Origin of the sequence: Chryseobacterium sp. WLY505 (assembly GCF_030846215.1) — a bacterium.
GTDB lineage: Bacteria > Bacteroidota > Bacteroidia > Flavobacteriales > Weeksellaceae > Chryseobacterium.
In genome coordinates this window covers 1-57,671 of the sequence record NZ_JAVCWI010000015.1, presented here as the reverse complement: position 1 = coordinate 57,671, position 57,671 = coordinate 1, and the positions used below count along the sequence as shown (strand labels likewise).

The 57,671-nt window shown below is 37.1% G+C and carries 53 protein-coding genes, 1 tRNA gene and 1 riboswitch (1 of these 55 running past the window's edge); of the genes, 18 read left to right on the top strand and 36 right to left on the bottom strand.

Features of this window, described 5'->3' with window-relative positions; translation table 11 throughout:
- Positions 1–79, bottom strand: partial view of a hypothetical protein gene (locus RAH34_RS20905; RefSeq protein ID WP_306597398.1) — the 5' portion only. It extends 656 nt beyond the left edge of the window; 79 of the gene's 735 nt are visible here — the first part of the coding sequence; the start codon lies at positions 77–79; its stop codon lies beyond the left edge, outside the window.
- A gap of 91 nt (positions 80–170) precedes the next feature.
- Here RAH34_RS20905 and RAH34_RS20900 point away from each other — a divergent pair, with 91 nt between their 5' ends.
- Positions 171–332: a hypothetical protein gene (locus RAH34_RS20900; protein WP_306597397.1), complete on the top strand. Its 162-nt coding sequence runs from the start codon at positions 171–173 to the stop codon at positions 330–332.
- 12 nt (positions 333–344) lie between these two features.
- Here the strand turns inward: RAH34_RS20900 and RAH34_RS20895 are convergent, their stop codons facing one another.
- Positions 345–1,604, bottom strand: coding sequence for a site-specific integrase (locus RAH34_RS20895; RefSeq protein ID WP_306597396.1), 1,260 nt, complete (start codon positions 1,602–1,604; stop codon positions 345–347).
- Between the two features lie 101 nt (positions 1,605–1,705).
- Positions 1,706–1,779 (bottom strand) — tRNA-Ala (locus tag RAH34_RS20890).
- 173 nt (positions 1,780–1,952) lie between these two features.
- Here RAH34_RS20890 and RAH34_RS20885 point away from each other — a divergent pair.
- Positions 1,953–2,489, top strand: a complete 537-nt coding sequence (locus RAH34_RS20885) for a GNAT family N-acetyltransferase (RefSeq protein ID WP_306597395.1) — start codon at positions 1,953–1,955, stop codon at positions 2,487–2,489.
- Positions 2,490–2,503: 14 nt separating this feature from the next.
- On the opposite strand, the gene RAH34_RS20880 is transcribed toward RAH34_RS20885, so the two are convergent.
- The 3 genes from RAH34_RS20880 to pnuC all read right to left on the bottom strand — a co-directional run bounded on the left by RAH34_RS20880 (position 2,504) and on the right by pnuC (position 4,932).
- Entirely contained in the window at positions 2,504–2,857 is a 354-nt protein-coding gene (locus tag RAH34_RS20880) for a VOC family protein (RefSeq protein WP_114820029.1), read from the bottom strand.
- Between the two features lie 460 nt (positions 2,858–3,317).
- Positions 3,318–4,349, bottom strand: a complete 1,032-nt coding sequence (locus RAH34_RS20875) for a hypothetical protein (RefSeq protein WP_306597394.1) — start codon at positions 4,347–4,349, stop codon at positions 3,318–3,320.
- Complete coding sequence (gene pnuC, locus RAH34_RS20870; protein ID WP_114820027.1) at positions 4,336–4,932, bottom strand: nicotinamide riboside transporter PnuC; 597 nt, start codon at positions 4,930–4,932, stop codon at positions 4,336–4,338. The genes RAH34_RS20875 and pnuC overlap by 14 nt, the downstream gene beginning before the upstream one ends.
- A 25-nt stretch (positions 4,933–4,957) precedes the next feature.
- Positions 4,958–5,064: riboswitch (TPP riboswitch) on the bottom strand.
- Positions 5,065–5,185: 121 nt separating this feature from the next.
- Between pnuC and RAH34_RS20865 the strand changes: the two genes are divergently transcribed.
- The gene (locus RAH34_RS20865) at positions 5,186–5,644 is read left to right on the top strand and encodes a PA2169 family four-helix-bundle protein (protein WP_306597393.1); all 459 of its coding nucleotides are present in this window, start codon (positions 5,186–5,188) and stop codon (positions 5,642–5,644) included.
- 122 nt (positions 5,645–5,766) lie between these two features.
- Here the strand turns inward: RAH34_RS20865 and RAH34_RS20860 are convergent, their stop codons facing one another.
- The 7 genes from RAH34_RS20860 to RAH34_RS20830 form a co-directional block, all read right to left on the bottom strand.
- Positions 5,767–6,378 carry a DUF4142 domain-containing protein gene (locus tag RAH34_RS20860; RefSeq protein ID WP_306597392.1) on the bottom strand — a complete coding sequence of 204 codons (612 nt, stop codon included), beginning with the start codon at positions 6,376–6,378 and terminating at the stop codon, positions 5,767–5,769.
- 130 nt (positions 6,379–6,508) lie between these two features.
- The gene (locus RAH34_RS20855) at positions 6,509–7,120 is read right to left on the bottom strand and encodes an alpha-ketoglutarate-dependent dioxygenase AlkB (protein WP_306597391.1); all 612 of its coding nucleotides are present in this window, start codon (positions 7,118–7,120) and stop codon (positions 6,509–6,511) included.
- A 225-nt stretch (positions 7,121–7,345) separates the two neighbouring features.
- Positions 7,346–7,918: a ferritin-like domain-containing protein gene (locus tag RAH34_RS20850; RefSeq protein ID WP_306597390.1), complete on the bottom strand. Its 573-nt coding sequence runs from the start codon at positions 7,916–7,918 to the stop codon at positions 7,346–7,348.
- A 169-nt stretch (positions 7,919–8,087) separates the two neighbouring features.
- Entirely contained in the window at positions 8,088–9,557 is a 1,470-nt protein-coding gene (locus RAH34_RS20845) for an alpha-amylase (protein ID WP_306597389.1), read from the bottom strand.
- Between the two features lie 11 nt (positions 9,558–9,568).
- Positions 9,569–10,321 (bottom strand): SDR family oxidoreductase, encoded by a 753-nt coding sequence (locus tag RAH34_RS20840; RefSeq protein ID WP_306597388.1) that lies wholly within the window; start codon positions 10,319–10,321, stop codon positions 9,569–9,571.
- A gap of 32 nt (positions 10,322–10,353) precedes the next feature.
- Positions 10,354–10,923, bottom strand: a complete 570-nt coding sequence (locus RAH34_RS20835) for a CinA family protein (RefSeq protein WP_306597387.1) — start codon at positions 10,921–10,923, stop codon at positions 10,354–10,356.
- 46 nt (positions 10,924–10,969) lie between these two features.
- The gene (locus RAH34_RS20830) at positions 10,970–11,347 is read right to left on the bottom strand and encodes a low affinity iron permease family protein (protein ID WP_306597386.1); all 378 of its coding nucleotides are present in this window, start codon (positions 11,345–11,347) and stop codon (positions 10,970–10,972) included.
- Between the two features lie 373 nt (positions 11,348–11,720).
- Between RAH34_RS20830 and RAH34_RS20825 the strand changes: the two genes are divergently transcribed.
- Positions 11,721–14,330 (top strand): TonB-dependent receptor, encoded by a 2,610-nt coding sequence (locus tag RAH34_RS20825; RefSeq protein ID WP_306597385.1) that lies wholly within the window; start codon positions 11,721–11,723, stop codon positions 14,328–14,330.
- A gap of 116 nt (positions 14,331–14,446) precedes the next feature.
- Here the strand turns inward: RAH34_RS20825 and RAH34_RS20820 are convergent, their stop codons facing one another.
- The 3 genes from RAH34_RS20820 to RAH34_RS20810 all read right to left on the bottom strand — a co-directional run bounded on the left by RAH34_RS20820 (position 14,447) and on the right by RAH34_RS20810 (position 16,118).
- Entirely contained in the window at positions 14,447–15,028 is a 582-nt protein-coding gene (locus tag RAH34_RS20820; protein ID WP_306597384.1) for a YdeI family protein, read from the bottom strand.
- 119 nt (positions 15,029–15,147) lie between these two features.
- On the bottom strand, positions 15,148–15,627 hold the full coding sequence (locus RAH34_RS20815; protein ID WP_114822125.1) for a MarR family winged helix-turn-helix transcriptional regulator: 480 nt from the start codon (positions 15,625–15,627) through the stop codon (positions 15,148–15,150).
- A 2-nt stretch (positions 15,628–15,629) separates the two neighbouring features.
- A complete protein-coding gene (locus RAH34_RS20810) occupies positions 15,630–16,118 on the bottom strand; it encodes a GNAT family N-acetyltransferase (RefSeq protein WP_306597383.1) in 489 nt (162 codons plus the stop codon).
- A 163-nt stretch (positions 16,119–16,281) separates the two neighbouring features.
- Between RAH34_RS20810 and RAH34_RS20805 the strand changes: the two genes are divergently transcribed.
- Positions 16,282–17,262, top strand: a complete 981-nt coding sequence (locus RAH34_RS20805; protein ID WP_306597382.1) for a BtrH N-terminal domain-containing protein — start codon at positions 16,282–16,284, stop codon at positions 17,260–17,262.
- Positions 17,263–17,348: 86 nt separating this feature from the next.
- Here RAH34_RS20805 and RAH34_RS20800 read toward each other — a convergent pair whose 3' ends face one another.
- From RAH34_RS20800 to RAH34_RS20735, 14 genes are all read right to left on the bottom strand, one after another.
- Positions 17,349–18,764: an efflux transporter outer membrane subunit gene (locus RAH34_RS20800; RefSeq protein WP_114822128.1), complete on the bottom strand. Its 1,416-nt coding sequence runs from the start codon at positions 18,762–18,764 to the stop codon at positions 17,349–17,351.
- Between the two features lie 91 nt (positions 18,765–18,855).
- Positions 18,856–22,002 carry an efflux RND transporter permease subunit gene (locus RAH34_RS20795; RefSeq protein ID WP_306597381.1) on the bottom strand — a complete coding sequence of 1,049 codons (3,147 nt, stop codon included), beginning with the start codon at positions 22,000–22,002 and terminating at the stop codon, positions 18,856–18,858.
- Complete coding sequence (locus RAH34_RS20790) at positions 22,002–23,189, bottom strand: efflux RND transporter periplasmic adaptor subunit (protein ID WP_047431036.1); 1,188 nt, start codon at positions 23,187–23,189, stop codon at positions 22,002–22,004. The genes RAH34_RS20795 and RAH34_RS20790 overlap by 1 nt, the downstream gene beginning before the upstream one ends.
- 1 nt (position 23,190) lies before the next feature.
- Complete coding sequence (locus RAH34_RS20785; protein ID WP_034694378.1) at positions 23,191–23,646, bottom strand: hypothetical protein; 456 nt, start codon at positions 23,644–23,646, stop codon at positions 23,191–23,193.
- Positions 23,647–23,762: 116 nt separating this feature from the next.
- A complete protein-coding gene (locus RAH34_RS20780) occupies positions 23,763–24,275 on the bottom strand; it encodes a GNAT family N-acetyltransferase (RefSeq protein ID WP_114822130.1) in 513 nt (170 codons plus the stop codon).
- Positions 24,276–24,450: 175 nt separating this feature from the next.
- The gene (locus tag RAH34_RS20775) at positions 24,451–24,681 is read right to left on the bottom strand and encodes a DUF2007 domain-containing protein (protein WP_047375088.1); all 231 of its coding nucleotides are present in this window, start codon (positions 24,679–24,681) and stop codon (positions 24,451–24,453) included.
- A gap of 61 nt (positions 24,682–24,742) precedes the next feature.
- On the bottom strand, positions 24,743–26,068 hold the full coding sequence (gene lat / locus RAH34_RS20770) for an L-lysine 6-transaminase (RefSeq protein ID WP_306597380.1): 1,326 nt from the start codon (positions 26,066–26,068) through the stop codon (positions 24,743–24,745).
- A gap of 115 nt (positions 26,069–26,183) precedes the next feature.
- Positions 26,184–27,734 carry an aldehyde dehydrogenase family protein gene (locus RAH34_RS20765; protein WP_306597379.1) on the bottom strand — a complete coding sequence of 517 codons (1,551 nt, stop codon included), beginning with the start codon at positions 27,732–27,734 and terminating at the stop codon, positions 26,184–26,186.
- A 475-nt stretch (positions 27,735–28,209) separates the two neighbouring features.
- Entirely contained in the window at positions 28,210–28,398 is a 189-nt protein-coding gene (locus RAH34_RS20760) for an Arc family DNA binding domain-containing protein (protein ID WP_114822133.1), read from the bottom strand.
- Positions 28,399–28,481: 83 nt separating this feature from the next.
- On the bottom strand, positions 28,482–29,348 hold the full coding sequence (locus RAH34_RS20755; protein ID WP_079241549.1) for an SPFH domain-containing protein: 867 nt from the start codon (positions 29,346–29,348) through the stop codon (positions 28,482–28,484).
- A gap of 614 nt (positions 29,349–29,962) precedes the next feature.
- Positions 29,963–33,232 carry a cytochrome c biogenesis protein CcsA gene (gene ccsA / locus RAH34_RS20750; protein ID WP_306597378.1) on the bottom strand — a complete coding sequence of 1,090 codons (3,270 nt, stop codon included), beginning with the start codon at positions 33,230–33,232 and terminating at the stop codon, positions 29,963–29,965.
- Between the two features lie 245 nt (positions 33,233–33,477).
- Positions 33,478–34,662, bottom strand: coding sequence for a M50 family metallopeptidase (locus RAH34_RS20745; RefSeq protein ID WP_306597377.1), 1,185 nt, complete (start codon positions 34,660–34,662; stop codon positions 33,478–33,480).
- A gap of 90 nt (positions 34,663–34,752) precedes the next feature.
- Positions 34,753–35,334, bottom strand: a complete 582-nt coding sequence (locus RAH34_RS20740) for a Crp/Fnr family transcriptional regulator (protein WP_306597376.1) — start codon at positions 35,332–35,334, stop codon at positions 34,753–34,755.
- Positions 35,335–35,700: 366 nt separating this feature from the next.
- Entirely contained in the window at positions 35,701–36,336 is a 636-nt protein-coding gene (locus RAH34_RS20735; protein ID WP_306597375.1) for a cysteine hydrolase family protein, read from the bottom strand.
- A gap of 362 nt (positions 36,337–36,698) precedes the next feature.
- Between RAH34_RS20735 and RAH34_RS20730 the strand changes: the two genes are divergently transcribed.
- The 4 genes from RAH34_RS20730 to RAH34_RS20715 all read left to right on the top strand — a co-directional run bounded on the left by RAH34_RS20730 (position 36,699) and on the right by RAH34_RS20715 (position 42,329).
- Positions 36,699–39,278 (top strand): DNA translocase FtsK, encoded by a 2,580-nt coding sequence (locus RAH34_RS20730; protein WP_306597374.1) that lies wholly within the window; start codon positions 36,699–36,701, stop codon positions 39,276–39,278.
- Positions 39,279–39,342: 64 nt separating this feature from the next.
- Positions 39,343–39,990 (top strand): outer membrane lipoprotein carrier protein LolA, encoded by a 648-nt coding sequence (locus tag RAH34_RS20725; RefSeq protein WP_047431065.1) that lies wholly within the window; start codon positions 39,343–39,345, stop codon positions 39,988–39,990.
- A gap of 110 nt (positions 39,991–40,100) precedes the next feature.
- On the top strand, positions 40,101–41,558 hold the full coding sequence (locus RAH34_RS20720; RefSeq protein WP_114822139.1) for an LptF/LptG family permease: 1,458 nt from the start codon (positions 40,101–40,103) through the stop codon (positions 41,556–41,558).
- 126 nt (positions 41,559–41,684) lie between these two features.
- Positions 41,685–42,329, top strand: a complete 645-nt coding sequence (locus RAH34_RS20715) for a hypothetical protein (RefSeq protein WP_306597373.1) — start codon at positions 41,685–41,687, stop codon at positions 42,327–42,329.
- 43 nt (positions 42,330–42,372) lie between these two features.
- Here the strand turns inward: RAH34_RS20715 and RAH34_RS20710 are convergent, their stop codons facing one another.
- Positions 42,373–43,434 carry a 3-oxoacyl-ACP synthase III family protein gene (locus RAH34_RS20710; RefSeq protein WP_306597372.1) on the bottom strand — a complete coding sequence of 354 codons (1,062 nt, stop codon included), beginning with the start codon at positions 43,432–43,434 and terminating at the stop codon, positions 42,373–42,375.
- Between the two features lie 199 nt (positions 43,435–43,633).
- On the bottom strand, positions 43,634–44,188 hold the full coding sequence (frr, locus tag RAH34_RS20705; protein WP_114822142.1) for a ribosome recycling factor: 555 nt from the start codon (positions 44,186–44,188) through the stop codon (positions 43,634–43,636).
- 1,059 nt (positions 44,189–45,247) lie between these two features.
- Here frr and RAH34_RS20700 point away from each other — a divergent pair.
- Positions 45,248–46,603 (top strand): hypothetical protein, encoded by a 1,356-nt coding sequence (locus RAH34_RS20700; RefSeq protein ID WP_114822144.1) that lies wholly within the window; start codon positions 45,248–45,250, stop codon positions 46,601–46,603.
- Positions 46,604–46,682: 79 nt separating this feature from the next.
- Here RAH34_RS20700 and pyrH read toward each other — a convergent pair whose 3' ends face one another.
- Positions 46,683–47,390 (bottom strand): UMP kinase, encoded by a 708-nt coding sequence (pyrH, locus tag RAH34_RS20695; protein WP_114822145.1) that lies wholly within the window; start codon positions 47,388–47,390, stop codon positions 46,683–46,685.
- A 168-nt stretch (positions 47,391–47,558) separates the two neighbouring features.
- Here pyrH and porQ point away from each other — a divergent pair, with 168 nt between their 5' ends.
- The 5 genes from porQ to RAH34_RS20670 all read left to right on the top strand — a co-directional run bounded on the left by porQ (position 47,559) and on the right by RAH34_RS20670 (position 50,648).
- A complete protein-coding gene (porQ, locus tag RAH34_RS20690; RefSeq protein ID WP_114822146.1) occupies positions 47,559–48,551 on the top strand; it encodes a type IX secretion system protein PorQ in 993 nt (330 codons plus the stop codon).
- Positions 48,552–48,635: 84 nt separating this feature from the next.
- On the top strand, positions 48,636–49,310 hold the full coding sequence (gene cmk / locus RAH34_RS20685) for a (d)CMP kinase (protein WP_306597371.1): 675 nt from the start codon (positions 48,636–48,638) through the stop codon (positions 49,308–49,310).
- A gap of 95 nt (positions 49,311–49,405) precedes the next feature.
- The gene (locus RAH34_RS20680; RefSeq protein ID WP_047431084.1) at positions 49,406–49,756 is read left to right on the top strand and encodes a YtxH domain-containing protein; all 351 of its coding nucleotides are present in this window, start codon (positions 49,406–49,408) and stop codon (positions 49,754–49,756) included.
- A gap of 79 nt (positions 49,757–49,835) precedes the next feature.
- Positions 49,836–50,144 (top strand): phage holin family protein, encoded by a 309-nt coding sequence (locus RAH34_RS20675; RefSeq protein ID WP_034694332.1) that lies wholly within the window; start codon positions 49,836–49,838, stop codon positions 50,142–50,144.
- Positions 50,145–50,147: 3 nt separating this feature from the next.
- Positions 50,148–50,648, top strand: a complete 501-nt coding sequence (locus tag RAH34_RS20670) for a phosphoribosyl-ATP pyrophosphatase (RefSeq protein WP_114822148.1) — start codon at positions 50,148–50,150, stop codon at positions 50,646–50,648.
- An 80-nt stretch (positions 50,649–50,728) separates the two neighbouring features.
- Here the strand turns inward: RAH34_RS20670 and RAH34_RS20665 are convergent, their stop codons facing one another.
- Positions 50,729–51,454 (bottom strand): RNA methyltransferase, encoded by a 726-nt coding sequence (locus RAH34_RS20665; protein WP_047431087.1) that lies wholly within the window; start codon positions 51,452–51,454, stop codon positions 50,729–50,731.
- Between RAH34_RS20665 and RAH34_RS20660 the strand changes: the two genes are divergently transcribed.
- Positions 51,440–54,049: a BamA/TamA family outer membrane protein gene (locus tag RAH34_RS20660; RefSeq protein ID WP_114822149.1), complete on the top strand. Its 2,610-nt coding sequence runs from the start codon at positions 51,440–51,442 to the stop codon at positions 54,047–54,049. The two genes, RAH34_RS20665 and RAH34_RS20660, sit on opposite strands and share 15 nt — an antisense overlap.
- On the opposite strand, the gene RAH34_RS20655 is transcribed toward RAH34_RS20660, so the two are convergent.
- The gene (locus tag RAH34_RS20655) at positions 54,046–54,603 is read right to left on the bottom strand and encodes a vancomycin high temperature exclusion protein (protein WP_373427997.1); all 558 of its coding nucleotides are present in this window, start codon (positions 54,601–54,603) and stop codon (positions 54,046–54,048) included. The genes RAH34_RS20660 and RAH34_RS20655 overlap by 4 nt on opposite strands.
- A 56-nt stretch (positions 54,604–54,659) precedes the next feature.
- Positions 54,660–55,784 carry a flavin reductase family protein gene (locus tag RAH34_RS20650; RefSeq protein ID WP_306597370.1) on the bottom strand — a complete coding sequence of 375 codons (1,125 nt, stop codon included), beginning with the start codon at positions 55,782–55,784 and terminating at the stop codon, positions 54,660–54,662.
- Between the two features lie 33 nt (positions 55,785–55,817).
- Between RAH34_RS20650 and RAH34_RS20645 the strand changes: the two genes are divergently transcribed.
- Both RAH34_RS20645 and RAH34_RS20640 read left to right on the top strand, forming a co-directional pair.
- Complete coding sequence (locus RAH34_RS20645) at positions 55,818–56,378, top strand: TlpA disulfide reductase family protein (protein ID WP_306597369.1); 561 nt, start codon at positions 55,818–55,820, stop codon at positions 56,376–56,378.
- A gap of 24 nt (positions 56,379–56,402) precedes the next feature.
- Entirely contained in the window at positions 56,403–57,374 is a 972-nt protein-coding gene (locus RAH34_RS20640; RefSeq protein WP_306597368.1) for an iron ABC transporter permease, read from the top strand.
- The last annotated feature ends 297 nt before the right edge of the window (positions 57,375–57,671 follow it).

The following is a 57,671-nucleotide window of genomic DNA, read 5'->3' as shown; positions in this document are numbered from 1 at the left end:
TAACTATCTCTGTTGCAGCAGAGATATTTTTATTTGTACAAATATATAAAATAACATATAATGTTGTATATAATTTCACATCAAATGTTGTATTTTTTTTTCAACAGTAAAGGAAGCTCTATTTAAAGTCTCTTGCTTTTTCAAAATTTACTATTTAAAAAAATTCTTTTATGATCAATCCAAATTACATAGCTGCTAAAGCTCTTCTTAATCTTTTATCTGATGAAGAGAAAATAAAACTATGTACTGAAATAATGAATGGAACAAATACAACTAAAATCGATAGGAAGAAGAGAGTTAATGACTATAAAAAATGGCTGGAAAAAAAATAAAAATAAAAGGGCCTATTGAAGCCCTTTTATTTTTTTTAGCGTAAGCTTTTTAAGTAGCTCCAATTCTCTTTTCTTTTTTAACGTTGTATAAATTTCTGTTGTCTTTCCATTTAAGTGGCCGGCCATTCCTTGTGCTGCTTCTGCGCCATATAACGATTCTATTAAATCCAAGAAGAGGTGTTTTAATTTATAAAAGGTCGTTCCAGTGTTGTAAACACTATTAACATGATCTTGCCAGTATTCATTTGGCGTCTCTTTCCTCAGCGGCTTTTCTCGTCTTTGCGGCGAAAATCCTTCTCCAAACAAATAATCCTCTTCTGATTTACACATACTCAGCTGATATTTCCAAAATACATATGCATCCGGAATGATCGCTCTTTCCTCTCTTACATAGCCTCTTCTTTTTTTTATGGTGATAGTGAATTCTCTTTTACGAAGATTAACATCTTTCTTCTTCACTGCCAGCAGTTCCGTAGATCGACACCCAGTCATATGGAAAATCTGACAATATGTTGCAAAGTCCGGACGTTTTTCTTCAAGCATGTTACATATACTCTGAAACATTGGATATGACAACACCTTGGGTGCTTTCTTCAAATGTATTTTGGTGGGAATGTATTGACAAGGATTCTGGACCAAACAGGAGTTAGCACACAATATTCCAAATAATTTGGATAAATGTTTTTTATATGTATTATAAGAGTTATTTGAAAGTTTTGAATTATCTAGGATTTTCTTAATGTGCTTGAGTTCCGTGTTTTTAATTTTGAGATGTTCTAGTTGTAATTTAGTAATTACCGCTTTAATTGTAGTAAGATTTGACTTTATAGAACTAGCATAACCTGGTGTGATATCAGGCAAGTGATCATTAAAAGCCATTTCTAATGCTTCAAACAAATAAAGGTCCGGATGGAACTCTGTATCGACCACTTCTTGAAATTCACAAACACCTGGGATTGGATTATAGCATCTGTCAAGCGCTCTTTGCATTTCATCCAGCAGGATCACAGCAGCTGCTTTTCTTTCCTCGTAGATTTTGTAAACGGCCAGATGTTTCTTTCGCCAGAAATAGCCTTTCAAGTATTTCTTTGATTGAGGATCATAGAACTTGCATCCTACATACCACTCTTTAGCCATGGCATCCTTAATGGTGATTTTCTTTTCTAAGATGTCTTTTTCTGAAAGAACTTTCTTATTCGAAATTTTTTCTGGATTGGGGTAAATGAACAGATCAGCATAACTGCATCCGTTCGGCATTTGATTTTTGAACATATATTGTATTAATTATTTGGTACACGATCTAGTACACGATTAATACAATTACAAGAGTGAAAAAAAACGGCAAACCTTTTATTGGGCGTGGTTTGCCGTTGTGGAGAATACGGGATTCGAACCCGTGACCTTTTGACTGCCAGTCAAACGCGCTAGCCAACTGCGCCAATCCCCCGTCTTTATTGTAAGGCGGTACAAAAGTAAGTATTTAAATGATATCTGCAACTATTTTATCATTTTTATTGAATTAAAATTAGAGAAAACAGGTTCAATGACTATAAAATCCATCACTTTCCATTGAGTAGCTTCCCAATTAATCCTATTTTTGTCTGAAATTATATTAGAATCATGCAACTTTATACAGAACGATTACTTTTAAGGGATATTACGATTGATGACAAACAGGACATTTTTGATTACCGTTCCGATGCAGAAGCGAATCAATTTCAAGGCTGGATTCCTGAAACACTGGAAGAAGTAGAAAGTTTTATCCAAAGAAATACAAAAGAATTCAATCAGCCTGAAAGCTGGTACCAACTGTTGATTACAGATAAAGATTCAAAAGCAGTAATTGGAGATATTGGAGTTCATTTTACAGGAGATGAAAATGCACAGGTGGAATTGGGAATTACATTGAGTACCTTTTTTCATGGTAAAGGATATGCTTCCGAGGCTTTAAAGGGTGTTATTACTTATCTTTTTAATGATTTGAGCAAACACAGAATTACAGCTTCAGTGGATCCTGACAATACAGCGTCTATTCAACTGATGGAAAGAATCGGTTTAAGAAAGGAAGGACATTTCAGGAAAAGTCTGTTCTGGAAAAATAGATGGGTGGATGATATTATTTATGCAGTTCTTCGTGAAGAATGGGTTACAGAATAGATGCTTTTCAGGTATCATTTGTTTTGCTGTACAACGCAAAATGAATTTCCTTCCGGATCCAGAAGAACCACATAATCAGCATCGTCTTCGTAATTCCAGCCTGGCATTTTTCCAGCCCCGATACTAAGAAGCCGCTCTACTTCCTGCTGCTGATTATCCGTTATCAGATCCATATGATGTCTCTTGGGCTCTTCCGAACTGGTTACTTTTAATGACAGCTGTATTCCATCTCCCTCCTTTGGGATCAGAATGGCGAAATCAGCATCAGGCTCATTCTTTATTTTATAATGCAAAGCTTCACACCAAAATGCAATTGCTCTGTTTAAATCCACAACGCCCCAAACGATGGATAATATTTTCAATTTCATTTCAGTATTGTTTTAAATAATGAAGAATTTAAGATCTTATAACTATATTCTCAAAAAAGAAAAAATTACAAAACGGTATATTTTTCATAAAATGGAAGAAATTTTGTTCTTACAATCGTTAAAGCAACTAAACCATTGCAAATCAAATAGGATACAATCATTGTATGACACCACTTTTTAACTGTAACCGTAATCCAGTTATCATTTTCAATCATGGGATACATCTCATTTTTTAGGTGCATAATAACATGATCCTTCCTCTTGCCGCTTAATGAAAATAAGTCTTTCATAATCTTTGATAATCTTCTATTTTTTAGTTTAACAAGTTTTTATGTTGGCTTATTTCATGGTTAGTTTTATTATTCCAAATATAGTGAAATAACAAAAAATTACTTTATGACGCCAGTCATAAAAGAATATTCCTATGCGATAAAAAGTGTATTAACAAGCAATTTTATACTCAGAAAGAAAAATCCAGATCATTGGCAGAAGGTCTGAAATTAAAATGCATAGCAGCTGTAAAGTAATCACAAAACACCTGATATACTGCAGAATTAGTATCCGTTGCCCGGATTCCTAACTGGGTGTAGACCGTAAGGATCTGATGGGATAGTTTTTGAACCAGCTCTACTCCATATTGGTGAATTTCGTTTTGATATCCTTCGGAAATATCTTTGTGATCACCGAGTATATTTTCTACTTCTCCGGCAATTTGCAATACTTTTTCCAAATGCTTTTCAACAGACTCTGCGAAACTTTTGAAATGGATCTCAGGACGAATCAATACGGCCTCTTCAATAAAATGAGAAGCCATTCCCAAATAATTGACCAACAGCGTCAAGTCTGCAAAGACCCGGAACGGAATGCTGTCCAGGATATCATTGGTGAAAAAGATATCGTAAACAAAACCGTATTCTTCACTCACAATAGCATTTTCAACAGTGAATGAATAGGTGCCGCTGGCTTTCATTCCCATAGATTTCCAGTTGGGAATCACTTGAGCCTGTTCTTTAGGAATAATGAATGACCGAACTATTTCATTGCCATTGCCATCCAGTATTGGTTTCCCGTTTTCCGTCATCTTGGCATTCAATGTAAAATGGGTAAGATGAGGTGCTCCTGTTGCAAAATTCCATGAACCGTTGATCAGATAGTAGCTGTTGTCTATTTTTTCTGCAGTTCCTCCCACCATTCCGCTGCCACCAAAGCAGGTTTCAGAATGGGTGAACAATAATTCAGCAATTTCAGGTTTTACATTTCTGGAAAAATAATTGGCTCCGGCACACAGCGTCAGCATCCAGCCAAAACTGCCATCGGTTTGAGCCCATCCAAATAATGCTTTAAGTCCTTCCTCAAAACGATAGCCCAGCCCTCCGTATTTTTGGGGAACCCATATTTTAAGTAATCCTTCTTCATGAATATATTGCATTACCTCATCAGAGATTCTGGAAGCTCCATGAAGTTCTTGTCTGATATCTTTAGTGCTCAGCATTAGCTTTGGATTTAATCAATTTTTGCCACTCTATATATCCGGAAATAGCTACTAGAAATAAAAATGAGGTTAAAGCAGCATAGAGATATAATTCTTTGTGAATCATCAAAGGGATCGAAATGATATTGCTGACATTCAGTATCACCCAGTTTTCAATTTTGCGCCTCGCCATCAGCCACATTCCTGCCCACGCAAAAGCACTTACCAGAGAATCCCAAACAGGAACATCCGAATCGGTAAAGTGAGTAAGAAAAGACCAGAATAAGATAAAAGTACCCAAAACAATCCCTCCGGTAATCCATTTTTCTGTGGTGGTGGTAACAGAGATTTCCATTTCGGATTTTTGTTTCCCGAATTTCCAGTATAACCATCCGTAGATGCTCATGATCAGATAATAAAGGTTTAAGGTAAATTCAGCGTAGAGCTTGGAAGTAAGCATCACATACAGCGTAAGCAGAATCCCCGCGATTCCGAAAAGATAGTTGTTGACGTTGTTTTTACGGGCCAGTAAAACCTGAATGACTGAAAATAAGACTCCGAACCATTCCGGTAAGGTAATTTGTTTTAAAATGTCCTGCATCATACTAATTATTAGAAATCAAATGATGAGATGATCAGTAAGCAATCCCTACGCCGGTATTATCCGGATCAGGTGTGGAAGTATATTCCTGGGTATCATCTCAGCCACTGTTCTGTAGCACCCCATTGTTCGGCAAAGGTGCGTTTTTTTGGTGGAAAAAGAAAGGACTTTGGCTTTTTATTTACAGGATATGATCACGATTATAAAGAGTCGCTGAAGTAAATTATAATTTTATGGATACCTAAAAAATTATATTATGGACAATCAGGAAATATCAGTACTTAATGACTTACTTCACATTACCAACGACAGAAAGGAAGGTTTTGAAAAAGTTGATGGAAAAGTCTGGGAAATGTATCCGGATGTAAAAGATGAGTACGAACATATGATTTCGCAGACTAAAATTATGAAAAATGAACTGGTTAACCTCATCACAGAAAAGCAAGGTATTCCGGAGGACTCAACATCCCTGGCAGGAGCTGTTCACAGAACATGGATTGACATTAAAAATTCTTTTACTGTGGGAAATCTGATAGAGTCTACCTTAGAAAATGTAGTGTTTGGCGAAAAAGCAGCTATCGAAGCCTATCAAAATGCCCTGGACACAGGTGATCTCAGCCCAAAAAGTACTGAGATTGTATCTGAACAGCTTCGTCTTCTTAAAGATTCTTACAGACAGTTTAAGAAAATTGAAGAATACAAAAAGAAAGAATAATCTAAAAAACTCCTCTGAAAAGAGGAGCTTACTATAATCAAGAACAAAATAATATTTAATCAAATCAAAATTATTAAATACTTTCTGTTCATATTTATGATGCAGGTCATATAAGCTGAATATTATTTGACTGCATTTTTAGCTTTTTCCGATTCCTTTAAATGATGTTCAAGGGTCGGAAGGGTCTTCGCTGCGAAAGATTTTAATGAAGACTCTGTTCCTTCTGAAGACTCTTTTTTGAATGCTTCTACATCCTCTTTGTGATCACTGACCATAAGATCTGTATATTTTTTGTCAAAGTCCTTTCCTTTCTTAGCTTTCAGATCATCATACATCTTCTGCTTTTCGGCATCCAAAGTTGTTGGTAAGGTGTACCCTGTTCCTGAAGCCCAATTTTTGAGCTCGTCATTCGCTTTGGAATGATCGGTTACCATCATTGCTCCCAAAGATTTTACTACTGAATTTTCAGCGTTTGTTGCGGCGAGTTTTCCCATCATGACCTCCATCAGTCCTCCTATAGCTGCAGCATCTGCAAACTTTTTGTCCTGATCACTGAGAGTACTTTTCTGTTCTCTGGTGTCTGTCATTTTTGTGGAGTCGCTTACCGTCATTCCGGATTCTGCAGGTGCAGACATTGTGGTACTTTCCTCAGATTGACTCGTGGTTGTCGGCTCGTTTTTTTTGCAGGCCGTTAAAGCAGCCAATGCAAAAATTGTTACTACAAGATTTTTCATAATAATAAATTTTAAGTGGTGATATAAATGAAGTCAAACAATGACTTTGTTTATAAATGCAACAATTTATCTGCCAAAAAACTGATCACAACGCTTTTAAACCAATCATAAAACATTATGAATAAATATTTTACGAATTATTAACTAACCGGAATGTAAGATTAATGCGTTCTTTCATAGAGGTTAGAGACTTAGCAATACGGTGTTCCCAGTTTTGTTGAAGATCTCCTTTCATAATCAATAATGAACCATGAGGAAGTGGTAAACTGTATTTACTCTGATGATGGTCTTTTTTCCTGAAATCAAAATTCCTGGTATGCCCAAGGCTTACCGATGCAATCACGGGACGTTTTCCGTATCTGCTTTCCTTATCCCGATGCCAGGCAACTGAATCATTGTGATCTCTGTAAAGGTTAAGCAATACAGAATTGAACTGATAACCGGATGTTTCTTCTATCCTTTCTTTTAAGGAAAACAGTTCAGGGGTCCAGAGGTTATTCTCCACTTCACCATTTCCTGATGGATAATCCGTTTTCGGATCCCCATACCAGGCGGTTAAGCGAGGTGTGAGGACCATCTTATCGTACATTTTCTGGGTGCGTTGTTTCCAGGGAGCTGTTTCAAGTAAATGGTTTTTAAGCTGGTCTGCTTCGTCCTGGCTCAGGAAATGTTCTCTGTATTCCAGAAGGTCTTTTGGAAATTCGTACAGATCTGCTGAGTCGAACAGGCTAAGTTGTGTCATTTTTAAACTTTATAAATGGCAGAATACAGTTTTCTTTTATAATATAATAGTTTTGGTATTCAATTACAGTTCATTATTAAAAACAAAATTGATACAAATAATATCTACAAATATACTAAAACTGATACAAAATCAATCATAATAAAAATGCTGCATTTTAAACCTTTCTGGTTTTCAATAAAAAAAGACCTGAAAAAATCAGGTCTCCTTTTTTAAAGATTGTATTTACATTGCTTTGCTGTTAAGGTTGGTATCAGCAACTTTGGTTAACAGCTCATCACATTTTTTTTCTTCTTCCAGTGTGCTTAAAAGGTTTTTAAGACAATCCTCTTCTTTTAATACTTTAGCAAATGCAGCAAGTGTTCCATAGGTGGCGATTTCGTAATGTTCAACTTTCTGTGCTGCTGCAATAATTCCCGCATCTCTTACTGCTCCCGGTTCTGTTTCTTCCAGTATGCTCTTCCCCTCATCCAGCAACCCCTGCATAGCATCGCATTTCTTTGCCTGGGCTTTTTTCCCTAATGCTTTAAAGCATTCTTCCAATCTTTCAACGTGGCCTTCCGTTTCGGTGATATGCTTGTCGATGGCTGTTTTAAGCTTTTCGCTGGTTGCATTTTTCATCATCGTCGGCAGCGCTTTCAACAGTGCTTTTTCAGCCCAGTAGATATCTTTCAGCGCATCTTCAAAAAGATCTTCCAAACTTTTGGCTGCATTTTTTTTTGCAGGAGTTTTGGTTGTTGCTTTTGCTGTTGTCGTTTTTTTGGCTGGTGATTTTTTGGTTGCCGTTTTAGTTTCCATAATATAATAATTTAGTGTTTGATTGGTGGTAAATCTGCAACTATAAGACCATTTTTACCTGAAATACAAAGATGTGGTATCTAAAATTATCAGAGTATATAAGGTAAAGAATCAGGACAGCTGTTTACAAAGAATAAAAGGTCTGAAAATTTGTCAATCATTATGGTGTTTATTTTTTTACCCATACACTTACTGAACCCGGATTTACAGTAAACACCGCTTTCCCCTCTTTATCCGTATAAACTTCTTCATGACGATTCTTTAAAAAATCGGTATAAACCGAATCCGCATGTTCTTTTCCCAGTTCTATTTCTTTATAACCCTCTTCACTGTTAGACAAAATTACAATGCATCCCGGATGCTTTTCATCTCCTTCCCGTACAAAAGCCACGCAGTTGGGATGATCAAAATAATCGATCTGCTCACCATATGCAAAAAGCTTTCTCGCTTCAAGCAGACCAGGAAGTTCTTCAACCTTCGGCATGATGATATGCACTTCCTGTTCATCTTTTATATCAATATAGTCTGCGCCAAAAAGATCGGGATAAAAGATGCAGGGATAAGCTTCATCGGTAAGAAGAATAATAGCATAAGCCAAGGGTTTGAACCAGTCTTTCACCGCAGATTCAAGAGCCTGAAGCTGCTGTGTATCGTGATTTTCAACAAAAGAAACTGAGAATACCGGTTTCTTCTCCAGGAAACTTCCTTTTAAAATCCGGCTCATATCATAATCTTTACCATCCTGTGATGCTTTAAAGAAATTATAATGCAGCGGAGCATCAAAACAAGAGATAAGATCAGACATTTTATCGGAAAAATACTCAATTTTTTCTGCCTCGTCTTTCCAGAATTCGCCTAAAACAAAACATTCAGGATTTACTTCTGTTTTAATATAGGAGATCCAGTCTTTCAAAAAGTCGGAGGAGATATGTTTTAAGGCATCCAATCTGATTCCGTCTGCTTTCGTTGTTTCCAGATACCATCTGATCCAGTTTTTCATTTCCTTCACAACATAAGGATTACGGTACTCTATGTCAGCTCCCATCAGATAATCATAATTACCGAACTGATGACTTACGGCATCTGTCCACTCCTCACCATATGCATTATGGATTTTAAAAACCCCCTTCATCTCCTCTCCTTCTTTGATCACATAGTCAATACCGCTGAAACAGTGGCAGTCCCATATAAAGTCCGAATACACTCCTTTTCTTCCCGGAAAAGTAAATTTCGTATAGGCTGAAACCTCCATGTTTTCAGAGATTCTTTCATTACGGTTTTCTTCATTCAGCTGATGTACCATAATCTTTTCTTCTTCATCTCCACCCATCCTATGGTTTAAAACAATATCCGCATACACAGACATTCCCGCTTCATGCGCTTTCTCTATGGCAAGTAAATATTCAGCTTTCGTCCCATATCTTGTTGGTATACTTCCTTTCTGATCAAATTCTCCCAAATCATAAAGATCATATACATCATAGCCACGCCCTTCGATATTGAGACTGCATTTATTGGCAGGAGGAAACCAAACGGCAGTAAACCCCAAATCTCTTAAATATTCTGCTTTTTCAGCAAACTCATTCCATAGGTTTCCGGGATGATACCAATGGAAAAATTGAATAATAACTCCATTCATATCTGTTAAGATTAACCGTTAACAATTAAACCTCCATTAGGATGAAGAACCTGTCCCGTTATCTGTGATGAAGCATCTGTGGCAAGAAATAGAAAACTAGCTGCCACTTCTTCAGTAGAAGCATTACGTTCTAGCGGCGGTTTGTCCTGATCTTCATCTTCTTCCCCGAATGTTTTTTCCGTAAGCGGCGTGGCCACCGGTCCGGGTGCAACAGCGTTCACCCTTATTCCTTTAGGTTTAGCCTGTAATGCCAGTGAACGGGTGAACGAAACGATGGCTCCTTTGGTGGCTGAATAATCCAGTAATTCTTCATGCCCCAGATAGGCAGTAGCTGAAGTAGTATTGATAATAGAATCCCCTTGTTTTAAATGAGGAAATACAATCTTTGTAAGCAGAATCATTCCAATAATGTTGGAATCGAAAGTCTTACGGACATCCTCCTCTTTAAGATTTTCTATACTTTCACAGGGAATCTGGGTTCCGGCATTATTAACCAGGATATCTATTCCTCCCTGTTTCGAAACGACTTCAGTAACAACAGATTCGCAAAATTTGCTGTCATTAATATCTCCTTCAAACGAAAGGACTTTTCTTCCTGTTTTTTTTATTTCATCCACTGTATTCATGGCATCTTTGGCATCATGATAGTGGATGAAGGCAATATCTGCTCCTTCCTGAGCAAATAAAAGAGCGATCGCTTTACCAATTCCGCTGTCTGCTCCTGTAATAAGGACAGATTTATTTTTCAGTTGTAAATCTTTCATAGGTGTGAGTATAGTTTATTATTGAAATAGGTTTATTCTTTGTTTTTCCGGTTCTTATCCAGTTCCAGCTTAAAGCATCCCAGAATGAATTCACTGTAATAGAGCTGGGCATTAACAGGTTTGGTTCTGGAGTGCAGATCTAATTTCTCTGAAAGAATCACTTTTCCTTTATAGGCAATGGCAAAGTAAGCGAAGAGTTTCCCTTCTGATTCTTCCACCGGAGTGGCATATCCTGTTACTCCAATAGACCAGTCGGTTTTGTAGAGTTTACCTACCTGCAACGCCATTGTCTCAGCAATATGAGGAGATACAGAGTTATATTGTCTGGCTTCCAGAGCATCTACATCAAGAAGATTTACCTTTTCTTCTAAAGTATACGCTGTCATGCCGCCTTTAAAAAATTGGGAGGCATCCTTCATCTGGGAAAACGAAAACTGTAAAAATCCGGCTGTAACACTTTCAGCCGTTGAAACGGTTTCCTGTCCGGAAAGAAGATACTCTCCGATACGTTTAAACAGTTTCTCGAGTTCTATGACGAAATGCACCAGGGATTTCACTGACAATGAATCAGCGTGGGCAATTTGAGAAGATTTTAAAATCATGCTATATATATTTATAATAGTATTAAGACTATTCTTGCACGGGATCCTATGAATGTTCTTTTTCTTTGGATAGTTGTCCAAGTTTCTCATAATATTTGTGAAGCTTGTCCAGTTCTTCTTCCGTCAGATCTTCAATATCTACCAGTCTGTTACTGGCTTTTTCATAGGAGGCTATCAATTCGTTGAGTTTTATCTGAATAGCCTTAGAGTCTTTATTCTGAGTTTTTTGAATCAGAAATACCATTAGAAAAGTTACAATTGTGGTACCCGTATTGATAACAAGCTGCCAGGTTTCAGAATAATTGAAAAAAGGTCCGCATACAGCCCAGACAATAACCAGTAAACTTGCTGTAATAAAAGCACCTGGACTTCCGGTTATACAGACAACACGGTCTGAAAACCTTTCAAAAAAATTTTTTTTCATAAATAATACGATTTTGAATAAAATGGTAATACAAGTTATCAAAACAACAGTATAAAAATTATGATTAAAGTCACCTATGCTTTTTACTACTTACTATTATTATAGTATATTTTCCAACAATTTTTAATTTTGTTTAAAAATGTGGAGAACCACATAATTATTTTTATCCGTTAAAAACAAACCATTTTTTTCATCATTCTCTATTATAACAAATTGTAAACGAAAGATGTGGAATAATTAACATATACCAAAAAGTGAGAAATAAAGCACATTCTAAAAACTGAATAAAATCACTTCGTTAAGATTTAATACTTAATTAAAAAATAATTATCCATCTTTGCAGCCTTAAAAATCAAACACGCTAGTTTATTTCATGAGCATTACTTTTAAAAAGCGACTAATTATAGCGCTTGTATTACCTACGGCTGCCATCTATTATGGGCAGAGTACGAAGGATTCTTTAGAGAAATCTAAATCTATTGATGAGGTTATGTTGGTAGGTAGAAACCTTTCCCAAACAGCCAAAGAGAGAAAAACACCTGTTGCAGTTTCCAATATTAAGGCTGCAGAAATTCAGGAGAAACTGGGAAACCGAGAATTCCCTGAAATTATGAAGTCTACTCCATCCGTGTACGTGACCAAAGTAGGTGGAGGATTCGGAGACAGCAGAATCAACATGAGAGGTTTTGATGGAGCTAACATTGCTGTAATCATCAACGGACAGCCGGTGAATGACATGCAGGGAGGTACCGTTTACTGGTCCAACTGGACCGGTTTGGCTGATATTGCCAGTAATATTCAGATTCAAAGAGGTTTGGGAGCATCTAAATTTGTTGTTCCTTCTGTGGGAGGAACCATCAATATTGTAACCAAAGCTACCGATTCTGAGCAAAAGGCAATGATTAAAGGGGAAGTTGGAAATGACAACTACTCCAGAATATCAGCAATGTACTCTTCTGGATTAAAAAACAAGTGGGGAACAACCGTATTGCTTTCACGCTGGCAAGGTGACGGATACATCAATGGAACAAAAGGAGAAGGTTACTCATGGTTTTTCTCTACAGGATTTAAGCCTAATGAAAAGCATGCGTTCAATTTAATCGCTACCGGAGCACCACAGGTACACGATACGAGAAGGTCTTCTGCAACCGGAGCCAATGTCGCCACTTTACAGCAATTTGAAACGTACGGAAGAAGATACAATCCACAAACAGGAATGCTGAATGGTTCTCAATTCAATTTAGCTCCTAATTTCTATCACAAACCTATCGCTTCATTGAACTGGGACTGGACCATGAATGACAATCTGAAATTATCTACCGTTCTTTATGGTTCATGGGGACGTGGCGGCGGTGGTACCGGACTTAACGGTTCTATCAAAAACGCAGCCGGACAAACCATGAATTTCATGAATTATGGTGCTGGCGGAGATGGTACGATCAACTGGGATATGATTTATCGCTACAACAGAGGCGGTATGGTAACCGATTATAATGGAAACAGCTTCCAGAAATCAACCTTCACTGCTCCTGCAGGATCTCCCGGTGATTACAACGGTCAATATGTAGCAACTCTGAACGGAACCAGCGGTATCGTAAGAAAACAAAGTATTAATGCTCATGACTGGTACGGAGTAATTGCAGACCTTAATTACAAGAAAAACAACTGGACTTTCAACGGAGGTATCGATCTTAAAACGTACAAAGGAGCTTTGTATGACATTGTAACGGATATGTTAGGATCTGATGCGCTATTTGTTCCTTCCACAGCCAATGCTCCAAAAGGATATTATATCAACCAGACGGTAAAACCTGAACCTCTTACCAAACTTAAAGATGCTCAGAAAGTTTCTATTCACAACGAAGGGCTGGTGAAATGGGCTGGTATTTATGGAATGGTTGAATACAGCTCTGAAAAGCTTAGTGCATCCGTTCAGGGATCTGTTTCCGAACAATATTATAAGCGAAGAGATTATATGTTATATACTCCGGGAAATCAGGAAACAAAATGGTATCACAAAACAGGTTATATCGTAAAAGGAGGTGCCAACTATAATATTGATGATCACCATAATGTATTTTTCAATACAGGAGTTATTTCAAGACAGCCATTGTTCAATGCTTTGTTCCCGTCCAATCAGAATATCTATAATGATGCAAAGAATGAAAGAATCTTCTCTGTGGAATTAGGATATGGTTTCAAATCACGTTATATCGATGTGAACATCAATGCTTACAGAACGCAGTGGGATGACCGATTTATTTCAAGAACATTCAATGCTACAGCAGCGGATGTTGCGAAATTCTCTCAGTTAAGCCTTGGAAATGCTTATTTCTATAATGCACTGAATGTAGGACAGGTACACCAGGGAATCGAATTGGAAGCAAAGGCAAGACCTTTTACTAACCTTAGATTAAGAGGAATGGTATCATTGGGTAACTGGAAATATAAAGGAAATGCTAATTTCAACATTCTGGATGTTCAAACCAACCAGGAAATAGCTGGAGCTACAGGAGTGATCAATATCAAAGACCTGAAAGTTGGAGATGCTGCTCAAACAACTGCTAGCATTGGAGCTGATTACAATATCACCAAAGCATTCAGTATTGATGCCAATTGGGAATATTACGACAAGCTTTATGCTCAGTTCAACCCGATCAACTTCCTTACTGAAGCGGCAAGAGAAAAAGGAATTGTAAAATTGCCAAGCTACCATTTATTTGATGTTGGTGCTTCTTACAAATTTACCTTGGATGCGAAAAAATCTCTAACATTGAGAGCGAACGTGTACAACTTATTCAACAAATATTACATTTCTGAATTGAGCTCCAATATTTTCGCAGGCGATAAAATTGCCAATGGTCCGGATGCCGGAAAAACATATCAGGAAGCTGGCAGAGTATATCAGGGTGTTGCAGACGGCAATACAGGATTCCTTGGTTTTGGAAGAACCTGGTCTGTTGCAGCGACTTTGAGATTCTAAGATATTATATTTCAATAATGAATCAATGGAAAAGGCTGTCTCATTTTGGGACAGCCTTTTCTTATTTTTAAACATAAGTATCAACAAAAATAATATGATATCATATCTTTTACAGCTTAAAAATTTTTAGGTTTCTTATGCTGAGCAGCCTGTCTGGCAATTTCGTCAATACGATTTTTTCTGGTTTCGGGTCTTTTGGCCAACACAATCCATTGCAGCAGCATTTTTTTCATGGATTTGCTTAAACTTAGAAAATAGGTTTCGGAACCTTCATGCAGCTTAAATGCTTCGTTCAGATCTTCAGGAATGATAAGATCTTCTACGGAATCCAAAATATTCCACGAGCCATTCTCTTTGGCAATTCTGATGGTTTCAAATCCGGCTTCCATCATCAGATTATTTTCTATCAGCTTCTGAACTTTATCCTTATTAATTTTTGACCAGGTACTTTTCGGTTTCCGTCTGCTGAATAACTGCATAAACGAACCTTCATCAATCGTCTTCCTTGTACTGTCAATCCAGCCAAAACAAAGAGCTTCATCTACCAGATCTGTCCAATACACCATAGGTAAATTTGATTTTCTGGTATTACAAATCAGCCATACAGATTGCTCTCTATGATGATTCTCTTCCAGCCATTGCCGCCATTCTTCCTTTGCATTGACATAGAAAGTTTGTTTCTCTGCAATTTTCCTCATAGCTTTTTCTTTTATTGATGATGTAAAATTAGAATACTTTAGTGACAATAGTTTGTCAGTAGTAAAATTTTAGTGTCATAATAACATCCGAACAGCCAGATCTGAAACGACAACTAAATTTACTTCGAGTTCTTCACCTGCAATGCTCTCTGATAAAAAGACTGATTGGCAATTTTCTCTTCTGCTTCATCAATAGCAGTCAGCAGATTGTTTTTATTATCTGCAATATCTCCTAAAATCTGAGCCATCAGTTCCCAAACGGGTTTCATTTTTTCAATGAGTTCATTCCCTTTTGAAGTCAGTTTAAAGAGCCTTTTACGTTCATCCTGCTTATCTTTTTCCCATTGGATCAACTCCAGTTTTTCAAGTTCTTTGAGCAGAGTTATCGTAGATGGATGAGTATACCCTATTTCATTGGCAATTTCAACAACACTTGCTATTTCTTTTTTATAAATGGTAAAAATAACCGGAAACCATTTCAGCTCAAAATCAATTCCAAATGCTTTATAAATCAATGCTCCGTCTTTCCTCAATTGTTCACTGAGGCGGTGCAGTCTGGTGGATATGGCAAGAATTCCTGCTTCGTTGATTACATTCATATTCAGTCAAGATTTAAATGGTAAAAAACATCATCGGCACTCATCAAAGGAAATTTCACAGGAAGATCGCTTTTTTCAATTTTTCCAAAATGATTCCTTTCATAGAAACGCTGGGCTGCTTTCAGTACCGTTATGGTTCCCAAATATAGATCATCAATTCTGTTTTCGCGACAGAAAGAAATTAAAACTTCCAGTAATTCCTGTGCAATATTCAGTTCTTTTCCTCTGAATTCCTTTTTCACAAACATTTTTCTGATGGCTCCTGCCCTGTCGTCAAATTTTACCAATGCTATAGAGCCCACAAGCTCACCATCTGCAAAAGCTCCCCAAAAATTACCCCCTGCATCTGTGTAAAAACTTTGAATTTGCAAAAGATCAGGCTGATCCTGTATGGTAATCGGAATATTAAACTCTTTCTGCTGGATCGTCAAAATCAGATCAATGGCCTGTTCTGAGTAGGAATTCCCTATGGATTGTATCTCTAATTTCATAGTGTTTGTATTTTAAAGTACAAAACTACGTAGTTGAATACATATTCGCAAATCAATTCTACTTTTTAAAAAATTTTAACACTAAATTTTCTAAAAACGGAATTTCTATATGATGATATTTATGTAATTTTCTTTGCTCAAAAAATTAATAACCAACTCCAAAATGAAAATAGAAAACCTGAAACCCTTTGACGGACAGCACTGTGAAACTACTGCCACAGGAACATTATTACAACACATCGGAATTGAACTTTCCGAGCCTATGCTTTTCGGGTTGGGTGAAGGTCTCGGCTTTATTTATTGGAACATGAAAACAATGGACTTCCCTTTCATTGGAGGACGGATAAAACCTGATCTGCTTACTCAAAATTTAGCCAGAAATCTGAATCTTGAATTAACCGTAAAGGAAACTTCTTCACAGCAAAAAGCCTGGGAACAAGTAAAAGAGCTTCTCAATAGTGGGCAGGCAGTAGGATTGAAAATGGATTGCTATCATCTTGAATATTTCTCAAATCCTTTCCACTTTGCCGGACATTATGCTGCTATTTATGGCTATGATGATGAAGAGGCTTTCCTGATTGATACCAGACAACAAGGTGGAAAAGTACAAACATCTTTAAAAAGTCTGGCTATGGCCCGTTCAGAAAAAGGTCCTATGGCTTCCAGAAATCTGTATTATACCATAAGAAAAACAGACAGAAAATTCTATCTGGAAAAAGCTATTATCATTGCGATCAAAAATAATACGGCTGAATATCTGAATCCACCCATTACCAATATTTCTTATAAAGGGATTTTAAAAACAAGTACTGAAATTGTCAAATGGTTCAATACTAGTAAAGATATTGAAGGAGAATTTAAACAAGCTGCAATACTGATGGAAAAAGCAGGAACCGGTGGTGCTTTGTTCAGAAATTTATACCGTGATTTTTTGAAAGAAAGCTATGAACTCCTTCAGCTTGATCCTTTAAAATCAGGCTATGAAGCCTTCACAGAAATTGTCGAACTCTGGACAAATGTATCTCAGCTGTTTGAAAAAGTAAGCCAAACAAAGGAAATTCAATATATTCATCAGGCTTCGGATATTTTAAAAACAATATCTGAAAAAGAGAAAAAAGCCATGGAAAGCTTGGCTGCTTTATAGGTTTTTTGCAAACTCTTTAAGTTTAAAATAAAAAACGTACGCCATTGCTGACATACGTTTTTATGATATTACATTGCAGAATACGGTTATTTCCAGCCTCCGCCTAAAGCCTGATAAAGCTCTACGGCTGCTTTCATTTTACTGTATCTTGCATTGGAAATGTTAAGCTCTGCATTCAATGAATTCACACTTGCATTCAATACCTCAAGATAGTTAGCCATCCCATAGTTCACTAGTTCCTGGGAATAATCAACCGATTTTTTGTAGGCATCCAGTTCTTTTTGCTTCAATTCGATGAATGAATCCTGAACAGAGAAAACTCTGATGGCATCCGAAACTTCCTTTCCGGCAGTTAAAACTGTTTTTCTGAAGTTTAAATAGGCAGTTTCTTTATTGGCCAGACTTACGTCATAGTTGGTCTGAATCTGTCTCTTATTTAAAATAGGCTGAGCCAGTCCGGCAACTACATTGGCAAACAATGAATTTACACTGAATAAATGGTCAATATCTACCGACTGCACGCCTCCGCTTCCTGTCAGTTTTAAAGTTGGATAAAACTGAGCTTTGGCAGCATTGGTTAGCTCAAAAGCATTCATTAAGTTGTACTCTGCTCTCATAACATCCGGACGGTTAGCCAGAAGTTGAGTAGGATAACCTAATTTCAAATCAATAGGAAGTTTTTGCCCTTCCAATGTAGATCTTTCGATAGCATGAGAAGGCTCTCCCATCAAAAGACTCATGGTATTTTCAAGCAGCTGGATCTGTGTATCAATATCAATCAGTAATGATTTGGCATTGAAAACAAGCGCCTCACTTTGCTGTACCGCCACTTCAGTAACTGTTCCGGAAGTTTTCAAAGCCTTGGTAGCTTCAAGGTTTTTCTCTCTTACCGCAATGGTTTCTGTAATGATTTTCTTCTGGGCATCAAATGTTAACAATTGATAATATGCAGAAGCAATGGAAGACACCAAACTGCTTTTAACCGCTTTATGGGCTGCAACAGTTCCTAAATAAGCAGCCAGCTGTGCTTTCTCCTGTGCCTTTAATTTGCCCCAGATGTCAGCTTCCCATCCGATACTTGCCGTAATGTCAAACTGGTTCACATAACGTCTCGATCCGATGATCTGTCCAAACTGAGTATTGATAGACTGAGTCTGAAATGTATAGTTGGGTCCTATAGAAAGGGTCGGCTGATAGGCTGCTTTACTTTGTTTAAGATACGCTTCTGCAGAATTAATACTTTCTAATGCAATTCTGATGTCAAGATTGTTCTCCAGTGCCTTAGAAATATGCCCCTGCAATATCGGATCAGTGAATATTTCTTTCCATGAAATATCTGCAATATTGGTACTGTCCGAAGGAAGCATGTCTGTACGGAAAAGCTTTTCGTCTACAACATTTTTCGGTCTTTCATATTCTTTTCTTGCCATACAGGATGAGATGGCTCCGAGTATGAAAACTGAAAAAGTGATTCCTTTTATGATGTTTAATAAACTCTTCATTATTTTTAATTAGAAGTTAGAGTTTAGAAGTTAGAAGTTAGTTTTTAGACTTATCTCTAATTTCTAACTTCTAATTTCTTAAATCTTAATTTTATTCTGCTAAATTGATATCTTCTTTTTTGATAGGTTTGATTTTTTCCTGCAGTGTTTCAAAAATCACATACAGAACCGGAATTACAAATAATCCCAAAACAGTTCCTATCAATAGTCCGATTGCCGCACCCGTAGCGATAGATCTGTTACCTACTGCTCCAATTCCACTTGCCAGAACCAGCGGCAATAAACCGAAAATAAAGGCGAATGATGTCATTAGAATAGGTCTCACCCTGGCTTTCGCTGCATTGATAGCTGACATTACAATGGTTTCTCCATGATGTCTTCTCTGAACAGCAAATTCAACAATAAGAATTGCATTTTTCGCCAGTAGTCCCACGAGCATGATCAGGGCAATCTGGAAGTAAATATTATTTTCCAGTCCCATAATCTTCTGGCCGAAGTAAGCTCCCATTACCCCAAGAGGAAGGGAAATAATAACGATCAGCGGAAGAATATAACTTTCATACTGGGCAGAAAGGATAAAGTAAACAAAGATCAAACTTAACCCGAAAATCAGAAGTGTCTGAGATCCTGAATTTAATTCTTCTCTCGTTAACCCGGTAAATTCTACAGCATAGTTTTGATTCAGGGTTTCATCCGCCACCTGCTGTACTGCTGCAATGGCATCCCCGGAACTGTATCCGTCAGAGTTTGCTCCCGTTACCTTCACTGAAGTAAAGAGGTTGTAACGGCTTACGGATTGTGGTCCGTATGCTTTTGTCAATGTTACAAACTGTGAGATCGGAGTCATGATCCCTGATCCTGTTCTGACATAAAGCTGATTCAGATTGTCAATATTCTGTCTGTTCTCCGGAAGAGCCTGAACCATCACCCTGAATTGCTTTCCATACTTGGTAAAGTCGGCCGTATAAATACCCCCGATATACCCCTGCATGGTAGCCAGAATGTCGTTTACAGAAACTCCAAGCTGTTTGCTCAGAGGAACATTAATTTCCATCTGATACTGAGGATATTTAGTATTGAACGAAGTCTGTGCAAACTGAATTTCCGGTCTCTGCATCAGTTTACCGATGAATTCATTGGTTTTAGCATCCAGATCAGCATATTCACCTCCTGACTTGTCCAGCAATACCATTTCAAAACCTGCACTGTTACCAAATCCAGGTACACTTGGCGGTTGGAAGAATACTACTTTAGCATCAGGAACAGATCCTACAATTCCAAATAATTTTTTGGTGATATCTTCAGAAGTCTGTCCGTCTTTTTTTCTTTCATCGAATGGTTTCAGTTTCACAAAGGCAAGACCATTGTTACTTCCGTTTCCGGATAAGAATCCTCTACCTGTGGAAATGGTCACATTCTGTACTCCCGGAACTTTCAGTGCTTTTGCCTGAAGTGTTTTCAGAGCATTATATGTTCTTTCCATAGAAGCTCCCGGAGGAAGCTGAACATCGGTAAAGATAATCCCTCTGTCTTCTGTAGGTACAAAACCTTTCTTCATACTGCTGCTTGCCCAGAATAAAATCCCTCCGGTAACAGCAAAAATAATTAAGGTAACCCATTTATGTCTTAACAAGAATACAAATCCCCTTCCGTAACGCTCAGTAGTTGTTTTAAAAGCTATATTAAACTTATAGAAAAACTTCTGCAGCAAATTCAGGTTTTGATACTCTTTATGATGCTCTGCGTGAGGTTTCAGGAATAATGAACATAAAACCGGGCTCAGCGTTAATGCGTTAATAGCAGAAATGATGATGGCAATGATCAGCGTAATCCCGAACTGCTGGTAGAATACCCCTGTAGGCCCTGTAATGAATGTCACCGGAATAAATACTGCAGCCATTACCAAAGTAATCGAAATAATAGCTCCTGTAATCTCATCCATTGCTTCTACTGTGGCTTTTTTAGCATCAGAAATACCATGTTCCATCTTGGCATGAACGGCCTCGACGACGACGATGGCATCATCCACTACAATACCAATGGCCAGTACTAATGCAAATAAGGTCAAGAGGTTCAATGAATATCCGAATAAATTCAGGAAGAAGAAGGCTCCTACAATAGATACCGGAACCGCAATGGCCGGGATCAGCGTAGACCTGAAGTCCTGAAGGAAAATATATACTACAATAAATACCAGAATGAAGGCTTCGATCAGGGTATGAACTACCTTTTCAATAGAAGCTTCCAGGAATTCGTTGGTATCAAAGTTAAAAGTATATTTGATCCCCTGTGGAAAAGTTCCCTCAGCTGATTTCAGATAGGCTTTGATATTTTTAATAATCTCCTGTGCGTTGGATCCCGGAGTCTGGAAGATCCCCATACTGATGGAAGGATTGTTTCCGTTCTCCCCGATTCCTGTATAAGACTGTCCTGCCAGTTCTACTTTGGCAACGTCTTTCAGCATCAGGTTTTGTCCGTTTGCCAGAGATTTGATGATGATATTATCGTACTGTTCTTTATCGTTGAATTTACCTACGTATTTGATGATATATTCAAAAGAACTTCCGCTGTTTTGTCCGATAGAACCCGCAGCAGCTTCTCTACTCTGCTCATTAATGGCATTGGTAACATCCGTAGGAGTTACACTGTAGGCAGCCATTTTTGCAGGATCCAGCCAGATTCTCATCGAGTAGTTTTTACCACCGAATACGTTGGCATCCCCTACACCATTTACCCTTTTCAGGTTCGGAATAATGTTGATATTCAAAAAGTTCTGAAGGTATACGTCATCCAGATCCTTATTTTCAGAATAGAAAGACATATACATCAGGGCACTGGTTTGCTGTTTCTGGGTTACCACCCCTGAACGTGTTACTTCAGATGGCAAAAGAGGTGTTGCTCTGGCTACACGGTTCTGTACGTTTACCGCTGCAATATCCGGGTCTATTCCTTGCTTGAAGAAAACCTGGATCTGAGCAGAACCGTCATTCCCGGCACTGGAAGTGATATAATCCATACCTTCCACCCCGTTGATCTGTTCTTCCAAAGGGACTACCACACTTTTCATTACCGTCTCAGCATTGGCTCCCGTATAGTTTGCGGAAACACTTACCGTAGGCGGCGCAATATCCGGATACTGGGTAACCGGTAACGAGATCAGCCCTAGCACCCCGAGAATCACAATCAAGATTGAGATTACGGTAGATAAAACCGGTCTGTTAATAAAGTTTTTTATCATTAGAATTTCGGTTTTATAGATTGAACAAGACTATCCATTTTAATTGGCTTCGGCTTTACTGCTGTTCCCGGTTTCAGACCTCCGATACCAGCTGCAATAACGGTTTCCCCTTTATTAACTCCTGATTTGATAAGAGCCATATTGTCTATTCTGTCGATCACATTCACAACAACGTTTCTGGCAGTATCTCCCTTTTCTACTTTGTATACGTAAACGATACCCTGCTGCTCATAAGTTGCACTTTCAGGTACTACAAGAACATTATCGTAATGCTGAGGGAATCTGATAGTTCCGCTGTTCCCGTTACTTAATAATTTCTGAGCATTAGAGAAAGCAACTCTGAACTGAATTGTCCCTGTTGTAGGATCAATCTGACCGGTAATGGCTTCAATTCTCCCTTTTTCGGGATAAAGACTTCCATTGGCCAGTTGAAGCTCAACCATGGGTAAGTTTTTGATTTTCTCAGGCATAGAAGCTCCCGGAGATTTTTCAAGGAAATCAAAATATTCTTTTTCATTCATTGCAAAGTAAGCATAGATCTCAGAAGTATCAGAAATCGTAGTCAGAGGAGTCTGATCAGAAGGTCCAACCAAGCTTCCTACTTTTAACGGCAATCTTCCGATCACCCCGGAAATAGGGGCACGAATGATAGAATATTCAATATTGGCTTCTACTCCTTTGTAATTTGCTTCAGCCTGTCTTTTGGCGGCATTGGCCTGCTGAAGCTGAGCCTGAGCCTGAGCTAACTGAGCCTGGGCAGTCTGTAGCTGTACGTTGCTGATGATATTTTTCTGAACCAGAGGTTTTAGTTTGTTTACTTCAACCTGAGCTGCATTTACAGAAGCCTGAGCCGCCGCAACACTGGATGCTGCTGCACCTATTCCTGCTTTGGAAGCCGCTGCATTTTCGTTCAGGATATTGGTTTCCAGACGGAACAAAGGCTGTCCTTTGGTAACATATTGTCCTTCATCTACCAATACCTGGGTAATATAACCCTGTATTTTTGCACGTACATCATTGTTTACCCTACCCTGAATGGTAGCCGGAAACGTCTGATAACCCACTATATTTTTTGACTCCACGGAAACAACCGGATACGGCTTGGCACCATCCTGTTTCGGAGCTTCTTTTTTGCAGGCTGTCAGTGAAAACGCTGCAATGGAAAGTATAACTAGCTTATTATTCATTTTATAGTTTATTAAGAGATTCCTGAATATTTTCTATGTTTTTATTTAAGAGTGCTTTGTAAACTTCTATTCTTTCGTTGTATCCATCGTCTTTACTTTTTTTAAAATTGTTTAAATCATCTAATAGTCTTAATTCGTCCTGCATTTTCTGGACAATTTTCTCGAATCGTATTTTCTTGTATTCATCATTGATGAAAAAATACCGTTTCCGCTCATCCATTTTGTTATGGTCTACGATAAGCTGGGCATTGAGCAGTAATGAAATACTGGTAGAAACAGAGCTTTTGCTCGCAGAGAGCACTTCAACAAATTCGTCAAAAGTAATTCCTACTTTCTCATAGTCGAAAAGAAGGTAGGAATAGATTTTTGATGCTAAAGGGGGTAAGCTAAACACGGTGCCATAGAATTTTACGGCATCCTGAAAAATTTTTTCATCAATTTCTATACTTTGGTGCATAATATAAAAATTTGAACAAAAGTAGAAATTAGTTCAGAACCAAACGAACAAACCTGATAGAGTTTATAAATACAGGGCGTTTTAAAAATTCAATGAAAGTGGATTTAACTTTTTGGTTAAATTATAATCTTCTCAAAAGCTTTTCTCATTCCGTCTTTCAAAAGAACCTCTCCACAATAAGAATAACCTCTGCCTTCAAGGATTTTCAGCATGGCAATATTGTCATGGTTGGTATCTACTTTAATACTCTGAATTCCATGAGATTTGGTAAATTCTTCAATCTGATCAAAAAGTTTTTTTACCATACCCTGTCCTGCAAATTTTTCATCTACGGCCACTCTGTGAACCACCACAAATTCACCGTCACTTAACCAGGCGCCTTCAATTGTACTGTAGGCAGGTTCATCATTAAGAATAAGTGCTGCATAGACAGCAACCTCTCCATCCACTGTCATAACGTGGCCAAATCCTTTCGCAATGTCACTTTCTACTGTCCCGAGATTAGGATATCCGTTCTGCCATTGGGTGCTTCCATCCTGTCTTCTTCTTTCGATGGATTGCTGAATGATTTCCCAAATAATGTTTCTGTCTTCAATTTCCGCTTGTCTTAATGTAATCTCTGGATTCATATTGTAAAATTTGATTAAAAGATTGAATGATTTAAGAGTTCAAAAATCATAAAAACTGCTGTTCATTCAATCTTTGAAATATTCTTTTTAATGGTTTGCAATGAATTAAAAAACCGAAAATTAATTAAAATTAATTTTCGGTTCGAAGTAGTAAAATTTAAAATTATGAAATTGTTTATTGATTTTCACTTTGTTGAAGGTAAGCATCAATAATTTCAAATGCTCTTTTTTCTTCTTCCAGATCTACCATAACCTTCAGCGAAGTGGCTGTTGGCGTAGTAGTAAACGTAAGATAGTTATTTTCAACGGTATTTGCAATCTGCGCGTCATCCAATTTAGACTTAACCAACTGAATTTCTGAAGGGTTATCACTTACATAAACTGATACTCTCGTACTTCTTTCCATATTCTAATTGTTTGAGTATCTAAATATACAATGTTTTTTTCAAAATTACAAATCCCGGGTTTTAAATTTTATTAATATTGTTTTCAATTTTATCTAAAGCAAGTTGGATTTCTTCTTTAGTAACATTCAAATGAGGCCTGAAACGAAGAGATTGATCTCCACAAGGAAGAATGATTAATCCGTCCTTGAAAAGCTCATTCATCATGTGGTTTCTCTGCTCTGCAGTAGGAAGGTCAATAGCACACATTAAACCTCTTCCTCTTGCATTGGATATTTTTTCAGGATATTTTTCAGCAAGGGCTTTTAAGCTTTCCAGTAAGAAATCCCCAACTACTCTTGCGTTCTCAACAAGATCTTCTTTTTCGATTACTTCCATTACCAGCTGGAAACGAAGCATATCGATAAAGTTTCCTCCGAATGTAGAGTTGATTCTTGAACTTTCTCTGAAAACGTTATTCGGAACCTGATCAAACTTTTCTTTATTGGCTAAAACTCCGCAAACCTGAGCCTTTTTCCCGAAAGAAATAATATCCGGTTTTGCTGTGAAATGCTGGAATGCCCACATTTTTCCTGTAATAGCAATCCCTGTCTGAACTTCATCAAAGATAAGTAAGATTTCATTATCATCACAGATTCTTCTTAATCCTAATAAGAATTCGTCTCTGAAATGATTGTCACCTCCTTCAGCCTGAATTGGTTCAATGATGATACAAGCCACTTTATCAGGGTGCATCAAAATGGCCTCTTCGATCTGAAGTAAAGCAAGATTTTCGTTTTTGATGGTTTCTTCAAGATTTTCTTCAGTAATCGGGAACTTTAATTTTGGATTTAAAATTCTCGGCCAGTTAAACATTGGGAAATATTGATACTTTCTTGGATCAGAAGTATTGGTTAAGCTCAACGTATAACCACTTCTTCCATGGAAAGCCTGTTTGAAGTGGATACAGATTCCAGCTTCAGTGTCTAATCCTTTTTCAAAGTTTTTACGGGTTTTCCAATCGAAACATGCCTTCATTGCATTTTCAACGCCCATCGTTCCGCCTTCGATAAAGAAAGCGTATTGTAATTCTTCAGGGATAACTACTCTTTCAAATACTTCAAGGAAATGAGCGTATTCTTCCGAGTAAACGTCAGCCAAAGTAGGTTTGTTAACAGCCATTCTTCCTAACCATTCTGATCTTTCAACAAGATAAGGGTGATTGTATCCGATGGATGCTGATGCAAACATAGAGAACATATCCAGGTATTCTCTGTCTGTCAGTTTATCATAAAGCCATGATCCGTGTGATTTTTCAATATCCATCACAAAATCGAAACCGTCTGTCAACACATGTTTTCCTACTGTTTCTTTTACTTTATTTGCTTTTATATCTAATGTGTGTTCCATAATAAATTTGTAGTGTGATTTAATAAATGAATGATTAAATGCCCCTAATAATGCAGCGTTTCACCATTCAGGTTATTAATTTTTATTGTTTTTTTGAGTGCTTTAAGTAAAGCTTTTATAAATCAAATTTAATTCCTTGTGCTAAAGGAAGTTGCGTGGTGTAATTTATAGTATTGGTTTGTCTTCTCATATAGTATTTCCAAGCGTCAGATCCTGACTCTCTTCCTCCTCCGGTTTCTTTTTCACCACCGAAAGCTCCACCAATTTCTGCACCGGAAGTTCCGATATTGACGTTGGCAATCCCACAGTCTGAACCAGCATGGGAAAGGAATAATTCTGCCTCTCTTAAATTCTGGGTCATGATGGCAGAAGATAATCCCTGAGGAACATCATTCTGAATAGCGATCGCTTCTTCTAATGTTTTGTATTTAATCAAATATAGGATCGGTGCAAAAGTTTCGTGCTGAACAATCTCATAAGAATTTTTCACTTCTGCTACGCAAGGTTTTACATAACATCCGGATTCGTAATCTTTACCAGATAAAACTCCGCCTTCAACAACGAATTTCCCACCTTCTTTTTTACATTTTTTGATGGCTTCTTCGTATTGGTTTACAGCATCCGTATCAATAAGTGGTCCTACATGGTTTTTCTCATCCAATGGATTTCCGATTTTCAACTGACCATAAGCTTTTGCCAATCTTGTTTTCACTTCATCATATACACTTTCATGGATGATCAGTCTTCTTGTTGACGTACATCTCTGACCAGCAGTTCCCACCGCTCCGAAAACAGCTCCGATGATCGACATGTCGATATCAGCTTCTTTAGTAATGATAATGGCATTGTTTCCACCCAATTCAAGAATAGATTTCCCGAATCTTTCTGCTACTTTAGAAGAAACCATTCTTCCTACTCTTGTAGATCCTGTGAAAGATACAAGGGCTATTCTTTTATCATCTACCAGTTTCTGCCCGATTTCATGGTCAGATACCAATACACTTGAAATTCCTTCAGGAAGATTATTTTCCTTCAGAACTTCCATCATGATATTCTGGCATGCAATAGCACAAAGCGGTGTTTTCTCAGATGGTTTCCAGATGGTAACATTACCGCAGATCCAAGCCAGTGCTGTGTTCCATGACCATACGGCTACCGGGAAGTTGAATGCCGTGATAATTCCCACCACTCCTAGCGGATGGTATTGCTCATACATTCTGTGTCCAGGTCTTTCAGAGTGCATTGTGTACCCCTGAAGCTGTCTTGAAAGTCCAACTGCAAAGTCACAGATATCAATCATCTCCTGAACTTCACCAAGACCTTCCTGTAATGATTTACCCATTTCATAAGAAACAAGTTTACCAAGATCGTCTTTATATTCTCTTAATTTTAAGCCCAGCTGTCTTACCATCTCTCCTCTTTTGGGAGCCGGAATCAGCCTGAATTCCTGAAATGCCTTTTGAGCAGTTTCAATTACTTTGTCATAATCACTTTCTCCGGAAGTTTTTACTTTAGCGATCAACTTTCCGTCTACAGGAGAAATGCTTTCTATCACCTTTCCTGAAGCGAAATATTTTCCGCCCACTGAAGTCCCCTTGTTCTCTTCTTTGAGACCAAGGTTTCTAAGTGTTTTTTCAATTCCGAAATCCTTTACTTTTTTTGACATAAAATCTTACTTTTCGTTCTCTCTAAAGATAAAAATATTATATGAACCTCAAAACTTTAATTTTTAACAGGCTTTTTATTTGGACTAATTATAAACATGCTTATCTTTGCAGGGTAATCTTTTTGATAATCACCAATGGAAAATTCACAAGAAAACAACTCAAAGCTTAAAAAGTGGTTCAAGCGTGTGGGATGGGCAGGATTAGCTTTCTTTACCATAAAAGGCTTGATTTGGCTCGTTATATTTTACGTTGGAGCAGATAGTCTCCAGAGTTGTATACAATAAAAAAGCAGAGAAAATTTCTCTGCTTTCTTTTTGGTAGAAGGTTAACCAAATTGTTATTTCTTTATTGAAAGGCTAAAAAAGAAGGCTTTTTTTATATTTTCCGTAATGTAAAAAAGAAAAAAAAATAACTGATTCTTCTAATTCTACTCCCGAAAAATATGATTTTCCTTCTTCAATTGATCCTTTTAACCTACTCTGTCTTCTTTCTCCCCGCATTCACCAGGCTCTGATGCAGCAGGTATTCTATCTGTCCGTTCACACTTCTGAATTCATCATTGGCCCACTTTTCAAGAAGTTTATAAGTAGACTCATCTATCCTTATCACAAAGGATTTTTTGCCTTTGCTTTCCGAAGAGTTCTGAGCTTTTTCTGATTTCATTTTCTAAATTCTCTAACATTATTTCTGACTGTTTTAGTGTAAAAGCTATCTGCACTAAAATCTATTTATTAATTGTTCACTTCTTAATTATAAAGTGTTCCCGCATTTAATATAGGAGTTGCTGCTTTTTCACCGCAAAGAACCACCATTAAATTGCTTACCATTGCCGCTTTTCTTTCATCATCAAGATCTACGATATTTTCTTCAGAAAGCTTTTTCAAAGCAAGGTCTACCATTCCTACAGCTCCTTCCACAATCTTGGTTCTTGCAGCAACAATAGCTGTTGCCTGCTGTCTCTGAAGCATTGCTCCCGCAATTTCTGAAGCATAAGCCAGGTGCGAAATCCTTGCCTCCTGAATCACGATTCCAGCCTTTGAAAGACGATCTGTAAGTTCCTGTTCCAAGATAGAATTGATTTTATCTCCTCCTTCTCTCAATGTAATCGGAGCATGGTCATCTTCTAAATTATCATAAGGAAAGCTCATCGCCAAATGTCTTACGGCCGCTTCACTCTGCATTTTTACAAAGTCTGAATAACGCTCCACATCAAAGGCTGCTTTATAAGTATCTCCTACTTTCCATACAATTACAACTGCAATTTCAATAGGGTTACCCATTTTATCATTTACCTTCAAAGTCTGACCTTGCAGGTTTTCGGAACGTAAAGAAATTTTTTGTGATGAATATAAAGGATTGATAAAGAATAATCCGTTCTCTTTTACACTTCCCACATATTTTCCAAAGAAGTTTAATACCCTCGAATGGTTAGGCTGAATAATCATTAACCCTTTTAAGAAAAAGCACGAAAGAAGAAAACAAAGCATAGAGATAACCACATAGGCTATACTTTGATCTACTCCACTCACAAAGAAGTATACTGCTGCAACAAACAAGGCCAGGCAAATGACCAATGTAAGATAACCCGACATGGGTTTTAATGTTTTTTCCATGATTGAATTTTAATTTGATATTATTATGATATCATAAAGATGGTAATAAATTTTGAATTATGAATGATAAATTTTGATTTTTTTGAGGGGCGGGGTGCGGGGTGCGGGATATAGGATTCGGGTATTTTAGCTAACGCAAAGTTCGCGAGGTTGATTTATTAGGATGTATTTTATTTTTGTTCGCAAAGCCACTTCGTTTAGCTAAGATCACTATTACTTTGCTGAGTGAAACGCCTTTGCGCACAATATTTTATCATCCCAAAATCATTGCGAACCTTAGCGTTAAAAAAACAAGTTCTTTACATTTTACAAAACTTCCAGCTTAACTGAAACCTTTTCTTCTTTTGCTGAGTGAAACGCCCTTGCGCACTATATTTTATCATCCCAAAATCATTGCGAACCTTAGCGTTAAAAAAAGTACAAGTTCTTTACTTTCAGCTTAACTAAAACATCTTCTTCTCTTGCTGAATGAAATGCCTTTGCGAACGATGACTCATCATAATAGACATCATTGCGAACGTAGCGTTAAAATAACTCGTCCCAAATCCGGCAAAAATAGGAATAAAAAAATCCCAGAAAGTGAATTCCGGGATTTAATTTATAGTTTCAGTATTTTATTTCTTCGTTAAAGCTTTAAACTTTATGTAAGAAACAACAGATAAAAGAATCATTGTTCCTATTCCGATGTATACCCAAGCTGGTACTGGTACAGGATCACCTGCTGCGTACGAGTGAAGTCCGCTCAGGTAATAGTTTACTCCGAAATAAGTCATTACCATTGAGCAGAATGCAAACATGGTTGCTACGTGGAATGCCCATCTGCTTCTCAATCCAGGTACTAATCTCATGTGCAGTACAAATGCATATACCATGATAGAGATGAATGCCCATGTTTCTTTCGGGTCCCAGCTCCAGTATCTTCCCCACGATTCGTTGGCCCAGATTCCTCCTAAGAAGTTTCCTACTGTTAAAGCAAACAATCCTATCGTTAATGACATTTCAGAAACAATTACCAATTCTTTCAATGTCGTATCGTGGTGAATTTTATATGTTTCTTTATTGGAGATAATATAGAATACCAATGAGATCACCGCAATAATCATCGAGAGCGCGAAGAATCCGTAACTTGAGGTAATAATGGCTACGTGAACAATCAGCCAGTAAGACTTCAATACCGGCACAAGCGGTGTAATCTGCGGATCAAGAGCAGAACCTCCATGCGCGAATCCCATCATAATCACGGCTACCATAAATCCGGCTGCAGGAATCAATGCATTGGCATTTCTGTACAAGATCAAACCTGCTGTAATACCAACCCAGGAGATAAAAATAATCGCTTCATATCCGTTACTCCAAGGTGCGTGTCCTGAGATATACCATCTTGCCACAAGTCCTAAGAAATGACACAGATATCCAATTAAACCAATCGCAATGATTACTTTAATTATTTTGTTTAATTTTTGATTTGATTTGAATAATTCAACAAAACCTAATATCAGAAGAAGACCACCGATAAGCGTATAGAAGATTAACAATTTGAAGTTAATATCTACTTTATTCATGAATACTTCAAGATCTACTTTGGATTTAGCAGGAACAACTGCTTTACCCCATTTCTGCTGATAGTCTGAAAGCTTTTTCAATTCTGCATCTGCTTTGCTCCAGTCACCGGTTTTTTGTGCGGTAAGCGCTTCTGCAAAGTAAGGTCCCATTACCTGCTGAGATTCCATATCCGGTTCGAATTTCTGGTCTAACCATGAATGCCATGTATGGTTGGCATCATTTTTCACAGGAACAATTCTCATAAACTGACCGCTGAAGAACTCATTGAAGATCTGTACTCTTTCGTTTACAGCAATTACTTCTTTATCGTAGTTCGTTTGTTCAGCCGGTTTCTTACGGAATGCGGTGTTGTAATCATGCTCAAGAATATAAGTAAGATTACCGTTTGCATCTGCAGGGAAAAGGTTCATCAGAGAAGTATAACCATCTTCATCTGCTTTTGTTTTATTCTTCAGTTCATCACCTCCTTTAGTCCCTACTTTAATAATCGGAACCATTGTCCAGCTTGGAGTATCTGTATTGATAGAAAGGAACCATTGGTTGGCTGTAAGAGATTTTCCGTCTGTTCCTTTAAATTCGTCTTTCTTGTATAATTTTCTTAAAATATCGATTGCCTCTGTATTGATAGGAACAATTCTTCCTTCAAAGTTCTGAACCAAAAGATATCCGAATTTATCAGCATGTTCTTTGCTGATTTTGTTTCTTGCAATGATTTCGTCAGGAGAAATAGATCTCATTTTCCCCATTGGCGTTGCCAGAGAATTCTGCTTTGGAGCAGCACCGTCAAGCGGCTGGGCAGACGGAGCCGGAGCATGAGAATGGTTATCTCCTTCCACATGAATATGTTCTCTGCTTCCGTCAGTTGTTCCATGAGTTTCGATTTTTTGTGCATTTAAACCTAAACTTAAGAACAATAAAAGTATACCTGCTGCTTTCTTTTTATTCACGTCAGCCAGCATTTTATTTAATTTCCAGAAATGAGTTCCTTTCCAGAAGAAAATGACAAACATTCCAAGGAATAAAAGTCCGTATCCGATATAAGAAATCAATGTTCCCCAGTAATCGTGGTTTACAGAAAGAACGGTTCCCATTCTGTCCGGATCAAAACTCGACTGGAAGAAACGATATCCTTTATGGTTAAGAACGTGGTTCATATAGATTTTATAGGGAGTTTCTTTACCTTCATCAATGATTTTCACATGGCTTTCGTAAGCACTTGGAGATGAACTTCCAGGATACGTTTCCATCACGAAATCATCCAGTTTCAATGCGAAAGGTGTGTTGTATACTTTAGGTCCGAAACCTACCATGATATTTAAACCATCCATCGTCACCTGCTTGTAAGCATTCGGGTTTCCTTTTTCAACCGAAAGGTCTACAATTTGTTTTGTTTTTGGTCCCTGAAGCTCAATCTGAAGCATATCAGGAACATTGGCATCTTTCTTTCTGTCCCCTTCAATAGCCATCAGTCTTCCTTTTTTAAGACCTTCAGGTACTACCAGCTTCAGTTCGTTAATGGTATATAAACTTCTCAATGCCAAAGGTTGGAATTCATCTTTCACTGTAGTTCCTGTTGCCTGTGTAGCCATGGTCATATAGCTTGCATCTACAGGAGTTTTGATGAATAATTTTCCGCCTTCATTTTTAAATTCAACAGCTCCTTCAATCGCTCTGTTGAATGTCACCAAAGTACCGTTGATGGATTTTGTTTCTCCCGGTTTGATGTAAATATTTTGTCTTCCGGTGTTTCCGGTTGAAACCAAATGAAGATACTCTGCCCCGTTTGGCTCAGCGATAAGGCTGTCTTTTTTCCTTTGGATGTATTCCTTGGCAAACACTTTCACTTCTTTTCCGTGGAAGTCATAAGTTGCTTTCAAATCTTTGTGTAACGGAGACATCAGATAAGGAACATCCTGATAATTCAGCACATCACCCTTTTCTTCGATCTGAATTTTAAAGAAATTTTTATCGGTTACAATTTCGTTGGATGTTTCACCTTCTCTGATGTGCATTTGTCCTTCGAAACTGATGTATCTGGTGATAGCACCACCGATAAAGATAAAAACAAAGGCAAGGTGGAAAACAAGAACCGGCCACTTATCTTTTTTCCACAGTCTGTATCTTCCGATATTTCCTATGAAATTGAGAATCAGTAAGACCATGATCAGTTCGAACCATTTAGCCTCATAAATTAATGCTTTTGCTGTAGGAGTTCCGTAGTCGTTTTCTAAGAACGTTGCATAAGCCATCGCGAATGCGTACACCAGCAACAATACAGCCATTGTCCTGGTTGAGATAAGAATATCTTGGAGCTTCTTCATGATTTATTGTACTTGACATGCAAAAATAAGCATGATAAACCACAAAGAGCTTAAAAAAAGCTGTTTTTTATCACTTTGGCCTCGGTTTTGCCTATTTTGAAACATTCTTAATAAGCCTGCAAAACATTAAGAAAAATTCAATTTTTAAAAATGTGAAAATTCGGATTCATATTACCTATCCGGATGATCGAGACACTCTATTTTCCTCCTGCTATTTTTACCGCAATTAATTGATATAAAACCCATTATAATTCCAACCTGTAACCGGCCTCCATTTTTAATTTTATTTCGGCTATTAATTCATCAATCCCACAGAATGATTCATCCATTTCTTTCGCTTTTAAAAACATATTCAGTGCATCCTGGTACTCCATTTTTCTCATATGATAAATTCCCCAGTTTTTATATGCATCGGCATTTTGAGCATCAAGCTTTAATGAATCTTCAATATCCCTGAGTCCTTCTTCATAGAGGTCTACATTAATCTTTGCGAGTCCGCGGTTATTATAAGCATATGAAAATTTTTTATCCACTGAAATGGCTTTGGTTAATAAAGGGATAGAGTCTTCATATTTTTCAAGAAGAATTAATGTATAGCCTTTATTATTTAAAGCAAATTTATTGTTAGGATTCATTTTCAAAGCTTTATCATAATATTCAAGAGATTCTTCCAATGTTCCTGTTTCAGTAAATGTTAATGCAAAATTCGTCCAGTCATCTGCAGTCATAGAAGGATTATTTTCTTTGAATTGAACAGCGATTTCTTTTGCTTTTTCATAATTCTTACTGTTAATATGGGATACTATTGCCATCCGATAGATATTGAGGTCTTTTGATTCCTGTAATAAACTATCAAAAATGGATGCAGCTTCAGGATATTTCTTCTCATGAAATTTATATACTCCTTCTGTATATTCTTCAGGGAGCTTTCTCTGCCGGATAAGATTAATGATAGTTCTTCCATCATTAAATATCGATCTTCCATCACTCATGCGAATAGTTTTCTGGCTCGGAAAAATATTGATCAAAAAATCAATTGCTGACGAAACCATTAATACGATGAAAAACAATGTAAGAAACTGAGTATTTGCAATGATAAAATAAGAGAGTAACGCTAATAATAAAGAGGCAGCCGGCCCTCCAAACACATATAAAATATGCTTATTGACCGAAAATCTTTTTTCTTCAGATTCACACAGCCCTCTTCCCCACTTAAGAGGATTTTTAAATATATAAAAAGAAAAATCTTTGAAATAGACAGGAAAACTGTTATCCTTATCTCCATAAGAACCAATAAAGACATGTACTTTTTTTCTTGTTATAAGCCATACGGTAACAGCATGTCCCATTTCATGAAAAAAAACCGTTAAAGGCCTGATCAATGCTAAAAAGACGAAAATAAAAATTCCTGGGACACCAAATAATTCCATTAAAAAAAGTCTTCAATCAGTTATTAATTATCATTCTTTGTCATATCGAATACAATTTCTGAAATGACAAAAAAACCTGTGGCAATATACCTATTTTTCCAATGATATTTTCTTCCTGATTTTACTTAAAAACTCATGGGTAATTCCCAGATAAGAAGCAGCCTGCTGTTGGGTAATCCTCTGTTCCAATCCAGGATACTTTTCCAGGAATTCACGATAGCGTTTGTCTGCTGTTTTACCCGTTAAGGAAAGAATTCTTCTCTGCAGTGCCACCGAAGATTTCTGGTTCATGATTCTGAAAAGCTTTTCTATCTGTGGCATTGTTTTATACAGACCTTCTTTATCTTTTTTAGAAATCATCAATACTTCACTGTCTTCCAGGGCTTCAATATTCAGAATACTGGGAACGGTATTGATAAGGCTGTCAATATCCGTAATCCACCAGCCTTCAACAGCAAAATATAAGGTTTGCTCAAATCCGCTTTCATTGAGATAGTAGACTTTAAAACAACCACTCAGAACAAACCCTTCGAAGAGACAATACTCTCCTTCTTTAAGCACAACCTCTTTCTTTTTAACCGCTTTGAGTTCAAAAGGTTTTATAAACTGTTGAAAATCCTCTTCTGAAAGGTTGACGTATTGACTGATATTTCTAAAAAGTAAATCGGACATAGGATTCTTTAAGCAAAATAAAGATATCAAAATTATTGACACCTTTATTGAATTAAGTTATGTTAAGTTATTGTTGTTCCTAAGCAATAGAACTTCAGTTTTTGTTGGGTAAACGCTAAGACGCAAAGATTTATCATACATATTGTTTATTTTAAGACGCAAGAAAATCGAAGATTTTCAGCAAGATGTGTTTTAAATGTTATCGGAGATAATCTTTGTGACCTTAAAATAAACATAATATAGCCTAAGCCTTTTGCGTCTTTGCGTTTTTACTGTTTTTATTCTCTCGCAGATTGAGCTGATTCTGCAGATGATTGCATAGAAGCATATCTTAAAAATCTTTGTGTCTGCATGTCCAGAATAACATTATTTTAAAAATTCATTGGTACTTATTACACGGGCATAGAGATTTCCAAGAGCAGATATCCCCGCCAGAAAAGACTTTTGTACATCTGCTGCTTTTACCACCTCCCCATTCAGTTCACGATTTCTGGTTGCTGTGGCATCTCCGATAATGGTATTGGTAAAACCGAAGTCAAAAGCAGCTCTGGTGGTAGTATCTACACAAACATCCGTCATCATTCCAGTAATCACCAGATTTTTAATGTTCTTTGACTGAAGATAACCTAGAAGATCCGTCTCTCTGAAGCTGTTGGGAAAATGCTTAACGATAACTTTTTCATCTTCCCTTGGTAAAACCAGATGATTGATTTTAGCGCCTTCAGTATCCGGAAGGAAAAACGTTGCGCCTTCGTTGGTAGAAATATGCTGGATATGAATGACAGGAAGATTATTTTTCCTGAAATATTCCAAAATATTCCTTGCGTTTTCGGCAGCTTGTTCAGCTTTTTCAAGGGTCATTTTTCCTCCCGGGAAATAATCATTTTGTACATCAATAATGATTAATGCTGTGTGTTCCATTTTTTGTTTTTGTGCGTTCATTGTAAGCATTGAAATTACGATCAGACCTAAGGTCAGAAAGGTTGTGAATGTATTGTTCATGTTTAAATTTTATAGGCCAAAATTACAGAGGCTTCAGGTCCTGGCCTTTGAACTAGTTCAAAAAACAGTATTGAGATCCAATACTTTCTAATATTGTTAATTTTTTCAATCTTCATCTATTTAAATCGAAAATTTTATTATCTTTTTAAAGAAAAACTATTGATAAACAGTTAATATAATTTAACGGTATCAGATTTGGATAAACAAAAAAAATACCCTTATTTTATTCTGTCATACAGGAAAATATTTTTAAAGTAAAAATTTTAAATAACCTTTATAAAAGCGGGATTACCCAAATATTTTTTGGGTAAAAAAGATTCATTTAGTGTTGAATAAAACATTAAATTTGCGACATTGATATTATGGATAAAAAGACACAAAAAAAACCGACTGAATCGCCTGAGAAAGGCAGAATTTTATCTAAGCCACGTATTTTTTTCGGGCTTACTTTTATACTTTTATCGGCTGTTCTTGCATTCTCATTCGTCTCTTATCTGATGAACTGGAAAGCAGATCAAAGCCAGGCAGGAACCATGCTGGACAAAAGCATAAAATCTTCCAATATCTTTGGTAAGGTAGGTGACTGGCTTGGGAATATTTTCATTTTTGAAAGTATTGGTATTGCCTCATTCATCATCGCATTTTTACTGCTTGTGGTAGGGACACTGATTCTTAAGAAAAAAATATTCAAACCGTGGAAAACGATTGGCCACTCTTTATTTTTTATCTGCTGGCTTCCTATTTTTATGGGAGCACTTACTAAAGGGCAAGGTGTTTTAGGAGGTGTCTATGGATATCAGATTATGGATTACCTTAATTCCATTATCGGAGCAGTAGGTCTGTGGACTGTATTAGCTGCGAGTATTCTGCTCTATTTTATTCTTGAATTCAATCTCCGTCCAAGTTCTATCAAGGCGAAACTGGATAAGATCAATGAAAATACGATTGGAAAAGTAAAATCTATGATGCCGGACTCTAACGATGATTTCGAAGCGGATGAAGAATTGAGAGAAGAAGCAGAGGAAGCGGAAGAAGAAACCGCCTCCAGAGTTACGGTGAGTGATGTTGCCAACAAGCCCGTTACAAATCCTGTCAATACAATGAAAGAACCAGAGCCAGTAAACCCTCCGAAAGGATTCCCTGAAGTTCCGGTTTCAAACGAGATAGAAACTATTACTACACCCAACCACACTTCTTTTGATGCAGAACCTAAGGAGGTTTCTCAACCCGTAAGTTTAAATCTTTCTACGAAACCAATTGTTCCGGTTTCAAGCCCGGAGGAAGCATTTGACATCAGACCTTCTACTCCATCTCCGGCAATAACCACTGCTCCGGCACAGGAAAATATTAAATTCAATGTAGAGGTTGCTCAGGTGGTTGATGTTTTGGATGATTCTGATAAAAAGTCTCAGGAACTGGTAGAAAAACATGGATTGTATGATCACAAGCTTGATCTGGCCAACTTCCAGATGCCGCCTGTTGACCTGCTGAAAGATTATGGAAATGAAGAAATTTCTATCAATAAAGAAGAATTAGAGGAAAATAAAAATAAGATTGTCGGACTCCTTAAGAATTTCAACGTTGGAATCGCAGAGATTAAAGCTACAATCGGGCCTACAGTTACTTTGTATGAAATTGTTCCTGAAGCAGGAATCCGTGTTGCAGCGATTAAAAAACTGCAGGATGATATTGCGCTGAACCTTTCCGCGCTAGGAATCAGAATTATTGCGCCAATGCCAGGAAAAGGAACCATTGGTATTGAAGTACCAAGAAAAAATCCTACGATGGTTTCTATGCGTTCTGTCATTGCTTCTCAGAAATTCCAGAATACGGATATGGATCTTCCGGTAGTTTTCGGAAAGACTATTTCCAATGAAATCTTCATGGCTGACCTTTCGAAAATGCCTCACTTATTGATGGCAGGAGCAACAGGTCAGGGTAAGTCTGTTGGTATTAACGCTATCCTTACTTCCCTTCTTTACAAAAAACACCCAAGCGAACTGAAGTTCGTGATGGTAGACCCTAAAAAAGTAGAACTTTCTTTATATTCAAAAATTGAAAGACATTATCTGGCAAAATTACCGGATGCAGAAGAAGCTATCATTACGGATACCAATAAAGTAATCAATACGCTGAACTCTCTTTGTATTGAAATGGATACCCGATATGATCTTCTTAAAAATGCTTTCTGTAAAAACTTAAAAGAATACAACAAGAAGTTTACGGAAAGAAAATTAAATCCTGAAAACGGACACCGTTATTTACCTTATATCGTATTGGTAGTAGATGAGTTCGCTGATTTGATTATGACGGCAGGAAAAGAGGTTGAATTACCTATTGCGAGACTTGCACAACTTGCCAGAGCCGTAGGAATCCACCTTATTGTAGCTACACAGAGACCATCCGTAAATGTAATTACAGGGATGATTAAAGCCAACTTCCCTGCAAGAGCTGCCTTCAGAGTAATTTCCAGTGTAGATTCCAGAACGATTCTGGACTCTCCGGGAGCGGATCAGCTGATCGGTAAAGGAGATATGCTTTATTTCAATGGAAACGAGATTTTAAGACTTCAGTGTGCTTTCGTAGATACTCCGGAAGTGGAAAGACTGGCAGAGTTTATCGGGGAACAAAAAGGATATGCTTCAGCATTGTTGCTTCCTGAATATGTTTCAGAAGACTCAACAAGTACTGTAGGTGCTTTTGACCCGAACGAAAAAGATGCTTTATTTGAAGAAGCTGCAAGAATTATTGTTTCCACGCAACAGGGATCTACCTCAATGCTTCAGAGACAATTGAAGCTGGGCTATAACAGAGCCGGAAGAATTATGGATCAGCTGGAAGCAAGTGGTATTGTGGGAGGCTTTAACGGAGCCAAAGCAAGAGAGGTTCTGATCAGTGACCTTCATTCTTTGGAACAGTTTTTGGAAGATCTGCGTAGTTAAAGGAAAAACGAATAGTTTTAACCTTAAGAATTAAAGAAAATCTAATGATTATTAAATTAAGAAAATGAAAAATATTATTTCAAAAGTTATATTGGGAAGTTTTGTTGTAGGTGCAGTAGGTATGGCCAACGCTCAGAAGATTGATGCGAAAGCTAAAAAGATATTGGATGATATTACAGCCAACTACAATTCTAAAAAGAATTCTTACTTCAAATTTTCTTTTGGAAGCGGTCTTAACGGACAGGTGACAAAAACAGAACCTGGTATTTATTACGTAGCAGGAGAGAAATACAAACTGAAGATCATGGATACCGAGCAGATCTTTGATGGTAATAAAATTTACAACATCAATGCTGATGATATGGAAGTAACCATTGCTAAACCGAACGGAAGCAGCACCATGTTCTCCCCTATCAACTACCTTACCACCTATAGAAACGATTATAATGTAACTTACAATGGTAAGAAAGTGGTAAACGGCGTGAATGCTGACTTTATTAAACTGACTCCGGTAAAAGCGAACGGAATAAAATACGTATACCTTTTTGTAGATTCAGCGAAAAAGCAAATGGTAAAACTGGAACAGCATGGAAACAACAAAGATGTTGCTGTAATTGCTATTAAAGAGTATAAAGAAAACCAGGAGCTGGATCCCAATATGTTTGTTTTTGACAAAAATAAGTTTAAAAACTACATCGTTACAGAACTTTAAAAAGCTGAAAGTGAATTCACAACTAAGTAAATTTACTTTTAAAGCTAAAAAAATAACAAAATATAAAAAGCCACAAGTAAACTTTGTGGCTTTTTGATTAATTTTGGCGCATGTTAAAAATACTAGACCGATATATCATAAAAACCTTCTTTGGACCGTTTTTCTTTATATTCAGCGTATTGTTTTTCATTTTTATTGTAAACATTATCTGGGTACAGTTGGGACAGTTTATGGGAAAAGGATTGAGCTACTGGCAAATCCTTAAACTTCTTTTTTATCTTGGGGTAAACGTCATCAGTATGGTGCTCCCGCTTACGATCCTTCTGGCGAGTATTATGTCGTTCGGTGAATTTGGAGAACGTTACGAACTTGCAGCGATGAAAGCCGCAGGGATTCCTTTAACGCGAGTAATGACTCCATTGCTTGGAATTTCCACGGCACTTGCTATCATGTTGTTTTTCTTTTCCAACAATATTATTCCGGATTTTCAGAAGAAAGCCAAGAACATGCTTTTCAATATTGCCCAAACGAAACCGGCTATCAACTTTACTCCGGGACAGTTTATTGATCAGATTCCAGGTTATATGGTAAAATTTGATAAAATTTATGGGGAAAACGGAGAAAATATTGAAGGCGTTTTTGTTCATAAAAAAGCCAATGCTTACGAAAACCAGCAATCTGTAGTGGCTGAAAAAGGGAAATTTGTTCCGGCAGCCAATAAAAACTTTCTAAAGCTTGTTCTGTATAACGGATATGTATTTGAAGATGCTTTTGCCGGAAAAGGTGATAATGTAAGGCTAAAACAACCTGACCAGGCGATTAAGTTTGATACATTGGTATCTCACTTTGACATCAGTGAAATCATTAATAAAGCCATCGAAAAAGAACAGATTACCGATGACTACCGTTTCCAGACCTACAATCAGCTTGACGGAACGATTACAAAAACCAAAAAAGACAATAAGCAGTTCTTTGATAATATAGGATCCGAGGTTCTTAACCAGACCAACTCTGTGATTACCTACATGGATAAAGGGAATAAACATAAAGTAGCGCCGAAAACCCAGATCAAACTGGACACCGTAAAAGGGGATAAAAAACTGGAAATCATTTATAATTCCTATAACAGGCTTGACAACCTGAAATCTACTTTGGAATCTAAAAAGAATGAATACAGTTCTAACGTAAAATACTTCAGTAAAGTCGTTATTTACCAGCAGAGAATTGTTGCGTATTCTGTAACATGTATCATCTTCTTCCTGATCGGAGCGAGTTTAGGGTCTATCATCAGAAAAGGAGGAATGGGACTTCCGGTAATCATCGCTATCGTTATTTTCATCATCTTTTATGTAATGAATGTTGGGGTAGAAAACATGTCTTGGAGCGGAAAAATGAATCCTTATCTGGCAGCTTGGCTTCCTAACCTGATCCTTCTTCCTTTTGGAGTCTGGATGACTTATAAAGCCCTTACAGATTCACAACTGTTTGATGCAGAAAAATACAAAGCATTGTTCAAACCCATCACCAAAAGATTTACAAAAAGTAAAGAACATCAGAGATATCAATAATTCTGATTGTAAAAATAAGATTAAAAGCTTCGGAGAAATTCCGGAGCTTTTTTTATACGATTCTATATCAATAATTCATGCTGTTAATTTTTTTGTACTTTTATCAGCCACCAAACAAATTATCATATGAAAATCCTATTTCTGACAGCAGGCGTGATTCTTATGGCTTCCTGTAAAAATGAAAAAGAGAAAACGTCCTATAAAGAATCTGTTTCCAGGGATACCTTTGTAATGCAAAAGGATTCTGTACACACCAACCTTGCACAGGATCCTATTGATCAGATCAAAAAACAATATGCTGTCCTTCAGACTCAGTTGGAAACTAAAAAGCTGGGTTCTTCAAAATTCAATTACGATTGTAATGATGAACCTTCAGGAGAAGTAATTTTTTATTCTGACAAGGATGAAATTAAAGTAATAGAGCATTTTTATGCAGAACACAGTCATTTTTCGGCATCTGAAAAATATTTTATAAAAGACGGGAAACCATTTTTTATTTTCAGACAGGAGACGGTATGGAATTTTGATGGCGGCACACCCGAAAAACCAGTGACAAAAGATGATATTACAGAAACCCGTATCTACCTTCAGAATAATCAGCCGCTGAAATGTCTTGAAAAGAAATACAGCATAAAATCTGACCAGAAAGAAAAAACAGCTCCGGATACGATTCCGGGAAAAGAAATCAGGTGTAATGTGGATGAAATCTTTAAGAGCTACCAATCTCTATTAAAACATAAAGACCAGAAAGGCTCAATACAATGTTTATAAAAACAAAAGAGATTGACCTTTGAGCCAATCTCTTTTTTATATTTTAAAACTGATACACAAAAGCATTAATATTCATCCCTGCTCCTACTGACGCAAATAATACGATATCATTTTTTTTGATTTTATGATGTTCCAGTTCATCCTTTAAAATCATCGTCAGCAAAGAAGGAATTGTCGCTACACTGCTGTTTCCCAATTTGTGAATAACCATAGGCATAATGTTTTCCGGAACCGGTTTTCCATATAATTGATAAAACCTGTTCACAATAGCTTCATCCATTTTTTCGTTCGCCTGATGAATGATAATCTTATTCAACTGATCAATGGAATATCCACTGTTGTCAAGACATCTTTTCATCGCATCCGGAACATTGACCAGAGCAAATTCATAAATTTTCCTGCCATCCATCTTGATGTATCGGGTATCCGGGCATCTTTCGTTGTTGTAAGATTTTCCAAAATACAGATAGTCTTTCTCTTCAAGGGTATAAGAAGCTGATAAATGAGACCTGATCCCGGCATCATCATCCTGATTTACTTCCAGAACTGCCGCTCCTGCTCCGTCCGCATAAATCATACTGTCTCTGTCGTGAATATCTACCACACGGGATAGTGTTTCTGCCCCAATCACCAAACATCGTTTTGCCAAACCGGATTTGATAAACGCATGAGCCTGTATGACCCCTTCAATCCATCCCGGACATCCAAAAAGAACATCATAGGCTACGCAGAAATTATTTCTGATCCCTAATAAATGTTTAACCCTTGCAGCAAGGCTGGGCACCGTATCAGACTGAACGGTTCCGAAACGAACATCCCCGAAGTTATGCGCAAATATAATATAGTCCAATGTTTCAGGATCAACACCTGCATTTTCTATGGCTTCACGCGCCGCAATAAGCCCCAGATCCGAAGTAACCTGTGTACTATGCGCATATCTTCTTTCTTCAATACCCGTAATCTTTTTAAGCTTATCCGTAATGGAGGCATTATTCTCTTTCAATAATATCCCTTCTTCATTAAGAAAAACATGTTTATCAAAAAATAAATTGGTTATTGTTTCCGATGGGATATAATTTCCTACCCCGATTATTTTTGTCATCATTTTTAGTATCTGTTTCCTGTTTTTTAATTAAACGTCAGGAATAATTCATTAAATATAATGAATGAACGTAAATACTTAACAATATCGTATGGAATAAGAATGTATTGCATTGTAAAAAGTGAAATGTCATAGTAAAAAATCACAAAAAAAAGAGGCCTCTCAAAAGAAACCTCTCTCATAATATTTTCAAAACTGAAAATTATACTTTCATAATTTCAGCTTCTTTTGTTTTAAGATGCTCGTCGCAAAGTTTTACATATTTATCTGTATACGTCTGGATTTCCTCTTCCACACCTTTTACAACATCTTCAGAAACTCCTTCCAGTTTTTTAAGTTCTTTTAAACCATCCTGTCTTGCGTTTCTTACCGTTACTTTAGTGTTCTCAGATTCTACTTTAGCCTGCTTTGCAAGTTCCTTTCTTCTTTCCTCTGTTAAAGGCGGAACATTCAGGATAATGTTTTCCCCGTTGTTAGAAGGTGCAAAACCTAAGTTGGAATTGATGATCGCTTTTTCAATCGCATTGATTGCCGTTCTGTCCCAAGGTTGAATAGAGATTGTCATTGCATCCGGAACAGAAACATTCGCAACCTGGTTGATAGGAGTCATTGCTCCATAATATTCTACCATTACATCCTGAACCATTGCCGTAGAAGCACGTCCTGCTCTAATTCTTTGAAATGCGTGATCCAGGTGCTTTACCGCTGCATCCATGTCTTGTTTTACAGATTCTAATATAAGATCTAATTCTTCCATTATTATATTAAAGTTTGATAAATTACACATCTATTAATTCAACTGAATATCAATTAATTAAATCCAAAAACACCGCAAACATCAGGGTTTCCTTACTATTTTAAATTATTTTTTACTATTCAGTGCTGCAAAAATAACGATTATTTCCATATTCTGGTAAGACTGCATTCTGTATTTTGTGAAAACGTTGATATTTTTGAATAGGACAGGCAAACAAAATTGAAAGTCATCTGGAATCGTTAGGCAAAATGAATAAATCTTCCTTCGTTAGATCGCTTAAAAATAACGTTTGCTCGTCACAAACTTTTTAAAATCGTCCCCAATAGCTGAGGTAAGATCCCATCACTGTACTCCTATTGCTGCAAACAAAGGTATTACTGTTTTGCTAACATCTGTTAAAAAAAATATTTTCTCGGTTGTCAAAGTCAATAATATCATAGTTTTCGTTTTGAGGAAATATAAAAAAGCCCTCTCAAAGAGAAGGCTATTAAACTTAAATCTTATTGAAGAATATTGTCTGTTTCGTTATAAGCGACCTCAACTTATAACCTCCAGCTTTCTTCGCTAATTGTTGATATTGCTGTGACTTTAAACCAAACAATTTAGCCATTTCCTCATAGGGAAAACTTTCTCTTCCCTCCACTTCGATCACTTTGATTATATGACCATAAATACTCTGCTCCATATTCGAGATTTTTTTAATTCTGGCAATAGTACCATTATCTCTAATCTAATGAAATTAAAATTAATATAAAAATATTTATACTGGATTTTTACAATTTCTTTTGCGTAACTGACATTTTCTTAATTTATTCCTCTTGCATCTTGTCCACGCTCATCTATACTTCAACCGAAAGTAAAAAAAACTTCAGGTACAAATACCTACCGAATATTTTGGTTATTTCTACTTAGTGTGATATCATTTTTAATAACGTCCTTTACTATGCTCTTTTAAACAAAGATTTGGCAGGTATTTTAAGTGGAATGCTTGCCATAAAAAACGGAATGTATTAGTCTTTTCAATTAAAAATTTTAACCTTATTTTAAACCAATCACATCATGACAAATCCATCTTTAGATGCCTACCAACAAGTTTTCGGTATGGCAGGTCTTGCCAACCGTGCCGGAAACTACAACGGTTTTGGTATCCAACTGCAGCAACAGCTTCAGTATGATTTATCCTATTATTTTAACAATGTTCCTCCGGTTAAAATAATGGATCAGAAAACACCTTCCACAGCAAATCCTTCAGCCGTATCGGAATTAGGAAACTGGGATCTGGTCTGGGGACCTGCCCTGATCGAAGAAAAAAATGAAAAGGGAGTTCCTACGGGTGTTGCAGACAATGCATTATATGTTGTAAAGTCTAATGCTGTCGCATTTCCGGGAGGTCCTACATTACCGACTTACGTTGTGGCTATTGCTGCCACTAATCCTTCATCACTTTACGATTGGGAAACAGAAGATTTCTCAGTTGCGGAAGTGGTCAACTGGACGACTTATAACCCTTCCAATTTCACTCCATCAGCGTATAATGGCACTGACCCTTATATTTCAAAGGGAACTGCTACTGGTATAAGTATCCTTCTCGGGCTTGAAAGTCCTCCATCCGCAGCTTCACCCAATACCACACTCCAACAGTTTCTGGCAGGCTTAAATCCGGATCCGGGTACGGCCATTATATTTTGTGGACACAGTCTTGCCGGAGCACTATCTCCTACCCTTGCCCTTTATCTGAAAGAGAATAAAGATCTGGATGCTTTCGGGGTAACGCTTGTATATCCTACCGCCGGGCCAACGCCAGGTGAGGCAGCATTCGCCAATCTGTTCAATAGTAAATTCCCTCCATTGCCTCCAGGATGGCAGCAACAAACAGGTACTTACCAAAGCTGGAATACCATGCACTGGAACGATCTGGACGTTGTTCCTCATGCATGGCCGGTATCGGAACTGGGGAAAATTGCAACGATTTATGGGCAAGCTCCTACATTTTTCACGGCCTCCTTATTAAACGCTTTACAAAAGATGGCGATTGATGATTCCTCAAATTCAGGAGCCAGCTATACAAGAATACAAAACCAATCGCTTCCGGGCCAGCTCCAACACTCCAGTGCTTCTTCGGTTAGCATCAAAACGCCCCCTGAGAATTTGCAGGACTATATGCTTCAGCTCTCAGTACAGCATGTGGGAATGTATAATGGTATTCCTGCGGAAGGATCTAATCCACAAGTGAATGGTCTTATTTTACAACAGCCATTACCAAAACCAGATGTGAAGCTGGTACCGGGCGTAACTGCTGTCACCGAATTGGAGATGATTCTGAAAATAATCGATCAGATCATTGGGTGGATTTCTTCCCGTTATGTTTTGGTTGAAAAGGAAAATATCACACAAAATGCCAGTGCGGATAAATAATTGAGATTAGTGTTAAAATGAAAACACCTGTCACAATTACTGTAACAGGTGTTTTTATATTTTTTAGGGCTTACCTTGATTATAAATTAACCAAAGTACCTACATTTTCTCCGTCTACGATTTTTTCTAAATTTCCATCTTTGTTCATATCGAATACAATGATTGGCAATTTATTTTCATGGCTTAAAGTAAATGCAGTCATATCCATTACTTTAAGGTTTTTCTCAAATACTTCATCAAAAGATAATGAATTGTATTTTACAGCATCTGCATTCTTTTCAGGATCGCTGTCGTAGATTCCGTCTACTCTTGTTCCTTTTAAGATTACATCAGCTCCGATTTCGATGGCTCTTAATGTAGCCGCTGTATCCGTGGTAAAATAAGGGTTTCCTGTACCTGCTCCGAAGATTACTACTCTTCCTTTTTCAAGGTGTCTTACCGCTCTTCTTTTGATGAAAGGTTCAGCTACTTTATCCATTTCAATAGCAGACTGAAGTCTTGTTTTGATTCCTGCATCTTCCAATGCTCCCTGTAAAGCCATTCCGTTGATTACAGTGGCCAGCATTCCCATATAATCTCCCTGCACTCTGTCCATACCTTTTGCAGCTCCTGCTACACCACGGAAGATATTTCCTCCTCCAATTACGATCGCTACTTCACAGCCTTTTTCAACTACTTTTTTGATCTCAGATGCATATTCCTGCAGTCTTTCAGTATCAATACCGTATTGTCTGTTTCCCATTAAGGCCTCACCGCTCAGTTTCAGAAGGATTCTTTTATATTTCATCTTTTATTTTTAAGTAACTTTTTATTAGTACGGGTTTCCCCGGAATTTGATTTTGCAAATATAATCATTAATGATATTGATAAAAGAAAAATATTTAAATAGAAATAATGTCAGAAATATTTTGAAAAGTACGAAAAAGGATTATTTTTGCATTAATTATAAATTGAGTTGAAGAAAATTATCATTTTTTCATTATTTCTATCAGGAATTGTTTCTTATGCGCAAACAGGAACAAACGTTTATCCGTTCTTAAATGTACCTGTATCTGCAAGACAGGCTGCTTTGGGCGGCGATGCAATTTCGGTAAGAGATTATGATGTTTCCTTTGCTATTGCAAACCCTGCCCTTTTAAATAAAGATTCTGACAAACAGCTTTCTGTAAACGCAACGGCCTACCTTGCCGACTCGAAATACGGAACGATTGCTTATGCCAAAGACTTTGAAAATGGCCATATGGCTACCATCAATGCCAGGTATATGAGCTACGGAAGTATTCCGAGGACGGATGAAAGCGGTTTCGAAAACGGAGAATTTAAAGCTTCAGATGTCGCTATTGGTGCAGGCTATGCCTACCAGTTTGAAGAAGACTGGACGATTGGTGGAGGACTTAATTTCATTACCTCAAAAATTGACAACTATACTTCTTCCGCGATCTCAGGAACAGCGGGAATTACCTATCATAATAAAAAGAATAAAGAAGTAGTTTCGCTTGTAATGAGAAATTTCGGCTTTCAGCTGAAATCCTTTAATGGGACAAGAGAAAATCTTCCTTTCAGAATCGATCTCGGATATACCAAAATCATCAAGAACTTCCCTCTTGCCATCACCATTACTGCACACGATCTTCAGAAGTTTGATATTTCTTCAGAAGAAAATCTGGACGGGCAAAAAGTAGGTGCCGGAAGAAAGATCGCAGACCACTTTTCTTTGGGAGCAGAATTGTTTCCGGAAAAGAATTTCAATATCAGACTGGGATATAATGTAAAAAGAGGAAATGAACTGGCGGTTGCCGATCAGAGAAACTTCTCGGGACTTTCTGCAGGATTTGGAGTGAAAGTTTCCAGATTCCGTATTGATTATGCCCACGTAAGATATCACAACTCTTCAAATGTCAATCAGATAGGAATTTCCATGGACCTTTCCAGCCACAGAGGAGAATAATCTTCCTAACCGGAAATTTCTTAATTATTCCGAAATTTTCTTACTTCTTCTTGATTTTCTAAAAAAAATCTTGAAATTTGCAGTATGAAAAAACCTGTAATTGCTATCGATGGGTACTCGTCTACCGGAAAAAGTTCTATCTCTAAAATCATTGCGGATAAACTGGGACTTATTCATATGGATACAGGAGCGCTTTACAGAGGAGTTACCTGGTATGCTTTGCAGCATTGTCTGAATGAAAACGGTGAGATTGATCTGAATACACTGTTCTCCTCTTTTGATAAGATCAGACTTGAATTTAAAAATAACGACGGCACCCTTATTCTTTTCCTTAATGACACTGATATTTCCAAGGAAATCCGTACCAATATCGTATCTGATAATGTAAGCCTTGTTGCCAAACAGAAAGAAGTAAGAGACTTTTTACTGCAGTCACAGCGCACTTTGGCAGAAAAAGGCGGTGTTATTATGGACGGACGTGACATTGGGACAGTAGTTCTGCCAAATGCAGACTATAAATTCTTTCTTACTGCCAGTATTGATGAAAGAACCAACAGAAGGTTTCTGGAACTGAAAGGTCTGGGAATTGAAGCAGATAAGGAACAGGTAAAACAAAACCTTATAGAACGTGACAAGATCGACAGTGAGCGTGAAATAGCCCCATTGAAACAGGCTGACGATGCTACTGTAATTGATAATTCCGCACTCACCAAAGAGGAAACCATAGAGCTTATTTTATCTCACATCGAAAAGATTTAACAATTTTTAATAGGCTTTGCGCCTTCTTTGGTATACAAATTGTAAGTTTTATTACTGTAAAAACTAATCTATTATTAATTATTAAAAAACTTAAAATGTCTAGAAAAGGAAATAATACAGCAGGTATATTGGCAGGACTTCTTGCAGGTGCTGCGGCAGGTGTAATCTTAGGAATGTTATACGCACCGGAAGAAGGTAAAGAAACCAGAAAAAAAATCAAAACCAAAGCAAACGATCTTAAAGATCAGGCAAAAAATAAATACGGAGAGGTTTCTGAAAAAGTGAAAGACCAGTACAGCAATATTTCTTCTACTTTCAAGGAAACAGCTAACAGCGTAGCCCATACTGTGAAAGACGGATATGACAAATACAAAGATCAGATTGTTTCTAAAACTGCAGATTTGGCAAAAGATGTAGAAGCAGAACTGAATGATCTGAAAAAATAAGTAATTTAACTTTTTAAGTAAATTACAGAAAGGAACTTTTGTGCGAAAGTTCCTTTTTTTGTAACTTTAAAAAAAAACAATGATAGAAACTATTAAAGAATACGCCTCCAAGAGAATCGATCTTCTGAAAATTGAAGCGACTGAAAAGTCGTCACTTTCTGCCGGGCTCATTACCTACTTTGTAGTACTGCTTGTTGCTTTTGCTTTTTTTATTATCCTTTTCAACTTTGGAATTGCTTTCCTTATTGGAAAAGCACTGGATAATTATTCCTATGGATTCTTAATTGTGGCAGCATTTTATGCGCTGGTAATGGCGTTTGTGGTTGCCTTCAAAACAAAGATTGTCAATACTGTTGCAGATCAGGTTATTAAATTTTTAAATCATTAAACTATGGGTAGAAAATACGAGAGCATAGAAGAATTAAGAAGAAAGAAAAAACTGCTTAAGGATGAAATAAGTGATCTGGAAAATCTTCTTACCTTCAAAAATACAAAAGAAAGCCTGAGTGCGTTTACCAATGGTTTAACTGATCAATATCTTCAGGAAAAGGTTGATGAAGACGGTGATGAAAAAGTAGTTCTAAGGAAGGACGTTATTGCCAAGCAGCTTACTTCAGAGGTGAAAGATCTGCTGATCAGCAAAAATACAGCTGTTGGAATTGCAAGTTCTGCCTTCAAGGGAGGAAATCTTACAGACGGCCTGGTAAAGCTGGGAGTTACTGCTATCGTAGGAAACTACGCCAAAAAGAATATGAAAAGTTCCAACTGGAAGAAAAAACTGATTGGTGCGGCATTGATCTACCTTGCTCCTATTGCACTGAAATATGTCAGAAAAAAGATGGAGGTTTATCAGAAAAACAAAAGTGTTTCAAGTATGGAACAATTGATATAAAAATCAGATATCAGAAACCAGGTGCCAGATATTATTCAGTAAAATTTTACAATAATTTCCAACCTCTGGTTTCTGATTTTCTATTTTGAAAATAGCTGTCCTAAAATAATCCCTGCAGCCATTGATACATTCAGGCTTTCTGTAGACTGGGATTTTCCAAACCTCGGAATGCTGATACTTTTTTGTAAAAGTTTTTCTGTTTCCGGTCTCATTCCGTTTCCTTCGTTTCCTAAAATGAGATTAATCTTTTCCGGTTTTTCAAAAGTATAGATGTTCTCTCCTTCCATATCCGTTCCGATATTTACATTCTCTGTCTTAGAAAGATATTCCACAAGATCAGTGTATACTACATTTACCCGGGTAAAAGATCCCATGGTTGCCTGAATCACTTTCGGGTTGTATACATCTACAGTATCTTCACTGCAGATAATCTGTTCAATCCCGAACCAGTCTGCCAACCGTATAATGGTTCCAAGATTTCCAGGATCCTGGAGTCCATCCAAAACCAATTGTATATTCTTATCTTCCCATTTTTCTTCCTCGGCAAGATAACATACCGCCACGGAATCTTTTGGTGTTTTTAGAAAACTGATTTTTTTTAATTCATTTTCAGAGATATGGGTAACAGGGATGTCAGTACGGTCCAATTTTTGTGGATCGGTTGACAATATTTCTTTAACTTTAAAGTTAGAATTAAAAAGTTCACAAATGATTTTATTACCTTCAACCAAAAACAAATTGTATTTTTGTCTGAACTTCTTTTTATCTAAAGATTGTAAAACTTTTATTGTATGAGCTGTAAGCATTATAAGAATTCTCCTCAAAAATATTATAAAATTATCTCATTTGCAACATTTGTTGGTCTCCTTTATGCTTGTAGTACGACAAAAAAAGTTCCTGAGGGCGAATACCTGCTTACCAAGAACAATTTAGAGTTCGAAGATAAGAGGGTATTTTTCGATGAGGAGCTCAAAGATTATATTCAGCAAAAACCCAACAAAAAGCAGTTTCTTTTCATGCCATTGAGTTTACTCCTTTATAATATGGCAGATCCGAAATATGATACCATCCTTAACGAATATATGACTTATCCCGGTGAAATGAGAAATCAGAAGCTGAGAGATTCATTATTCCTTAAATATAATATGAAAAGCAGTGTCGGGAAAAGTCTTCTTTTCGACCGCTTACTTCACAATTGGGGAACACCGCCGGTCATTCTTGATCAGACAAGAAGTGAAAAAAGTGCTGAGTCTATTAAGAAAAGACTTACCTACAGAGGATATTGGGATGCAGATGTCAACTTTAAACACACGCTGGATTCTGCTTCCAAAAAAGCTACTGTTAATTATTCGATCAAGCATAATGATCCTACACGTATCAAGGACTATTTCTATAATATTCCGGATCAGGGGATCAAAGGATATTACAACTATAATCTGAACAGAAGCCTTGTGCGATCAGGACAGATTCTTGACCAGACCGTTTTGGAAAGAGAAGTTACCAGGATTACGGATCTGATGAGGGAGTTTGGTTTCTACAGGTTCAATGCTTCCAATGATGAAGTTTATTTCGTTGCAGATTCACTTAAAAGCAGAAAGCAGGTTCCTTTAACACTGGAAATCCATAAAGATTCACTGGATACTCCTTATAAAATAGCCACCTTTGGAAATATCGATGTGGCCATTGTGGATGAACCTGGTGATTATCCTAAAAACACCAAAAAAGACAGCTTAAGAAGAATAAGATTCCATACGGTGAATGACAAGTATAAACTTTCATCGGTATGGAGAGCTATTATTCCGGACAGTAAAAAGGTCTTTGACCAGACAAAACTGGACGTTACCAAGAGAAATCTTTTATCGATGAATAACTTCAGCATCGTTAAAGCCAGAGACTCCCTGAGACAAGGCGGAATGACATCTCCTAACGACAGCATTGTTGATGTTTTATATGTATTGAAACCACTTCCAAAGTATGAGCTAAAAGTGGGAACAGATATTAATTATTCTCAGGTTTTAAATCTGGGGATCTCTCCTTCTGTGGACCTTACTACCCGAAATGTTTTCAGAGGAGCAGAAAACCTTTCTACCAGCCTTTCAGGGACATTTGGTTCTATCAGAAGTACAAAAGATATCAGTAAAAGAGTTGCGGCATACGAAATTTCAGCTCAGGCATCCCTGAACTTTCCACGGCTGCTGCTTCCTTTTAATTATTATAAATTCATTCCAAAACGCTATACGCCTACATCATCTATTTTGCTTGGGGCATCAATACAGAATAATATCGGTTTGGGAAGGTTAATTTTTAATACGGGATTGAACTACCAGGCAAGTGTTAACGATCAGGTATATCATAAGCTTACTTTATTTAATACTCAGGTCAGTCTGACAAAAAACAAAGATGCCTACTATGACTACTTTGTGAATGACGGAAGGGTAAAAGATGAAGTTTTTGGAAATTATTTTATGTTTAGCCCTGAAACTGCGCAGACCGGACAAGATTATAGAGATGGAAAGCTTAGCGTGGATGAGGTTTCCAAAAAGATTATCGAGAATGATGCTTACCGTGGAAGTCTTAATCAACAGGGAAGAGATCTATTAACGGCATTTACCGGAACATTGGTCAACAAAGACAGACAAACCCAGGATGTCCTTATTTCTTCCATGATTTATAACTTTGTATACAGTGAAATCGGAAAAAAAGAATATCCCAACGCGTTTTATTTTAACGGAAAAGTGGAGCTTGCAGGTAACATCCTGAGTTTATTCAATAAAAAAGATAATGGCGGAGGTATTGTTACTGGCCCGCAAAGAACCATTTTCGGACTGCCGTATGCACAGTTTATAAAATTTGATATTGATACGAGAAAATATTTCAAGTTTAACGGAAACCAGACATTGGTATTACGTCAGTTTATCGGAGTAGGAATACCTTATGGAAATTCTCAGGATATGCCTATCATCAAGTCTTATTTCAATGGTGGTTCCAATGATATCAGAGCCTGGGTAGCTTTTGGAGGATTAGGTCCTGCCGATTCTCAGGTGGATGAAAGGGTTCGTACTTATATGACAGATAACTTAAAGCTTACCACCAATATTGAATATAGAATTCCTTTCAATAAAACTTACGAAGGAGCGTTATTTACCGATATTGGGAATACATGGAGTCTTCGTAACTATAATGACGGCTATGGGGATGAATTTAAATTCGGTAAGTTCTGGAAACAAGTGGGTATCGGAAGTGGATTCGGATTAAGATTGAATATTGCTTACGTTACGGCAAGAATTGACCTTGCGTATAAGATCTATGACCCGAATAAACCTGAAGGCGACCGATGGAGATTCAAAAACATCCAGCCTTTCAAACCAACAGTTAATATAGCGTTCGGATATCCATTCTAGTCCGGAGAAACGCCTAAAATAAAATAGACTACAGCAATCACACGGGCGAGGATTTCCCTCGTCTGGTTTCTGTAGAAGCTTTCAGGTTTTGTGACATCCTGCGCATCAAAGCCCAAGGCATTCATATCATTATTTCTTGCAAAAAACAATGCTCTGAGGTTGTGATATCCCTGAGATACAATAATGACATTCTTCTTCTTATAAACATCCTTACAACGGAGAATACTTTTATAGGTATTAAAGCCTTTCGGATCTTCCACAATAATATCTTCAGGCACTCCTTCCTGATTGATCAGATAGTTTTTCATTGCTCCCGGCTCGTTATAACCTTTGCTTTTCTCCCCGCTTACTATAATTTTCTTGATTTTCCCATGATGATAAAGAAGTGCCGTGGCATCCATTCTTTTCGTAAAATAAGGATTGGATTTTCCGGATCTCATTTTTGGAGAGGTTCCCAGAACCAAGGCAATTTCCCTTGGCGGAATTTTTGAGATTTTGGTATAGGTTCTCCCGTTGGTAAGTCCGAAAACCCACACATTACAGAAGCATATCATCAGAATTCCCAATTCCAGTGATATAAAGCCAAGGTTAAATATGTTCCTAATAATTCTCAACTAAGATCAAAGTTAAGCTTTATTTTTTTACTTTTCACAATAGACATACAAGCTAAAATATGGCCCTGCTCTTCCTCTTTTTCGGTAAGATACTCATTCTCCAGCAATTCCACTTCTCCTTCCTCCAAAGAACATTCACAGCTTCCACAGATTCCCGACTTGCAGGAATAAGGTACAGGGAACTTCTGCATCAGAAGCTGCTGAAGGATTTTGTCCTTATTATCAGGCAGCTGAGTTGTATAATTTTTTCCCAGCATGGTAAATTCCACCTCAATATTTTCAATCAGAGGAAATTCTTTTTCTACAGGATAAATATCATCATTAAATTCTTCAAAAAGTTCAAAATGAATGTTCTTTTTCGGAATTCCGTGGTGATAACATGCATTGGCCAATGTCTTGATCATTTCACCTTTTCCACATATCAATACTTCATCTACCGCATCCCAAATGGTAGATTCTTCATCTGTATCATCCAAATGAAGGATCTGGTTGATGATCAGATGTAATTTCTTCTCATCCAGTCTGCCATAGAAAAACTGATCTGCCGTTTTTTCCTGAGAAAAGAAATAAAATATCTGAAGCCTGTCCCCACATGTTCTGGCCAGGTTATCCAGCTGTTCGCGATAGACTAAATCTTCTGAACTTTTATTTCCAAAAAATAAAAACAACCGCGTTCTCCGTTCGTTATGAAGAATATTTTTGAAATGACTTAAAATAGGGGTAATTCCAATACCGGCTGCAAAAGCAACAATAGTCCTGAATTCGCTGGGTTTGGATACGATTGTAAATCTCCCGGAAGGTTCACTTACCCAAAGCTCATCACCAACATTATAATTTTGAAATAACTGCGAAGTAGCTCCTTCAGAGGAATTCACCTTTATCCCCAGACATATTTTCCCTTCATAAGGAGCTGAAGTCATTGAATAATCATTAATAACCTCTTTCCCATGTGATTGAAATCGAATACTGACAAACTGCCCGGCCTCAAACCTGAAATTTTCCTTTACATTCTCAGGAATATCAAACTCCAGAGAGAAAGTATTTTTGGTCAGCTCTTCCTTTTTCGCTATTTTTAACGGATGAAACTGTATCAGTTTCCCTTTATAGATTTGTTGTTCCATAACTTCAATTCAAAAATAGATAAAAAATAATTTATGAAGAAGATAATTTTTTCCATGTTACTTCTTACTGCACTGTACAGCTGTAAAAAAGAAGGTCAGAAAACTGAAAATACCCCAGCTGCAGATTCTCTTTCTGTATCTCAAACTACAGAAACAGAAGGAAGTACAGCCATCCCCAAAGAACTTTCTCCTGAAAACGTAAGCCAGCATTTGGCAAAAAATAATGATACGTTATATGTAACCAACTTTTTTGCAACCTGGTGTGGCCCATGTATGAAAGAAATTCCGAGTTTTAAAAGTAAAATGGAGGAATTGAAAGGTAAACCTGTAAAGTTCACTTTCGTCAACCTTGATGATAAAGCAGATTGGTCTGGTGCTGTTAAGAATTTTGCTACCGAGAATAAATTGGGAGGCAGTATTATCTTACTGGATGGGCAAAAATTAGATCAAAACTTCTTTCACAATAATTTCAAACAATGGGACGGAGGTTCTATTCCTTTTACTTTCATGAGAAAAGGTGATAAAACCGATGAATATCTTGGAATGATGACGGAAGATGTTTTGAATTCAAAAATTGATTCTTTTTTAAAATAAAATAGACTGAACTCTTTCTGAATCATGTCAAAAAGATTTAAAATCCTGTGTTTATTATTTGTGATCGCCATTCTTATAAGCGCTGTCATTAATCTGAACACAGGATTTTTACATTTAAGCTTTCAGGATTTCTTTCAGGACTCTGCGCACAGCCAGATTGCTGAAATCCGTATCAACCGTGTTCTCGTAATGATGCTGGCTGGGATTTCTATTCCAACCTCGGGTTTTCTGATGCAGGAATATTTTCAAAACCCGCTGGCTGGGCCTGATATATTGGGAATAACTTCAGTCGCCAGTTTATCAGTCGCCTTTTATATTTTCTTTTCCCATAATATCTTACTGCCCGAGTTTTTACAGAACAGCTTCCTCAGTTTATCAGCTATTGGAGGTAGTTTACTGTTAATGCTGATCCTGCTGTCGATGTCTAACAGATTTCAGGACAAGTCCTATCTTATTATTTTCGGGTTTTTGGTATCTGCTTTTGCCGGTGCCATTGTATCTCTGTTGCAATTTTATGCGGAAAACCAGAGTCTGAAAAACTATATTTTATGGTCTTTCGGCGCAAATAATATGGTAACGAGAAACCAAATTTATGTACTGTTTATCTTAGTTTTAATCGGAATATTTATCTGTTTCAGAGCGATAAAACCGCTCATTGGAAATTCACTGGGCAATTCCTATGCACAAAGTTTAGGAGTGAATCTGAAGCAGCTGAAACTTTTAATCATCGTAGCATCCTCTCTCCTATCCGCTTCTGTTACGGCATTTTTGGGACCTATTCTTTTTATTGGAATCATTGTTCCTCATTTCTGCAGACTGGTGTATAATCCCTCGAAATTATGGCAGCAATGGATTCTTAATATGTTTCTGGGAATGATGATTATGCTTTTTTTCTCTGTTATTGCAGAAAAAACACAGATTCCATTGAATGTGATAAACTCTGTATTTGGAATTCCTGTGATTCTGATGATGCTTTTGAAGCAGAATAAAGTGTAAAAATATCAATGAAAATATAAATCATTAATTTAAAAATCTCGCAGATTATACAGATGAAGCAGATTTTGGGAATAAATTCTTAACTTTCTTCATCAAATAAAAAAAGAGAAAATATTCGTAATGTGTCATTCCGAAGGAATCTAAATCAGATTTAGAATTCTGAATTAAATACGAAAATGCAAAGGCGCAATAAAAATGAATTTGACATTGTTTTTAAGACGCAAAGATTTTATCTCCGATAAAATTGAGCAATGCATATTTTAATTCACAAAAAATCACCATATCCTTGCTGAAAAT

What these genes read in the sequence shown, in the direction of transcription:
- cmk (WP_306597371.1), top strand. Translation starts at nt 48,636, where the DNA reads ATGAAAAAACCTGTAATTGCTATCGATGGGTACTCGTCTACCGGAAAA.
- RAH34_RS20715 (WP_306597373.1), top strand. Translation starts at nt 41,685, where the DNA reads ATGAAAATCCTATTTCTGACAGCAGGCGTGATTCTTATGGCTTCCTGT.
- lat (WP_306597380.1), bottom strand. Translation starts at nt 26,068, where the DNA reads ATGGAACACACATTAGATATAAAAGCAAATAAAGTAAAAGAAACAGTA.
- RAH34_RS20800 (WP_114822128.1), bottom strand. Translation starts at nt 18,764, where the DNA reads ATGAAGAGTTTATTAAACATCATAAAAGGAATCACTTTTTCAGTTTTC.
- pyrH (WP_114822145.1), bottom strand. Translation starts at nt 47,390, where the DNA reads ATGAAATATAAAAGAATCCTTCTGAAACTGAGCGGTGAGGCCTTAATG.
- RAH34_RS20850 (WP_306597390.1), bottom strand. Translation starts at nt 7,918, where the DNA reads ATGGAAACTAAAACGGCAACCAAAAAATCACCAGCCAAAAAAACGACA.
- RAH34_RS20660 (WP_114822149.1), top strand. Translation starts at nt 51,440, where the DNA reads ATGAGCTGTAAGCATTATAAGAATTCTCCTCAAAAATATTATAAAATT.
- RAH34_RS20755 (WP_079241549.1), bottom strand. Translation starts at nt 29,348, where the DNA reads ATGGAAAAAACATTAAAACCCATGTCGGGTTATCTTACATTGGTCATT.
- RAH34_RS20760 (WP_114822133.1), bottom strand. Translation starts at nt 28,398, where the DNA reads ATGAAATCAGAAAAAGCTCAGAACTCTTCGGAAAGCAAAGGCAAAAAA.
- RAH34_RS20765 (WP_306597379.1), bottom strand. Translation starts at nt 27,734, where the DNA reads ATGTCAAAAAAAGTAAAGGATTTCGGAATTGAAAAAACACTTAGAAAC.
- RAH34_RS20885 (WP_306597395.1), top strand. Translation starts at nt 1,953, where the DNA reads ATGCAACTTTATACAGAACGATTACTTTTAAGGGATATTACGATTGAT.
- RAH34_RS20670 (WP_114822148.1), top strand. Translation starts at nt 50,148, where the DNA reads ATGGGTAGAAAATACGAGAGCATAGAAGAATTAAGAAGAAAGAAAAAA.
- RAH34_RS20645 (WP_306597369.1), top strand. Translation starts at nt 55,818, where the DNA reads ATGAAGAAGATAATTTTTTCCATGTTACTTCTTACTGCACTGTACAGC.
- RAH34_RS20780 (WP_114822130.1), bottom strand. Translation starts at nt 24,275, where the DNA reads ATGAATCCAGAGATTACATTAAGACAAGCGGAAATTGAAGACAGAAAC.
- RAH34_RS20835 (WP_306597387.1), bottom strand. Translation starts at nt 10,923, where the DNA reads ATGATTTTAAAATCTTCTCAAATTGCCCACGCTGATTCATTGTCAGTG.
- RAH34_RS20790 (WP_047431036.1), bottom strand. Translation starts at nt 23,189, where the DNA reads ATGAATAATAAGCTAGTTATACTTTCCATTGCAGCGTTTTCACTGACA.
- RAH34_RS20895 (WP_306597396.1), bottom strand. Translation starts at nt 1,604, where the DNA reads ATGTTCAAAAATCAAATGCCGAACGGATGCAGTTATGCTGATCTGTTC.
- RAH34_RS20680 (WP_047431084.1), top strand. Translation starts at nt 49,406, where the DNA reads ATGTCTAGAAAAGGAAATAATACAGCAGGTATATTGGCAGGACTTCTT.
- RAH34_RS20700 (WP_114822144.1), top strand. Translation starts at nt 45,248, where the DNA reads ATGACAAATCCATCTTTAGATGCCTACCAACAAGTTTTCGGTATGGCA.
- RAH34_RS20665 (WP_047431087.1), bottom strand. Translation starts at nt 51,454, where the DNA reads ATGCTTACAGCTCATACAATAAAAGTTTTACAATCTTTAGATAAAAAG.
- RAH34_RS20845 (WP_306597389.1), bottom strand. Translation starts at nt 9,557, where the DNA reads ATGAATGGAGTTATTATTCAATTTTTCCATTGGTATCATCCCGGAAAC.
- ccsA (WP_306597378.1), bottom strand. Translation starts at nt 33,232, where the DNA reads ATGAAGAAGCTCCAAGATATTCTTATCTCAACCAGGACAATGGCTGTA.
- RAH34_RS20795 (WP_306597381.1), bottom strand. Translation starts at nt 22,002, where the DNA reads ATGATAAAAAACTTTATTAACAGACCGGTTTTATCTACCGTAATCTCA.
- RAH34_RS20820 (WP_306597384.1), bottom strand. Translation starts at nt 15,028, where the DNA reads ATGAGGAAAATTGCAGAGAAACAAACTTTCTATGTCAATGCAAAGGAA.
- RAH34_RS20875 (WP_306597394.1), bottom strand. Translation starts at nt 4,349, where the DNA reads ATGCTGAGCACTAAAGATATCAGACAAGAACTTCATGGAGCTTCCAGA.
- RAH34_RS20860 (WP_306597392.1), bottom strand. Translation starts at nt 6,378, where the DNA reads ATGAAAAATCTTGTAGTAACAATTTTTGCATTGGCTGCTTTAACGGCC.
- RAH34_RS20805 (WP_306597382.1), top strand. Translation starts at nt 16,282, where the DNA reads ATGAAAATAGAAAACCTGAAACCCTTTGACGGACAGCACTGTGAAACT.
- RAH34_RS20725 (WP_047431065.1), top strand. Translation starts at nt 39,343, where the DNA reads ATGAAAAATATTATTTCAAAAGTTATATTGGGAAGTTTTGTTGTAGGT.
- RAH34_RS20900 (WP_306597397.1), top strand. Translation starts at nt 171, where the DNA reads ATGATCAATCCAAATTACATAGCTGCTAAAGCTCTTCTTAATCTTTTA.
- RAH34_RS20815 (WP_114822125.1), bottom strand. Translation starts at nt 15,627, where the DNA reads ATGAATGTAATCAACGAAGCAGGAATTCTTGCCATATCCACCAGACTG.
- RAH34_RS20710 (WP_306597372.1), bottom strand. Translation starts at nt 43,434, where the DNA reads ATGATGACAAAAATAATCGGGGTAGGAAATTATATCCCATCGGAAACA.
- RAH34_RS20775 (WP_047375088.1), bottom strand. Translation starts at nt 24,681, where the DNA reads ATGGAAAGAAGTACGAGAGTATCAGTTTATGTAAGTGATAACCCTTCA.
- RAH34_RS20840 (WP_306597388.1), bottom strand. Translation starts at nt 10,321, where the DNA reads ATGAAAGATTTACAACTGAAAAATAAATCTGTCCTTATTACAGGAGCA.
- RAH34_RS20855 (WP_306597391.1), bottom strand. Translation starts at nt 7,120, where the DNA reads ATGACACAACTTAGCCTGTTCGACTCAGCAGATCTGTACGAATTTCCA.
- RAH34_RS20880 (WP_114820029.1), bottom strand. Translation starts at nt 2,857, where the DNA reads ATGAAATTGAAAATATTATCCATCGTTTGGGGCGTTGTGGATTTAAAC.
- RAH34_RS20810 (WP_306597383.1), bottom strand. Translation starts at nt 16,118, where the DNA reads ATGAAATTAGAGATACAATCCATAGGGAATTCCTACTCAGAACAGGCC.
- frr (WP_114822142.1), bottom strand. Translation starts at nt 44,188, where the DNA reads ATGGAAGAATTAGATCTTATATTAGAATCTGTAAAACAAGACATGGAT.
- RAH34_RS20720 (WP_114822139.1), top strand. Translation starts at nt 40,101, where the DNA reads ATGTTAAAAATACTAGACCGATATATCATAAAAACCTTCTTTGGACCG.
- RAH34_RS20640 (WP_306597368.1), top strand. Translation starts at nt 56,403, where the DNA reads ATGTCAAAAAGATTTAAAATCCTGTGTTTATTATTTGTGATCGCCATT.
- RAH34_RS20655 (WP_373427997.1), bottom strand. Translation starts at nt 54,603, where the DNA reads ATGATATGCTTCTGTAATGTGTGGGTTTTCGGACTTACCAACGGGAGA.
- RAH34_RS20830 (WP_306597386.1), bottom strand. Translation starts at nt 11,347, where the DNA reads ATGAAAAAAAATTTTTTTGAAAGGTTTTCAGACCGTGTTGTCTGTATA.
- RAH34_RS20745 (WP_306597377.1), bottom strand. Translation starts at nt 34,662, where the DNA reads ATGGAATTATTTGGTGTCCCAGGAATTTTTATTTTCGTCTTTTTAGCA.
- pnuC (WP_114820027.1), bottom strand. Translation starts at nt 4,932, where the DNA reads ATGATGCAGGACATTTTAAAACAAATTACCTTACCGGAATGGTTCGGA.
- RAH34_RS20675 (WP_034694332.1), top strand. Translation starts at nt 49,836, where the DNA reads ATGATAGAAACTATTAAAGAATACGCCTCCAAGAGAATCGATCTTCTG.
- RAH34_RS20735 (WP_306597375.1), bottom strand. Translation starts at nt 36,336, where the DNA reads ATGAACAATACATTCACAACCTTTCTGACCTTAGGTCTGATCGTAATT.
- RAH34_RS20825 (WP_306597385.1), top strand. Translation starts at nt 11,721, where the DNA reads ATGAGCATTACTTTTAAAAAGCGACTAATTATAGCGCTTGTATTACCT.
- RAH34_RS20740 (WP_306597376.1), bottom strand. Translation starts at nt 35,334, where the DNA reads ATGTCCGATTTACTTTTTAGAAATATCAGTCAATACGTCAACCTTTCA.
- RAH34_RS20730 (WP_306597374.1), top strand. Translation starts at nt 36,699, where the DNA reads ATGGATAAAAAGACACAAAAAAAACCGACTGAATCGCCTGAGAAAGGC.
- RAH34_RS20650 (WP_306597370.1), bottom strand. Translation starts at nt 55,784, where the DNA reads ATGGAACAACAAATCTATAAAGGGAAACTGATACAGTTTCATCCGTTA.
- RAH34_RS20785 (WP_034694378.1), bottom strand. Translation starts at nt 23,646, where the DNA reads ATGCACCAAAGTATAGAAATTGATGAAAAAATTTTTCAGGATGCCGTA.
- RAH34_RS20865 (WP_306597393.1), top strand. Translation starts at nt 5,186, where the DNA reads ATGGACAATCAGGAAATATCAGTACTTAATGACTTACTTCACATTACC.